This is a genomic window from Pseudoxanthobacter soli DSM 19599 (genome assembly GCF_900148505.1).
Classification (GTDB): Bacteria; Pseudomonadota; Alphaproteobacteria; order Rhizobiales; family Segnochrobactraceae; genus Pseudoxanthobacter; species Pseudoxanthobacter soli.
In genome coordinates this window covers 226415-283659 of the sequence record NZ_FRXO01000002.1, presented here as the reverse complement: position 1 = coordinate 283659, position 57245 = coordinate 226415, and the positions used below count along the sequence as shown (strand labels likewise).

The window sequence follows — 57245 nt, the reverse complement described above, 5'->3', positions numbered from 1 at the left end:
CCCGCGAATCTCGTGCCCCGCGAATCTCGTGCCCTGCGAATCTCCTGCCCTGTCGAATCGTCCGTCCCTCTCCGAGGCGCCTATGAGTTCTCCCGCCCATCTTCCGCCACTGTCTTCCGGCGAGCGGGCCGGGCGCCTGCGCGATCTCTGGCCCCTCAGCATCGAGACCGACCGCGAGGTCTGGACGGTGCTCCTGCTCGCCTCGGTGGGCGGCCTCGCCATCGCCTTCATGGTCGATTGGGTCCACGCCCTCGTCGCGCTGCTGCAGACCGTCCTGTTCGGTGCGTCCATCGACAGCGACGGCGGCGACGGCATCGCGCGGTGGCGGCTCCTGGTGGTGCCGATCCTCGGCTCTCTGGTGCTCGGCAGCGTCCTGGTGTTTCTCGAGAGGCGCAAGCTGCTGGCGATCACCGACCCGGTCGAGGCGAACGCGCTGGAAGGGGGGCGGATGTCGGCGTCCCAGACGCTGATCTTCGTGGGCCTTTCCACCATCTCCATCAGCATCGGCGGCTCGGTCGGCTTCGAGGCGGCGATGAGCCAGCTCGGTGCCGGGCTCCTCAGCGTCATCGGCCAGAGGCTCGGGCTGCCGCGCCGGGCGCTGCGCTGCCTCGTTGCCTGCGGAACGGCGGCGGGCATCGCCGCCATCTTCGACGCTCCGCTCACCGGCACCATCTACGCCCTCGAACTGGTGATCGGCGGCTACGGCGTCCGCGCCCTGCTGCCGACGCTGCTCGCCGGGGCGACCTCCGGCCTCGTCACCCACTTCCTGGTCGGGCCGCAGCCGATCTTCCAGATGCCGCCGATGAGCCAGCCGGAACTCTGGCATTATGTCACCGCCATCGGGCTCGCCGTCGCCGGCAGCGTCGTCGGCATCGCGGTGATGCGCGGCGCGACCGGATTCGAGGCGCTGCTGGCCCGGCGCAAGGTGCCGAAGCTGCTGCGGCCCTTGGCCGGCGGCATTTGCCTCGGCGTGCTCGCATTCGTCGCCTGGCAGGTCATCGGCCCCGGCCATCTCGTGCTGCAGGGCATCATCCGCGATCTGCCGGCGCCGGGCTGGCTCGCGGTGCTGCTCGTCGCCAAGATCGCGGCGTCGGTGGTGTGCGTCGGGTCCGGATTCCGCGGCGGCCTGTTTTCCGCGTCGCTGCTGATCGGCGGCATCCTCGGCGCGCTGGCGCATGTGCTGGTGATCGCGCCGATCGTCGGGCCGTCGGCAAGCCCGGAACTCTCCATCGCCGTCGGCATGACGGCGGTGTGCGCCTCGGTGATCGGCACGCCCGTCGCGATCCTCATCCTGGCGATCGAGACCACCGGGCTTCACGTCGGCATCGTCGCGGTGGCGCTCGGCGTCGTCATCGCCAGCCACCTGACGCGCCGCTGGTTCGGCTATTCGTTCTCCACCTGGAAATTCCACCTGCGCGGCCAGGATCTGTCCGGCCCGCGCGATATCGGGCGGCTGAAGGAACTCACCTTCGCCGATGCCCCTCTGATCGATCCGCCGCGGTTGCTCGGCGAGGAGCGCATCCGCGACGTCGCGCAGAAACGCGCTGACTGGATCGCCGCCGACGGCGCCATGCCGGAGATGATGGCGGTCGTCACCGAGCAGGGCGTGTTCGTCGGCTTCCTGCGCCACGACCGTCTGATCGAGGCGGCGGCGGAGACGCCGGACCTGCCGGTGGCGATGATCGCGGATCATCCCAAGGCGTGCGCCCGGGTCGACGATCCCCTGTCGAGCCAGGTCGAGATCGCGGAGGCGGCGTTCGGCGGCTGGTTCGCCGTGGTGGACCGCGACGACCGCCTCGTCGGGTTCGCGCCCGAGGCGGCGGTGCTGCGGCGCTATCTCAGCGAACTCAAGGCCGCCGACCAGGACGACACGGCGCCGTTCCCGCCTCCGCCCCGGTGAGGAGCCCCGCTCCGGCGAGGCCATCCCCTCCGGCGAGCCCCCGCGCCTTCACGAACGCCAGAACGCGCCGGTGAACAGCACCAGCACGGTCATGATCTCCAGGCGGCCGAGCAGCATCGCGACGGTCAGCACGACCGTGGCGAAATCGTCGAGCGGCGCGAACGTCCCCGCCGGGCCGATCAGTGGACCGATGCCCGGGCCGACATTGCAGAACGCCGTCGCGACACCGGAAAGGCTCGTCATCAGGTCGAGCCCCGAGACGGTGCACAACAGCAGCGACATCACCACGATCAGCCCGACGAAGGCGATCAGGAACACCACGACGGATTCGAACACCTCTGGTTCCACCACCCGGTCGCCATAGCGCATCGGCACCACGCTGTTGGGGTAGAGCAGGCGCTGCACCGAGCGGCTGAGCGCCTGCCAGAGGATCACGAGCCGGTAGATCTTGATGCCGCCCGCCGTCGAGCCCGAGCAGCCGCCGACGAAGGTCAGGAAGAAGAAGATGCCGACCGAGAGCGGCCCCCACACGGTGTAGTCCTGCGAGACGAAGCCCGTGGTCGTCACGACCGAGACCACGTTGAAGGTCGCGTGGGTCAGCGCGTCGAAGAAGCCGTGCTGGTCGCCCCACCAGCGCCACAGCGCCAGTGCAAGCGACGAGAACACGATGATGCCGAAGAACGTCCTCACCTGAACGTCGCGGAACAGCGCCGTGCGGCGGTGGAAGGCGAGCCCGATCAGAAGGATCAGCGGCACGCCGCCCGTCATCATGAAGAACGAGGCGACCCACAGGATCGCCGGGCTGTCGAAGGCACCGAACGAGGCATCGTGGGTGGAGACGCCGCCGGTCGACACGGTCGCGAGCGCATGGGTGATGGCGTCGAACGGCGTCATGCCGAGCACGGCGTAGGCGAACGCGCACAGGAAGATCAGGCCGAGATAGATGCCGCACAGCGCGGCGGTGATCTGGATCATGCGCGGCATGATCTTGTCGGAGCGGTCGGACGATTCGGTGCGGAACAGCTGCATGCCGCCGATGCGCAGGAACGGGAACAGGAACAGGCCGATGGCGATGATGCCGATGCCGCCGATGCCCTGCAGCATCGCCCGCCACAGCAGGATGCCGCGCGGCAGCCTGTCGAGGCCCACGAGGATGGTGGAGCCGGTCGTCGTCAGCCCCGACATCGATTCGAACACGGCCTCGGCGAAGGTGATCCTCACCTCGGAGAAATAGAACGGCAGCGCGCAGACGATGGCCGTCACCACCCACAGCACCGTCGTCATCAGGAAGCCGAACCGCACGGTGAAACGGGGCATCGGGTGGCGGGTGGCGACGATGCCGAGGATCGAAAGGCCTGCGACCACGGCCGCCGAGGCCACGAACACCTGCCAGTCCAAATGCCGGTCATAGAGATCGACGGCCGCCGGGATCAGCATCGCCGCCGCCATCACCAGGGTGAAGAAGCACGTGATGTAGAGCGTCGGGCGGAGATATTGGACGGCCTGCATGGGGATCCGTTCGGCGGCGGTACGCTCGGGCGGGCGGCGGCGCGCCGGGCCGCCGCTTCCTGCCTCTTTCTTCGGGGATCGCACGGCGCTTCGCAAGAGAGCCGGCGGTGCGCCGGGTGGTCCGGGCGGGCTTCCGCGGCCGCCGTTCCCATGAAAACCGCGGCGGACCGCCTTCAACCGCGTCCGCACGGTTGACGAGGCCACGCATTTCGGTCAGAGAACCTGCGTCGCCCGCAGGATGCGCATGGTCATGGTCCGTCAGGACAGCTTCGACATCGCCCGCCTTTTCGCCCGTGCCCCCCGGCACGGCCGCGACATGGCGCGTGCGCGCATCTCCGTGGTTCGCCCGATCGCCGCGACGCGCGGCGCCGCTCTCAAAACGTCCGGCACCAAAACGCTCAAGACGACGACGGCTTGATGCCTCCCCGCGCTCCGACCGGCTCTCCCCCGGGGCACGAGGGGGGAGGATGGTCGCTCGCGGCGTCTGGACGACGCGGGATGCGGCCGGCGGGAGAGGGATTTCAAGGAGACTGATCCAATGGGCTATTCGGTTGCAGTCGTCGGCGCCACCGGCAATGTGGGCCGCGAGATGCTGGACATCCTGGAAGAGCGCGGCTTCCCGGCCGACGAGGTGATCGCGGTCGCCTCGCGCCGCAGCCAGGGCACCGAGGTTTCGTTCGGCGACCGCACGCTCAAGGTGAAGGCGATCGAGAACGTCGACTTCTCCAAGGTCGACATCTGCCTGATGTCGGCAGGCGGCGCGGTGTCCAAGGAATGGTCGCCGAAGATCGCCGCGGCCGGCGCCGTCGTGATCGATAATTCCTCGACCTGGCGCATGGACCCCGACGTCCCGCTGATCGTGCCGGAGGTCAACGCGGACGCCATCGTCGGCTTCCGCAAGAAGGGCATCATCGCCAACCCGAACTGCTCGACCGCCCAGCTCGTGGTCGCGCTGAAGCCGATCCACGACCGGGCGCGCATCCGCCGCGTGGTGGTGTCGACCTACCAGTCGGTCTCCGGCGCCGGCAAGGAGGCGATGGACGAGCTGTTCGAGCAGACCCGGGCGGTGTTCGTCTCCGACCCGGTGGAGACCAAGAAGTTCCCGAAGCGGATCGCCTTCAACGTGATCCCGCACATCGATGTCTTCATGGACGACGGCTTCACCAAGGAAGAGTGGAAGATGACCGTCGAGACCAAGAAGATCCTCGATCCGAAGATCAAGCTCACGGCCACCTGCGTCCGCGTGCCGGTGTTCGTGTCGCATTCCGAGGCGGTGTCGCTCGAGCTCGAAAGCCCGCTTTCGGCCGACGAGGCCCGCGAGATCCTGCGCGAGGCGCCGGGCTGCCTCGTCGTCGACAAGCGCGAGCCGGGCGGCTACGTCACGCCCTACGAGGCGACCGGCGAGGACGCGACCTATATCAGCCGCATCCGCGAGGACCCGACCGTCGACAACGGCCTCGCGATGTGGATCGTCTCCGACAATCTGCGCAAGGGCGCTGCGCTCAACGCCGTGCAGATCGCCGAAGTGCTGATCAACCGCAAGCTGATCGAGGCCAAGCAGCAGGCGGCGTGACAGACGCGGGCGGGCATCGCTCCGCCGCACGGGGCACGCCCCAGACGGAATGAACGGCCCGGCGCACCCACGCGCCGGGCCGTTTTTCGTTGCGGATGACCCCGCCGCTAGAGCGCTTTCCGATCTGATGGACTCATCAGATCGACAAGAAATCGCTCCAGCTTCAAAAGCTTGAGCATATCCTTTTCGTTCAGATCCTTCGATCTGAACGGGATATGCTCTAAGCGCTTTCCGATCTGATGGACTCATCAGATCGACAAGAAATCGCTCCAGCTTCAAAAGCTTGAGCATATCAGGGGATCAGCCGGTCCGCCCGCAGCCGCTCGAACAGCGCGAAGAAGGCGTCGTCCGTCGGCTGGTAATGGCTGAAGCCAAGCCGCCGGCTCTTCGACATGTCGGTGACGACCTCGATCGGCCGGCCGAGGTCGGCATCGGTGTGCCAGGGCGAGGCGAGGCGGCCAAGGTCCGGCTCGGCGAGGCCGTGGCGGGCGGCGAGGTCGCGCCAGATCGCGGCGTCGTCCTTCATCTGCTCGTCGAGCGGCCGCACGATGCCGTCGAACGGCTCGGCCTCGATGCCGAACCACTCCGCGATCCGGCCCCACATCCAGCTCCAGCGGAAGATGTCGCCGTTGACGACGTTGAACGCCTCGTTGGCGGCGGCGGGCGTCGTGGCCGCCCACAGCATGTGGCGGCCGAGCTGGCGCGCGTCCGTCATGTCGGTGAGGCCGTTCCACTGCGCCTCCACGCCGGGAAACCGGAACGGCCGGCCGGTGGCCTTGCAGATCGAGGCGTGGACCGCGAGCGTCGTGCCCATGTTCATGGCGTTGCCGACCGCCTTGCCGATCACGGTATGCGGCCGGTGGATGCTCCAGGTGAAGCCGTCGCTCGCGGCGGCCCGGAACACCTCGTCCTCCTGGGCATAATAGAAATTGTCGATGTCGAGCCGGCCCTGGTCCTCGCGGAACGGGGTCTGCGGCAGCCTGCCCTTGCCGTAGGCCTCGAACGGTCCGAGATAGTGCTTGAGGCCGGTGACGAGCGCGACGTGGCGCACCGTTCCGGCGGGCCGCAGCGCGTCGAGCAGGTTGCGCACCATCGCGGCGTTGACGCGGATGTTCTCCGCCTCCGTCGCCTGCCGCAGCCACGTCGCGATGAAGACGTGGGTCGGCGCGATGCCGGAAAGCGCGTCGCCGAGCGTCGCCGGGTCGAGCAGGTTGCCGGCGATCGCGGTCACGCCCGCCTGCGCGGCCGGCCGGCGCGCCAGGCCGTAGACCGGCCAGCCGGCTTCGGTCAGGATTTCCGCCGTGGCGCCGCCGATGATCCCGCTGGCGCCCACGACCAGGGCCTTGTTCGACATGTCGTCCTCCCTTGATGTGTTTCATCAGGGTGTAGCCATGTCGCCGGTTCGGTTCTAGAAGGCACCCGTTGGGGACATAGACACCCTCAGGTAACCACCCCCCGGAGCGCTTTCCGATCTGAACGGGATAGGCTCCAGAGCGCTTTCCGGTCTGGTGGACTCATCAGATCGACCAGAAATCGCTCGGGACATGCTCAAGGGTGTCAGAGATGGAGCCGCCGATGGAGCCCGGATCGCCCGATCACGAATGGCGCGAGGATTGCGCGCCGCGGCGCGTGCTGGAGATCTTCTCCAGCAAGTGGACCAGCATGATCCTTCATGTGCTGCAAAGCCGCCTCGGCGGCACCGCGCGCACCGGGGTTCTGCTGCGCAGCCTTCCCGGCATCTCGAAGAAGATGCTGACCCAGACCCTGCGCGACATGGAGGCGTCCGGTCTCGTCAGCCGGCATGTCCACGGCACGGTGCCGCCGGCGGTGGACTACAGCCTGACGCCGCTCGGCCGCCGCTTCGTCGAGCCGATCGAGCTGCTCTATGGCTGGGCGCGCGACAATGCCGACGCGCTCGATGCACTGGCCGTCCGGCCGAAAGGCTGAGCTTCCTTAAATCGCTCCAGATTCAAAGCTTGAGCATATCCTTGCCGTTCAGATCGGTTCGATCTGAACGGGATATGCTCTAGCGCGCGAGGCGGATATAGCGGTTGTAGCGCCGCTCCAGCAGCTTGAAGACGTTGGTGATCACCAGCGTCAGTAGATAGTAGATCACGCCGGCTGCCGCGAACATCTGGATCGGCATGTAGGTCTGCGAGGCCGCATATTGGGCGGCGCCCATCAGGTCCATCAGTGTGATGGTCGAGGCGAGCGAGGTGCCCTTCAGGAGGATGATCACCTCGTTCGAATAGGCCGGCAGGATGATGCTCCACGCCCGCGGCAGGATCACCTTGCGGTAGGTGGTGAACAGCGACATGCCGCAGGCACGCGCCGCCTCCACCTCGCCGCGCGGCACGGCCAGAATGCCGCCGCGCACGATCTCGCCGGAATAGGCCGCCGTGTTCAGCACGAAGGTCAGAAGCGCGCAGACATAGGCCTCGCGCAGGAACGGCCACAGGAACGAGTGGCGGATGAACGGGAACTGCCCGAGGCCGAAATAGATCAGGAAGATCTGCACCAGCAGCGGCGTGCCGCGGAAGAACAGCGAATAGGCGGTCGCCGGCCCCTTGATGAACGGATTGTCCGAAATCCGGCAGAGCGCGACCGGAATGGCCAGCACGAGGCCGAGCAGCGCGGAGATGGTGACGAGCTGGATCGTCAGCCAGGTGCCGTAGAGATAGCGCGGTCCGTAGAGCCCGATGAGCGGAAGATAGGTGTCCATCGTCAGGTCCTCCGCACGCCGCGGTTCGCGCGCTTCTCGAGGGCGCCGATGGCGGCCATCGACACCAGCGTGATGATGAGGAACATCACCGAGGCCGCGAAATAGAAGGTGAAGGCCTGACCAGTGGTCTGCGTCGCCTGGTTCGCCTTGCGCATCAGATCGTCGAGGCCGACGATCGAAACGAGCGAGGTGTCCTTGACCGAGCCCTGCCAGAGATTGCCGAGGCTGGGGATGGCGATGCGCCAGATCTGCGGCATCTGAATGTAGCGGAAGGTCTGCCAGCCGGTGAAGCCGTAGGCCCGCGCCGCCTCGATCTGGCCCTTCTGCACCGCCTGGAAGGCGCCGCGGAACGTCTCCGACGCATAGGCCCCGAAGATGATCGACAGCGCCGTCAGGCCGGCGCCGAACGGGCTCACCTGCAGGCTGGCATCGGGAAACAGGTCGTTCAGGAACTGGGTGCCGCCGAAATAGATCACCAGCAGCACCAGGAATTCCGGGATGCCGCGCAGGAAGTTGGTGACGGCATAGGTCGGCTTCGACAGCCACGCGTGATGCGAGAGCTTGGCGAGCGCCAGCAGGATGCCGAGGACCAGCCCGATCGCGACCGTGCTCACGGCCAGGAGGATGGTCATTTGCAGGCCCTGCAGCAGCAGGGGGAGATACGCGATCAGATTGTCCATCTCGCCATCCGTTTCGCCAGAATCCTCGCTGTTCCCGCGGGGGAGGCGGCGTCGGCCGGGGCCGACGGTCGCACCGGCGCGCCCAGTGCCGCAGACGCGGCGCCGGGCGCGTCGGCGAACGCGGTCAGGACCGCGGCAGAATGCTGAACGGGATGTACTTCTTGTTGATCTGCTCGTACTCGCCGGAGGCGATGATCTCCTTCAGCGCGGTGTTGAACTGGTCCTTGAGGGCGGTGTCGCCCTTGCGGATTCCGATACCGGCGCCGACGCCGAGGGTGGCGTTGTCGTAAATCGGGTCGCCTTCAACCTGGAAGTTCGCGCCCTGGGGGGTCTTCAGCCACTCGTCGATCACCACGGAATCGGCGAACACGAGGTCGATGCGGCCGCTGACGAGGTCAAGCGTGGCGTTGTCGAGGGTGTCGTAGAACTGCACGTTCACGCTCGGCAGCTTCGCGGCCATGTAGTCGGCCATGGTGGTGCCGCGCTGCACGCCGACCGTCTTGCCCGACAGCCCCTCGGCGGAGATGGTCATGGCGTCGCCCTTCGCGCCGACGAACAGCGCGGGGGTGTTGTAGTAGGGACCGGCGAAGTCGATCGACTTCTCGCGGTCCGGCGTGATCGACATCGAGGCGATGATCGCATCGATCTTCTTCACGAGGAGCGCCGGGATCAGTCCGTCATAGGACTGGTTGATGATCTTGCACTCCACCTTCATCTGCTTGCAGAGCGCATTGGTGATGTCGATGTCGAAGCCGGTCAGCTCGCCCGAGGGCAGCACGTAGGCGAACGGCTTGTAGGCGGCTTCGGTGCCGATGCGCAGCACCTGCTGTGCGGAGGCGGGCGCCACGGCGACGGCCTGGGCCGCGACGACCGCGCCGAGACCGAGAAGGGCGGCCAGGGAGAATTTCTTCATGGCTCAGATCCTTTGAACGAAACGAGAAAACGAACTCAAGCGCCCGCCCGGCGGCGGGCTATTTCAGGCTGCCGGAGAGGAACTGGCGGAACCGCTCGGAATTGGGGTTCGCCATCACGTCCTTGGGCACGCCCTCATCTTCGACGCGCCCCTGATGCAGGAACATGACCTTGTTCGCCGCTTCCTTGGCGAAGCCCATCTCGTGGGTGACGACGAGCATGGTCCGGCCCTCGGCGGCGAGGTCCCGCATCACCTTCAGCACTTCGTTGACGAGTTCCGGGTCGAGCGCGGAGGTCGGCTCGTCGAACAGCATGACCTCGGGGTCCATCGCCAGCGCGCGGGCGATGGCGACGCGCTGCTGCTGTCCGCCGGAAAGCTGGCTCGGGTAGAAGTGGCGCTTGTCGGCGACGCCGACCTTGGCGAGCATCGCCTCCGCCTTGTCGGTCGCCGATTTCCGGTCCTTGCCGAGCACGTGGATCGGCGCCGCCGTCACGTTCTCCAGGATCGTCATGTGCTGCCAGAGATTGAACTGCTGGAACACCATCGACAGCTTGGCGCGAATGCGGTCGACCTGCTTCATGTCGATGGGGGCGGCGGCGCCGCGGCGCTGGCCCATCTTGATGAGCTCGCCCTTGACCCGCACCTCGCCGGAATCCGGCGTCTCGAGCAGGTTGATGCACCTGAGGAAGGTGGATTTGCCCGAGCCCGAGGAACCGAGGATCGCGACCACGTCGTGGTCGCGGGCCGTGAGCGAGATGCCCTTGAGGACTTCGTGCTGGCCGAATTTCTTGTGGAGTTCCTTCACGTCGAGCGCGATGGGCTTCATCGCGGCATCCTGCGTCTGTCCGGCCTCGCTCACGGAGCCTCCCTTCCCACCATGCCTGCGCGCAGCGAACGCGCGGCTGCCTTTCGGCGCCCGCCGGCATGGTCGCCCAGTCCCGTCGGCACGCATGCGCGCCGCTCACCCCTCGTCCCGCCGCCTCTTTGAGAGGCGTGTCCGGATTTTCAGCACTCTATGCGTATTCGGTTGAACTCGTCTACGTGCAGATGTAGCCCGCGGCTGGTGTCGGGTGGCCTGCCGGCTCCGCTTGCCGCCGCATCTTGTCGGGGCGATCATGGCGGGCGCCGGCGCCCGATCACCCGGGATCCGGGGCGGATCCGTGGCGCGCGGCCGGCCGCAACATATTGGATTGCCAATGAACTCTGCCGAACCGGGCGCCGGGAATGCCGCCGCACCCGCCCCTTGGGGCGCGGAACGGAGGGTTGCGCCGTGACCGCGCTTGAGGTCGGCGGCGCGCGCTATCTGCCGGGCCTGCTCGACGCGTCTGCCCAGGCCGCGCTCGTTGCCGAACTGCAGGCGGCGATTGCCGAAGCGCCATTCTTCCGGCCGCGGATGCCGCGAACCGGTAAGCCTTTCTCCGTGGAAATGACGAATTGCGGCCCGCTCGGCTGGGTTTCCGACGAGACGGGCTATCGCTACCAGCCGTGCCACCCCGTGACCGGCCGGCCGTGGCCCGCCATTCCCGCGCCGCTGATGGACCTGTGGAAAAATGTCGCCGGCTGGCCCGCGCCACCGCAGGCCTGCCTCGTCAATCTCTACCGCGCGGGCGCCCGCATGGGGCTGCACCAGGACCGCGACGAGGCCGATCTCGGCGCGCCGGTGCTGTCGCTCTCGCTCGGTGATTCGGCGGTGTTCCGCATCGGCGGCACCACGCGCGGCGGGCCGACGCGCTCGGTCACGCTCGCGTCCGGCGACGCGGTCGTGCTCGAAGGCGCCTCCCGCCTCGCGTTCCACGGCATCGACCGCGTGCTCGCCGGTTCCTCGCGGCTGATCCCCGGCGGCGGGCGCATCAACCTCACGCTCCGCCGCGTCACCCCGTCGGCGGGCTAGAGCCTATCCCGTTCAGATCGAACCGATCTGAACGGCAAGGATATGCTCAAGCTTTTGAATCTGGAGCGATTTCTTGTCGACCTGATGTTGCCATCAGATGGACAGGCGCTCTCAGGGCGACGGCCGTCAGCCGCGCCAGCGCCCCGAGGTCCAGAGATCGTCGAGCGCGGGGCGATAGGTCGGGTAGCGGAACGAGAAGCCGAGCCTTTCCTTCACCGCCCGGTTCGAGACGCGCTTGTTGTCCGAATAGAACGAGCGGGCCATCGGCGTCATCTCCGCCTCGTCGAACGGCACCTCCGGGGGCGGGGCGATCCCCATCAGCCCGGCGGCATAGGACACCACGTCCTGGGGCGGCGCCGGTTCGTCGTCGCAGAGATTGAACACGCCGCCCGCCCGCTTCGCCGCCGCAAGCTGCGTCGCCGCGGCGATGTCGTCGACATGGATGCGGTTGAACACCTGCCCCGGCTTGATCACGCGCTTGGCGGTGCCCTCGGCGAGGTTCTTCAGTCCGTTGCGGCCGGCACCGTAGATGCCGGCGAGGCGCAGCACCGTGACCGGCACGCCGATGCGCTCGCCGAGGCCGAGCCAGTCGGCTTCCGTCTCGATGCGGCGCTCGCCGCGCTCCGACGTCGCCGCGAGCGGGGCGCTCTCGTCGATCCAGCCGCCGTCATGGTCGCCATAGACGCCGATGGTGGAATAGTAGCCGATCCAGGCGAGGTTACCCGCCGCCGCGATGTCGTCGGCGTGCCGGCGCAGCAGCGGATCTCCCTCCGCGTCCGGCGGGGCGGAGACGACGAGGTGGGTCGCGTTCCGGATGGCATCCGCGAGCGCCGGCACCGGTGCGGTTCCGTCGAAGGCGATCGGCTCCGCGCCGAGCGCGCGGATCGCGGCGAAGCGGCCGGCGTGTCGGGTCGTGGCCACCGCGCTGCCGAGGCCGGCGGCGACGGAGAGGGCGAGGAACGCGCCCGCGCTGTAGCCGCAGCCGACCACCACCAGCCGGGCATCCGGACCCAGTGCGGGCGTGGCGGCGGTCTTCCCGGCCGTCGTGTCAGCAGGGTTGGCAGCGGGATTGGCAGCGGTCATCGCGGGGGTGTCAGCCATTCGGTCCTCGTCTCTGGGTCGGCTTCGCCGGCAAGGCGGCGGTCGCGTTCGGCGGCGAAGGTCTCGGGCGCGAGGCGGCCGAGCGCCCAGGCGGCCGCGCCGCGCACCACCGGGGCGCCATCGTCGAGCCGCGCCGTCACGGCGGGCAGCAGGGCCTCGTCGCCGCTGTTGCCGATGGCGACGAGCACGTTGCGCACGAACCGGTCGCGGCCGATGCGCTTGATCGGCGAGCCGGAGAACAGCGCCCGGAAGCCGGCATCGTCGAGGGCGGCGAGATCGGCAAGGCGCGGCGCGGCGAGATCGTCGCGCGCGGCGAGTTTCGTCTCGCGCCCGGCCTCGGCGAACTTGTTCCACGGGCAGGCGGCCAGGCAGTCGTCGCAGCCGTAGATGCGGTTGCCGATGCCGGGCCGCAGATCCACGGGGATCGGCCCCTTGTGCTCGATGGTCAGATAGGAGACGCAGCGCCGGGCGTCGATCTGGTAGGGCGCGGGAAAGGCCGCCGTCGGGCAGGCATCGAGGCAGGCCCGGCACGAGCCGCAATGGTCGCGCTCCGGCGCGTCGGGGGCGATGTCCAGCGTGGTGAACACGGCGCCGAGGAACAGCCACGAGCCGAACCGCCGCGAGACGAGGTTGGTGTGCTTGCCCTGCCAGCCGAGCCCGGCTTCGGCGGCGAGCGGCTTCTCCATCACCGGGGCGGTGTCGACGAACACCTTGATCTCGCCGCCGGCCCTGGCGACGAGGCTCTGGCCCAGCATCTTCAGCCGGCCCTTGATGACGTCGTGATAGTCGCGGTTGCGGGCATAGACGGAGATCAGGCCGGCACCGGCATCGTCGCGGGCCGCCCAGGCGTCGGGGGCCGGGCCGTAATTGAGGCCGAGCATGATGACGGATGCGACATCCGGCCACAGCCGCCGGGGGTCCGCGCGGCGCTCCGGCGCCTCGGCGAGCCAGTCCATGGTGCCGTGGCGGCCCGCATCGAGGAAGGCTTCCAGGCGGGTCGCGCGCAGGGCGGCGTCGCCGGGCCGGGCGATGCGGCAGTCGTCGAAACCGAGTTCGGCGGCACGCGCCAGCACAAGCCTGCGCGCGGCCTCGGGCGTCAGAAGTCGAGGTCGTCGTAGCTCGGCGACGGCGGCAGGCCGCGGATCGTCTCGGCAAGCAGCGACCGGAACGCCGGCCGGGACTTGATCCGGGCGTACCACGTCTTGACGTGCTCGCTGTCGCTCCACGGCACCTCGCCCAGATAGTCGGTACAGCTCAGTTCGGCCGCGGCGGCGAGGTCGGCGAAGGTCAGGCGGTCGCCGGCCAGCCAGTTCCGCGTCGCGGTCAGATATTCCATATAGCGCATATGGTGGCGCAAATTGGCGCGCGCGGCCCTCAGGATGGTCGATTCCGGCGCGCCGCCGCCCATCGCGGTCGGCATTTCCAGCTTGTAGATGCGCTCGTGGACGAAGTGGCCGACCGCTTCCTCGTCGAATTTCCACAGAAACCACTCGACCAGCCGGCGGGTTTCCGCGCGCCGGTCGGGATGGTCCGGCATCAGCCGCTTCTCGCCCTGGGCATAGCCGCGGGTTTCGTCGAGATATTCCATGATCGGCCCGGCGCCGACCACGGGCGGGCCATCGTTCTCCACCGCCACCGGCAGGGTGGCCGCCGGGTTCATCGCCAGGAAGCCCTTGCGCCGTTCCCAGTGCTTTTCCAGCACCAGTTCATGACGCACGCCGTACTCGGCGAGGACGAGGCGGATGAAGCGGCAGGCGGGAGAGAAGGGTTGATGATAAAGGATCAGCATCAGGATCGCATCGGGCTTGCGCGAAGGCGGAACTGGGCGCGTCGGCTGCGGGCTTGGGAACGGACCGGGGCCGCGCGCTTCAGGACGTCAGCATGAACGGGTCGGCATGATCATGGTGGCAAGAGCATGTCGGCAAGAGCATGTCGGCATGATCATTTTGGCACGGGCATGGCGGCTCGACCGGGTCATGTCACCCGACTTCTTCCGTCGCGTCGCCGGTCGGGTATAGTGCGCCCGCCCGCCGGGAACAACAGTCTCGCGTCAGGCGGCGGCCGATTTGTCGAATCGGCCCCGAGCGCCGGGTTTTGAGGAATTTTGCCGATGGACGTGAAGACGCTGTTCGACGCGGTGGTGCTCGGTGTGGTCGAGGGGCTGACCGAGTTCATCCCGGTCTCGTCGACGGGCCACCTCTTGCTGCTCGGTCATTTCCTCGGCTTCAAGAGCACGGGCCGCGCCTTCGAGGTGCTGATCCAGTTCGGCTCGATCCTGGCGATCGTCGGCGTCTATGCCACGCGGCTGTGGTCGGTGGCGCTCGCGCTGCCGACGAGCGCGCGGGCACGCCGCTTCGTGGCGAGCGTCGCCATCGCCTTCCTGCCGGCGGCGATCGTCGGGGTGCTCGCCCACGACTTCATCAAGCGGGTGCTGTTCGAAACGCCGCTGGTGGTGTGCGTCACGCTCCTGCTCGGCGGCATCGTGCTGCTGGTGGTGGACCGCCTGCCGCTCAAGCCGCGCTATGGCAGCGCCTACGATTATCCGCTCTGGCTCGCGCTCGTCGTCGGCTGCTTCCAGACACTGGCGCTGATCCCCGGCATGTCGCGCTCCGGTTCCACCATCGTGGGCGCGCTCCTGTTCCGGGCCGACAAGCGCTCGGCGGCGGAGTTCTCGTTCTTCCTGGCGATGCCGACGATGGCCGGCGCCTTCGCCTACGATCTCTACAAGAACCGCGATGCGCTCTCGTCGAGCGATATCCTCATCGTCGCCATCGGCTTCGTCGCGGCGTTCGTCTCGGCACTCCTCGTCGTGCGCCGGCTGCTCGATTTCGTCTCCCATCACGGCTATTCCGTCTTCGCCTGGTGGCGGATCGCGGTCGGAATCGTCGGCATCGCGGCGCTGTGGTTCACCGGCGGCCTCGGCTTCGGCGGCGGCTCGCCGGTGGCGACGCCGGCGGTGGAACAGCAGCCGGCCGGCGATTCCGATGCGCCCCGCGTCGTCACCACCACCACGATCCGGGTGACACCGCCGCCGTCGGACTTCCCGATCCGCGACACCGGCAGCGCGCCGCTGCCGCCGGTGACCCCGGTCCAGACCCGGCCGGTCGAAAGCGCGCCGAAACCGGCTCCGGCAGCCCAAGCCGGTGCCGCGCCGGCGCAGACGCCCCCGGCCTCCGGTCAGTTGGGCAGCGGTTCGTCCGTTTTCGACCAGACATTCTCGATCTTCGACAACAAGCAGCAGCAGCCGCAGGGCGCGCAGTAACGCGCGTCCGGTCCGAACCGAGCGGACGGGACGTCCGGCTCGCAGGACGGGAACCGGGCATCCCCGCGTCCGGCCCGTCGCGCGTTCGCGCGGCGGTCGATAAGCCCGACGCGGAGCAGGCGCCGCCGCGATGCGACGGCCGCCATGGAGGACCGGCGCATTCCGGTTGCCACGACGGCTGCCGCGTCGCGCGCAAACGCCGGGCAGAAAACAAAAAGGAAAAGGGGTTCCGAACCAGACCGGCGGTCGTTCCGGCCGGCTGATCCCTCGCGCCGCTGTTGCGCCCTCGAAGGCATCACGCCGGAGAACGACCGGGGAGGATTTCGGGATCGGAGTACATCCGTCCGTCTCCCGACCCGCCCGAGGGGCAATCCGCGGCTGCCACGCGCCGGGCGGTTCTCCACACTGTCTGGTTCGGCTGGACTACAGATGGGGTGCCCGATCCCGCTTTCAAGGGGCGGGGGTGTTTCGGCCGGCCCTGTCCGTCCGTCGTTTGCGGACCCGGCCTGTCGTTCCATGCACCTCGCGGGCGGCTCCGTTGCGGGATGCGGCATTGCAATGTCGTTTTTGCATCGCAACATTGCGCATGGGTTGCCGCCGGGTGTCCGGCGGACGGGGCGATGGAATGAGGATGTTCGGCAATGGCCGGCTTGTCCAAAACGTTGCTCGACCTTTCCGAGGGCCGCCGCCAGTGGGAACGCCTGTTCGCCGCTGGCGCCGCCGCGTCGGGGGCGGAGACTCGGCCCGGCCTTCTGGAGCGCGTGACCGACTTCGGCGCCAATCCCGGCCACTTGCGCATGTGGAGGTTCTTGCCGGTAGGCCTGTCCGCCAACGCGCCGCTCGTCGTCGTGCTGCACGGCTGCGGCCAGAGCGCCGAAGGCTATGCGGTGGGCGCGGGCTGGGTGTCGCTCGCGCAGCGCCACGGCTTCGCCCTCGTGGTGCCCGAACAGCGCCGTCTCAACAATCCCAAGGGCTGTTTCGGCTGGTTCGATCCACAGGATGTCGCCGGGCCGCGCGGCGAGGCCGCCTCGATCCGCAAGATGGTCGCCCACGCGCTCGATGAGTACGGGCTCGACCGCCGCCGCGTGTTCGTCACCGGGCTTTCGGCGGGCGGCGCCATGGCGGCGGCGCTGCTGGCCGGCTTTCCGGATGTGTTCGCCGGTGGCGCCCTGGTCGCCGGCGTGCCGGTCGGGGCGGCCAGCACCGTCCGCGGCGCCTTCAAGGCCATGTTCGAGGGCGTTGCCCGTTCGCCCACGGAATGGGCGGCGCTCGCCCGAGAGGTGGCGCAGCGCAACGATGTCGTCCACGACGGTCCCTGGCCGCGGGTTTCGATCTGGCAGGGCGACAGCGACGAGACCGTGGTGCCGCTCAATGCCGACGAAAACGCCAAGCAGTGGACCGCGCTGCACGGCCTCGACGGCGCCGTGCCGGCGGTGGAGCGCATCGGTGCCGATACCCGCCGCTTCTGGCGCGACGACCGTGGCCGCATCGTCGTCGAGCAACACCTGATCGCCGGCCTCGGCCATGGAACCCCGGTCGATGGCCGGGAAGGGCAGGGCGACGATCCGTTCCTGCTCGATGTCGGCCTGCCGTCGAGCGCCCGCATCGCCGCGTTCTGGGGCCTTGTCGGAGAGGCCCCCGAGGCCGCCGGCAAGGCGACCGCCGAACCTGCCGGCGCGGCGCAGTCCGGCAAGGCGGCGGCCGGCCGTGAACCGCCGGCGGTCACCCCGTCGCGGTCCGGCGCCAATTCTTCTGGGACCAAGTCTTCCGATGCCGGGTCTTCCGAAGTGGCGTCTTCCCAGGCCGTGGCGCCACCCGTGGCCGAAGCCGTCCCCATCGCGGCCGACGCGGCCGAAGCTGCGCCCAGCGCGCCACCTTCGGAGCCGGGCGTCGACCGCTCCGTGCCGGAAGCCTCGGCCGACCGCAGGCCGGCTGGTGCGCGCTCGCGCGCCGAGACCGCGCCGGATGAGATGCCGTTCGCCGCGAGCACGGCCTCCGCCGGACCGGACGCCTCCGTTCAAGGGCCTCGCCGCCATGGCTGGCCGGCGCCGGACGATGACGCCGCCATCGGCGATGCGCCTTCGCCCCGGGCGGAGGGGCCGCCTGCCCCGGCCGGGGTAGGGGAGACGCCTCTGCCGGCCGTCACCGGCGACGAACGCATCGGAAGTACGGCTGCTTCGGCGCCCCCTCGCGGCCGGCTGCGCGCGGCGGCCGCATGGGTCCAGCGCTCTGCGCGGGCGCTCCTGAAGCGGCTGCGGTAGAGTTCCCGACCCGCCGCGGTGCACCTGATCGAGAGCAACCGCTTCGGCACCGCCCGGGGCCTGTTCCGGCGCGCTCGCGCGGCCGCTACGCCCGGTGCGAGAGGATATTGATCACGTTGCCGAGGGGATCCCGGACGAAGAACCGGCGCACGCCCCATGGCTCGTCGGTGAGTGGATAGACGATCGCGAAGTCCGCGAGCCGCGCACGGTCGTGGACCGCCTCCACATCGTCGACTTCGATCGACAGGCACGGGACCGGCGTTCCCGAGCCTCCCGTGCTGGCGACACTCACCTGCACCTGCTGGTGTTCATGACCCGCGAAGGTCAGGATCCAGTCGTGATCCATCGCGACATCGAGACCGAGCAGGTCCTGATAGAACGCGCGCGCTTGTTGGGGATCGGGTGCCGCCAGATTGGCGACGATCCGGAGAACGGTCATGGCCTCTGCCTTTCAGCGCGGCGGCCTTCCGGGCGCGGACGGGCGGTCCACCGGTCCGCGATCAGGCCGGAACCGTCCGGGCGAGGAACGCCGCCAGCGCCTCGGTCTGCTCGGGCGTCGTGACGAGGCCGAGCTTGGTGCGCCGCCACAGGATATCGTCGGTCTTCCGCGCCCATTCGCGGGCGATGAGGTAGCGCACCTCGCGCTCGGTCAGGTCGGAACCGAAGCTCTCGCCCATGTCGTCCGGCTGGCCGACATTTTCCAGGATCGACAGCGTGTCGGCGCCGTAGGTGCGCACCAGCCGCTCCACGTGGGCGGGCGCCAGATAGGGGTGCTGCGCCTTCAGTTCGGTGATCAGCGCCGCCGGGCTGCCGCCCGGCAGGTCGCCGCCCGGCAGGATCGCCCGTCCGGTCCACGACGGCGTCAGCGTGAAGCGGCCGGCGAGCTTCTCCATCACGGATTCGGCCAGCCGCCGGTAGGTGGTGATCTTGCCGCCGAACACCGACACCAGCGGCGCCGCGCCCTCCGGGGCGTCGAGCTCCACCACGTAGTCGCGCGTCGCCTCCTGCGCCTTGGTTGCGCCGTCGTCGTAAAGCGGGCGGACGCCGGAATAGGTCCACACAACGTCGTCCGGCGAGACAGGGGTGGCGAAATAGTCGTTCACCGCCTGGCAGAGATAGGCGATCTCGCCCTCCGAGATCCGCACCGCGGCCGGGTCGCCGTGATAGTCCTCGTCGGTGGTGCCGATCAGGGTGAAATCGCGCTCGTAGGGGATCGCGAACACGATGCGGCCGTCGCCGTTCTGGAAGATGTAGGCCCGGTCGTGGTCGTAGAGCCGGCGCACGACGATGTGGCTGCCCTTGACGAGGCGCACATGGGGCGGCGTGTTGGCGCGCACCGCGCCGGACAGCACCTCGCCGACCCACGGGCCGGCGGCATTGACGAGCGCCCGGGCGGAGAGCACGCGCGGCTCGCCGTCTTCCGGCTTGACCGTGACGCGCCAGAGGTCGCCGTCCCGCTCGGCGCGGATGCAGGCTGTGCGCGGCGCGATCACGGCGCCACGGGCCTCTGCATCGCGGGCGTTCAGCACCACGAGGCGCGAATCCTGCACCCAGCAGTCGGAATATTCGAACGCGCGACGATAGGCGGGTTTCAGCGGCGCGCCGGCCGCGTCCCGCGACAGGTCGAGGCTGCGCGTCGGCGGCAGCACCTTGCGGCCGCCGAGATGGTCGTAGAGGAACAGGCCGAGCCGCAGCAGCCAGCGCGGGCGCAGGCCCTTGTGGTGCGGCAGCACGAAGCGCAGCGGCCAGATGATATGCGGCGCCAGCGCCAGCAGCACCTCGCGCTCCTCCAGCGCCTCGCGCACCAGACGGAACTCGTAGTGCTCGAGATAGCGCAGGCCGCCGTGGATCAGCTTGGTCGAGGCCGACGAGGTGCCGCCGGCGAGGTCGCCCTTGTCGCACAGGAACACGGAAAGCCCGCGCCCCACGGCATCGCGTGCGATGCCGCAGCCGTTGATGCCGCCGCCGATCACGACGAGATCGTAAACCGGATCCGTCACCGCCCGCACCCCTGTTCGCCTGATCTTCGAATAGACCGCTTTCGTGTCACCCGAAAGAGAAAATCATGTGACGGGAAACGAAGATAAAGCGAAAGAGATGGGCGCGGGAAGGCGGCGGCTCGGGATGGTCCGTCAGCCGTGGTCGCCCTCTGCGGCCGCAGGCTCCATGAAGAAGACCTCCCAGTTGTGCCCGTCCGGATCCTGGAAGGCCCGCTGGTACATGAAGCCGTAGTCCTTGGGCGCGTCCTCGACCTTGCCGCCGGCTTCAAGGGCCAATGCCGCCATTTCGTCCACCCGCGCGCGGCTTTCCATCGAAAGCGCGATCAGCACCTCCGTGCTCGTCGCGCTGTCGCAGATCGCCTTCGCGGTGAAGCCCTGGAAGAACGGCTCCGTCAGCAGCATGGCGTAGTTCCATTCGGAAATCACCATGCAGGCCGCCTTGTCGTTCGTGAAGCGCGGCTCGAACCTGAAACCCAGATGGCTGAAGAACGCCATGGTGGCCGGCAGGTCCTTCACCGGCAGGTTGACGAACATGCGGGGCGAATGGGGTTCGGTCATCGGGCATCTCCTCGGTTGCGTGGCTGTTTCGCCGGGCCTCTGCGGGTCCGGTCGGTCTGTCGTGCGGCCGTTCAGGACAGGGCGCGCAGGTCCTGCCGCAGCCTCTCCGGGTCGCTGCCTTCGAGCCGCGCTTCGATGGCGCGGTGCGTGCGGGTCCAGATCGGAACCGCCGCGGCCAGCGTCGCCGAGCCCGTCTCGGTCAGGGCCAGCCGCCGGCTGCGGCGGTCGTTCGGATCGGGCGTGATCGTGACGAGCCCCCGCCGTTCGAGCGGCTTCAGCGCGGCGGTCAGCGTGGTGCGGTCCATGGCGAGCAATGCGGCCACCGAGCCCATGGTCGGCGGCTCCGGCCGGTTGAGCGACATCATCAGCGAGAATTGTCCGCTGGTGAGGCCCGCCGGCCGCAGGGCCTCGTCGAACCGCCGCGCCAGTGCCCGCGCCGCCCGCTGGGCGTGCAGGCAGAGGCATTCGTCGCGCACCAGAAGCGTGGTGGCGAAGGGGACCGTCGCTGGGGCAGTCTCGGGAGGCTCTGACATGGATGAGTGTGTTGATATCAACGTAGCATTGTCAAGCTTGCCGTGACGGACGCCGGAGGCCCGTCATCCGGGCGCGATGGCGCGGATGACGGCGTCGAGGAAGCGGGCGATGTCGTCGGTCACATGGTCGACGTGCGGGGCGTCGCGGCCCTCGTCCTCCCACTCCTCCCGCAGTGCCGCGGCGGCGGCCCGCGGCACCACGAGCACGGTGCGCATGCCGTGCTCGTGGGGCACCAGCAGGTTGCGCGGCAGGTCCTCGAACATCGCCGCCCGCTTCGGCTCGATGCCGTGGCGGCGCCAGAAGCGGTCGTAGGCCGGCGCCTGGGGCTTCGGCAGGTGCTCGGCATCGGCGATGTCGAAGATGTCGTCGAACAGCCCGGTGATGCCGAGCCGCGCCGAGACCGCCTCCGCGTGCCGCCGCGAGCCGTTGGTCATGATGTAGCGCCGCCCCGGCAGCGCCGTCAGCGCGGCGGCGAGCTCCGGGTGCGGCAGCACCGGCGTGTGGTCGATGTCGTGGACATAGTCCAGGAACGCCTCGGGCGCCACGCCGTGCTCGATCATCAGCCCGCGCAGCGTGGTGCCGTAGCGCCGGTAATAATCCTTCTGCACCACCCGTGCCGCCACGGCGTCGAGGTTCAGCGCCCTCTGCAGGAAGGCGCCGATCTTGACGTCGATCTGGCTGAACAGGTCGGTCTCGGGCGGATAGAGCGTGTTGTCGAGATCGAAGATCCACGCCTCGACATCCCGGAACGAGGTGGCGAGGCGCGGGGTGTCGGGCATGCTCACGGCGTGATCAGGGTGCCGGCGCCGCGCTCGGTGAACAGTTCGAGCAGCACGACGTGGGGCACCTTGCCGTCGAGGATGACGACGCCTTCGACGCCGCGTTCCAGCGCCTCGATGCAGGTCTCGACCTTCGGGATCATGCCGCCGGAAATGGTGCCGTCGGCGATCAGGCGGCGGGCGTCGGCGACCGAGAGCTCCTTGATCAGGTTCTTGTCGCGGTCGAGCACGCCCGGCACGTCGGTGAGGAACAGCAGGCGGCGGGCGTTCAGCGCCCCGGCCACGGCCCCGGCGAAGGTGTCGGCGTTGATGTTGTAGGTGTCGCCCTTCTCGTCGGGCGCCACGGGGGCGAGCACGGGGATGATCTCGCTGCGCGCCATGATGTCGAGCACCTCGCGGCGCACCGTCGTCGGCTCGCCGACGAAGCCGAGATCGACCACCGCCTCGATGTTGGAGTTCGGGTCGATGGTGGTGCGCGTCACCTTGGTCGCGGTCACCATGCGGCCGTCCTTGCCGGAAAGGCCCACCGCGCGCCCGCCGGCCGCGTTGATGGCGGAGACGATTTCCTTGTTGATGGAACCGGCCAGCACCATCTCGACGATCTCGACGGTGGCACGGTCCGTCACGCGCAGCCCGTCGCGGAACTCGCTCTTGATGCCGAGCCGGTCGAGCATGGCGCCGATCTGCGGCCCACCGCCGTGCACCACCACCGGATTGAGGCCGGAAAGCTTCAGGAGCGTGATGTCCTCGGCGAACGCCTTCGACAGCGCGTGCGAGCCCATGGCGTGGCCGCCATATTTCACCACGACCGTCTGGTCGTCGTAGCGCAGCATGTAGGGCAGCGCCTCGGCGATGATGCGGGCGCGGGAGTGGAAGTCCGCGTCGGTCTCGGGGGTGTTCGGCTCGGTCGTCATGGCTCAATCCGCAGCAGGGCTGCCGGCGATGTGCCGGCGCGGGCGCCTGTCTGGCGCCGCCGTTGGAGGGGCTTACAGCATCGCGGATCGAATCGGAATCGGCGCGATGCTGTCGATCTCAATTCAGGCGTCGGATCCGGGCCGAAAAGGCGGCCTTGCGCCTCCGGTCCGTCTTCCGCTGTCCCGCCCGGACGCTCAGTTGCCCGCGACGAGGCGGACGATCTCCGCCCGCAGGATGTCGATACCCTCGTTTTTCTCGCTCGATGTGACGACGATGCGGGGATAGGCGGCCGCGCGGCGGGCAATCGCCTCGTGGGTCGCCGAAATCGCCGCCTCCAGCCCCTTCGGACCCACCTTGTCGGCCTTGGTCATCACCACCTGATAGGACACGGCGGCCTTGTCGAGCAGCCCCATCACCTCGAGGTCGTTGTCTTTCGGGCCGTGGCGCGAATCGATCAGAAGGTAGACCCGCTTCAGGTTCTGCCGGCCGCGCAGGTAGCCGAACACCAGTTCGGTCCAGGCATCCACCTTGTCCTTCGGCGCGGCGGCGTAGCCGTAGCCGGGCATGTCGACGAGCGCGATGTCGGTGCCCTCGCCCTCGGGGCGGAAATAGTTGAGCTCCTGGGTGCGGCCGGGCGTGTTGGAGGTGCGCGCCAGCGCCTTCTGGCCGACGAGGGCGTTGATCAGGCTCGACTTGCCGACATTCGAGCGGCCGGCCATGGCGATCTCGATGCCCTGCATCGGCGGCACCAGAGTGAGCGACGGCACGCCGATGCGGAACGTCCACGGCCGCGCGAACAGAAGCCGGCCGGTCTCGATCTCGCCGCCGGAGAAGTCCTCGGGCTTGGCCGTCACCGGGGGCAGGGTGGGCTTCTTCCTGGCCTTCGCCTCGCCGGCGCCCGGCGCCGCGCCGGCACCGGCCTTCGCGGGTGCCTTGGCTGCTGCCTTGCCCGCCGCCTTGGCCGGTCCCGGCTTCGCGAACCTCGGCTTTGCAGACATCGGCTTGGCAAATTTCGGTTTGGCCGATTTCGGCCCGGCCGGCTTCGCCTTGCCGCTCGCGCCTGTCTTCGTTCCGGGTTTGCCGTTGTTTCTGGCGTCGCGGTCCGCCTCGCTCATGGAAATCTCCCGGCGCAGGCCGGCCTGGCGCCGGCATCGTGCCCGGCGGATGGTCCGGCGGGCGCCTTCAAAAGGAAGGGGCGGCGCATGTCGCCGCCCCCGGATCGTCGTGTCCCGGCCGAAACGAGGCCTATTTCTTCGGCTTCGCCTCGACGGGCGGCGGGGCCTTCTTGCGGAACATGCCCTTGATGTTGTCCCACAGCTCCACCTTCACGCCCTGGCGGTGCATGATGAAGGACTGCTGCAGCACCGAGAGCGTGTTGTTCCAGGCCCAGTAGATCACGAGGCCGGCCGGGAAGCTCGCCAGCATGAAGGTGAACACCACCGGCATCCAGTTGAACACCATCGCCTGCGCCGGATCCGGCGGCGTCGGGTTCAGCTTCATCTGCAGGAACATGGTGATGCCCATGATGATCGGCCACACGCCGAGCATCAGGAAGTGCGGCGGCGTCCAGGGAATCAGCCCGAACAGGTTGAAGATCGTGGTCGGATCCGGCGCGGCGAGATCGTGGATCCAGCCGAAAAACGGCGCGTGGCGCATCTCGATGGTGATGAACAGCACCTTGTAGAGCGAGAAGAACACCGGGATCTGGATCACGATCGGCAGGCAGCCGGCCAGCGGGTTGATCTTCTCCCGCTTGTAGAGCTCCATCATCGCCTGCTGCTGCTTGACGCGATCGTCCTTGTAGCGCTCGCGCATCGCGGTCAGCTCGGGCTGGATCTTCTTCATCCGGCTCATCGACACGTAGGACTTGTTCGCGAGCGGGAAGAAGATCGCCTTCACGCTCACGGTGACGAGCAGGATGGCGACGCCGAAATTGCCGACGAGGTGATAGAAGAAGTCGATGACGAAGAACATCGGCTTCGTCAGGAAGTAGAACCAGCCCCAGTCGATCAGCAGGTCGAACCGGTTCAGCTTCAGCGTATCTTCGTAGTTGTTGATCAGCGACACCACCTTGGCGCCGGCGAACAGGCGGGTTTCGGCCGTCGCCGTGGCGCCGGGGGCGAGGTTGATCGCCTCGCTCAGCGTGTCCGCCTGATAGCTCTGGTGGCCGTCGGTGTTGAAATAGTTGAAGGTCGGCGTGAACGGCTTGCCGCCCGCCGGGATCAGGGTCGCGGCCCAGTATTTGTCGGTGATGCCGAGCCAGCCGCTTTCGACGGGCGGCGACTTGATCGCGCCGTCTTCCTGCAGGGTCTTGTACTTGATTTCCTTCAGACCGGCGTCGCCGAGCACGCCGATCAGGCCTTCGTGCAGGATGTAATAGCCGCTGGTGGGCGGCGTGCCATGGCGCGAGATCAGGCCGTAATTGTACAGCACCACCGGCGTCGTGCCGGTGTTCTCCACCGACTGGTCGACCTTGAACATGTAGTGATCGTCGACCGAGTAGGTGCGGCGGAACTTCAGGCCCTGGCCGTTGTCCCAGGTCAGCACCAGCGGCGTCGCCGGCGTCAGCTTGGCGTCGGGGCCGCCTTCCGGCGTCCACACGGTGTCGGCGCCGGGCAGGGCGATGTTCGCACCGGAATCCCCGACGAAGCCGAATTCGGCATAATAGGCGTCAGGCGTGCCGGAGGGCGAGAACAGCGTGATCAGCGGGCTCGTCGGGCTGATGGTCTCGCGGTAGTCCTTCAGGCGCACGTCGTCGATGCGACCGCCCTTCAGGTTGACCGAGCCGATGATCGCCGGGCTCTCGATGATGGCGCGCGGGCTCGCGGCGATGGCGGTCGCGCGGTCGCGCGCGATCGCCGCCGCGTCGGCGGGCACGCCGGCGGGCGTCGCGGCCGTTCCGCCGCCGGGCGTCGGCGCGGTCGAGGGGGCGTCGGCCGGCTTGGTCGCGGCCTGCTGCGCGGCGTGCTGCTCGGCCGCCTTGCGCTCAGCTTCGGTCCGGGGGCCGATATAGAAGAATTGCCACCCCACGATCACGATGAGCGACAGGGCGATGGCAATGAAGACATTCTTGTTTTCGGTCATCGGCTGGTCCCGGACGGGGGCTTGTCGTCTTTCGCCGCCACAGGCGGCTTCAAGGCGCGGTCGAGGCGGGCGAGCCCGCCGGCGAGTTCGGACACGAGGTCGGCGAAAGGCAGCGATATCGCCGCCCTGCGCGCCACGAGCACATAGTCGCACCCCGGCCGGGCATCGGCCGCGCACGCGGACGCCGCCGCCCGCAGCCGCCGCTTGATGCGGCTGCGCTCGACGGAATTTCCGGTCTTCTTCGTCACCGTGAAGCCGAACCGGGCGTCCGGCTCGCGCCGGCCGCCTTCGCTCTCGTCACGGCGAAGACCTTGAATCACGAAGGCGCGCCGTTCGGTGCGCGCGCCCTTGGCGGCGGCAACGAACTCGGCGCGCTTCTTCAGGCGCTTCACGGGCGCTCCCGGCGACCGGCCGTCGGACGGCTGCGCGTCGACGGGCGGTCGGCTGTGCGGCGACAGGCCAGGCTCCGCTCGGTGCGGGCCATGCCCCATCGCGCGGCCGGCCTCAGGCCGAAAGCCGCTTGCGGCCGCGCGCCCGGCGGCGGGCGATCACGTCGCGGCCGTTCTTGGTGGCCATGCGCGCACGGAAGCCGTGGCGGCGCTTACGCACGAGCTTGCTCGGCTGATAGGTACGTTTGGTCATCGAACTCATCCGCTCCCGCGGTCTCGCCGATCGCGCCCCGGACGCTGCGGAGGGATCGTCTGTCGAATGTCACTGCCCTGCCGGCGCCGTCCTTGCGGCAACGCCTGGCCGAACGTTAAGTGTCACGGGGCCGTCCGGCCATCGCCGGCTGCGTCCGCGGGGGCACGAATCCGCCGGGCGTTCCCGTGGGAACGCCAACCCGCCAGACATCGCCGGGCGCGGCGGAACCGTGACCGGTCGAGCGGGCTTATAAGGGTGAGCGAAGGCCCGAGTCAACGCGCGCCCGTGCCCTGCGGGGTCAAAATCGGGTGGCAGGTGTGGCTTCCACGCCAAATTGGCATCGCCTTCGCCCGCTTAGGCCCGTCCGGGCGGTAATCTCCTTTGACGAACGCGGTGGGGCGCCGCATCATTTGATATATCGTGACCGGATGGTGCGGATCGAGTGCCCCGGCGGAAGCGAGAGACGCAGGATCGAGAGATACACGCCGGGCGATCCGGGGCCGGCCGGGATGGTGCGAGATGCCGCCCGGGTGCCAGGATCCCGAAGATGGATCCCGAAGATGGATCCCGAACGGCGATCGGCACTGATCCCGAAGGGCGATCGGCATGGCAGGGGACGGCAACGGCGATCGGATCGGAGAATCCGGTCCCGCCATCGGGGTTCTGGAGACCTCCGGGCGGGCGGAGGGATCCGTGCGCGCCGGTGCCGGGCCGCGAAACGAGGCGCCGAAGGGCGGGCATCCGGACGAGGCGGGCGATTCCGGTGCCGGCGCGTCCGCCGCTGGCGGGTCCGGTGCAGGTATGGGGATCCCGGCGGCGGTCGCCGGCCTCGGCCGGCGGGCGCGGCGCTTCGGCGTCTCTCTCTCCGCCAAGCTGCTCGGCCTCACCATCATCTTCGTCATGCTCTGCGAACTCGCGGTCTACATCCCCTCGATCGCCGGTTTCCGCATGCGCTGGCTCGACGATGCCCTCGGCAAGGCGGCGGTGGCGGCGCTGATCCTCAGCGACGACAAGGAACTTTCCCCCGCGATGCGCCAGCGCCTCGTCGGCGTGACCGACGCGCAGGCGCTGGCCGTGATCGAGGGCGACCGGCGCCGGCTGCTGGCGCTCTCCGACGAGCCGATCAAGGTCGACCTCCACGTCGACGTCGATACCACCGACCGTATCGGGCCGATCCTCGACGCGCTGGAGACGCTGACCTCCGGCGGCAACCGCACCCTCAGGGTGAGCGGGCCGCTGCCGGGTTCGGCCGACCGGGTCGAGATCGTCATCCCGGAGCGTCCGCTGTTCGAGGCGATGATCGCCTATTCCCAGCGCATCTTCACGGTGTCGCTCATCATCTCCTTCATCACCGCCGCGCTGGTCTACTGGAGTCTCAGGCGGCTGATGGTGCGCCCGCTGCAGCGCATGAGCCGGGCGATGGAGGCGTTCGCCGCCGCGCCCGAGGACGCCGACCACATTCTGGAGCCGACCGACCGGCGCGACGAGATCGGCGATGCGTGGCGTCGCCTCAGGGCGATGCAGAAGGAACTGGCGCGCACCCTGCACCAGCGCCGCCGGCTCGCCGAACTCGGCCTCGCGGTGTCGAAGATCAACCACGACCTGCGCAACCTGCTCGCTTCGGCGCAGCTTCTCTCCGACCGTCTCGCCACCGTCGCCGATCCGATGGTGCAGCGGCTCGCGCCGAAGATCACCCACACCCTCGACCGCGCGGTCTCCTATACCCGCTCGGTGATGGCCTACGGCGCCGCGCGCGAAGCGCCGCCCGAGCGCCGCGTCGTCCGGGTGTCCCAGATCGTGGCGGAGGCGGCCGAGGCCATCGGCCTCGTCCCGGGCGGCGCCGTCACGTTCGTCAACGACGTGCCCGGCGACCTCGAAGCCGATGCCGATCCCGAGCAACTCTTCCGGGTGCTGGTCAATCTCGGCCGCAACGCCGTCCAGGCGCTGCAGAGCGCGCGCGAGCATCCCGGCATCGTCCGCCGCCTGACGATTTCCGGGCGGCGCACCGGCGCCGTGGTGCACATCACCGTCGCCGATACCGGCCCCGGCGTGTCGCCCCGGGCGCGGGAACACCTGTTCCAGGCGTTCCAGGGCGGCGTCAGGCCCGGCGGCGTCGGGCTCGGGCTCGCCATCGCCGCCGAACTGGTGCGCGCCCACGGCGGCTCCATCGCCCTCGTCGGCGGCCCGCCCGGCGCGACGTTCGAGATCGTGCTGCCGGACCGGCCGGTCGATCTCGATGCCGTCCGCCGCGCCGTGCGGCGCTGATCCTTCTTTCTCCATCCCCGATGGCAGGGTTTCCGCGCCGTTTCGGCGGCTGACGGTAAAACCATGTGTTGTCGGCGCGGGTCCATTCGCTGTAAGCGGTGGGTGGCCGCGCGCCCGACGAGCGGGCGCCGGCCGCGAGGATGAGAGAGCGACAGAAAATGACCGACCGATCCGTTCCCCTGACCTTCGACCCCGCCGAGGCCGAAGCCGCGCTCAACGGGCGCGCCTGGCCGTTCGAGGAGGCTCGCAAGCTCAAGGAGCGGGTGGAGAAACGCGGCGGCGGGCCGGTGCTGTTCGAGACCGGCTACGGCCCCTCGGGCCTGCCCCACATCGGCACCTTCGGCGAGGTGGCGCGCACGACCATGGTGCGCCACGCCTTCCGCATCATGACCGAAGACCGCTACGAGACCCGGCTCTTGTGCTTCTCCGACGACATGGACGGCATGCGCAAGGTGCCGGAGAACGTGCCGAACCGCGAGATGCTGATGCAGCATCTCGGCAAGCCGCTGACGCGCGTGCCCGATCCGTTCGGCACCGAGGCGAGCTTCGGCGCCCACAACAACGCGATGCTGCGCCGGTTCCTCGACGATTTCGGCTTCGAATACGAGTTCGCGAGCGCCACGGACTATTATGCGGAAGGCCGCTTCGACGACATCCTCCTGAAGATGCTGTCGGTCTACGACGAGGTGATGGCGATCATGCTGCCGACGCTCCGCGAGGAGCGCCGCAAGACCTATTCGCCGTTCCTGCCGGTGTGCCAGCGCACCGGCGTCGTGCTGCAGGTACCGATCCTCGAGACCCACCCCAAGGCCGGCACCATCGTCTATGCCGACCCTGAGACCGGCGACCTCGTCGAGACGCCGGTGACCGGCGGCCGCGTCAAGGCGCAGTGGAAGCCCGACTGGGCGATGCGCTGGGCCGCGCTCGGCGTCGACTACGAGATGTCCGGCAAGGACCACATCGACAACGTCAAGACGTCGAGCAAAATCTGCCGGGCGCTCGGCGGCACCCCGCCGGACGGGTTCAACTACGAGTTGTTCCTGGACGAGAACGGCGAGAAGATCTCGAAGTCGAAGGGCAATGGGCTCACCATCGAGCAGTGGCTGACCTACGCCTCTCCGGAGAGCCTCTCGCTGTTCATGTACCAGAAGCCCAAGGCGGCGAAGAAGATGCACTTCGACGTTATCCCCCGGGCGGTCGACGACTATTACACGTTCCTCGGCAAGTATCCGGCGGAGGCGCTCGCGGCCAGGATCGAGAACCCGGTCTGGCACATCCATTCCGGCCATCCGCCGGCGGTGGGGCTGCCGGTGTCGTTCACGATGCTGCTCAACCTGGTCTCGGCCTCGAACGCCGAGGAGCCGGCGGTGCTGTGGGGCTTCATCAGCCGCTACGCTGCCGGCGCGACCCCGGAAAGCGAGCCGGAGCTCGACCGTCTGGTCGGTTACGCCATCCGCTACTTCGCGGACTTCGTGAAGCCGACGAAGGTGTTCCGTGCACCGTCCGAAGGCGAGCGCGAAGCGCTCATTCTGCTCGATGAAGCGCTCAAGACTCTGCCTGAAAGCGCGCATGCGGAGACCATTCAGAACGCGGTCTACGAGGTCGGCCGCATCGCCTACCCCGACACCGCCAAGCCCGGCCCGGACGGCCGTCCCGGCGTGTCGCTGACGTGGTTCGCGGTGCTCTACCAGCTTCTGCTCGGCCAGGAGCGGGGTCCGCGGTTCGGCTCGTTCGTCGAGCTCTACGGCATCCCCGAGACCCGCGCCCTGATCGCGGCTGCGCTAAAGCGCTGATTCAAAACACCATTCCGGCGTTTCCCGAAACGCCGGAATGGTCCGGGCGCTACTGGCTCGCCCAGAGAATCCGCGCCATCCAGTCGATGTCGACGGTCGCGAGCAGGCGCGGCGGATGGTCCGGATTCAGCGAATGCAGCTCGATGCTGCGCGCCGTTTCGCGGTGGAGCACCTTGGCCATCACCTCGCCGTCCCGGGTGCGCACCACCACGCGGTCGTTGCGCCGGACCGAAGCCCCGCGCGAGACGATCAGCACGTCGCCGTCGCGATAGGCCGGCAGCATCGAATCGCCGGAGACTTCCAGCGCGAACACGGTCTCGTCGCGGGAGGTGGGAAAAGGAATTTCGTCCCATCCCGTGCCGGCCGGATATCCCCCCCCGTCGAAGAAGCCGCCCATGCCGGCCTGGGCCATGCCGAGCAGCGGCACCGCGTTCTGGGTCGGCAGGCGATCGCCCGCGAGCCCGGAGAAGAACGTCACCGGGTCGGTGCCGGTAACCTCTAGCACCTTGGCGATGGATTCGGTCGAGGGCCAACGTGGCCGTTCACCCGCGTGGCGCTTGGATTTGTTGAAGGTTGTCGGGTCGAGGCCCGCGCGCCGGGCGAGCGCCGAAGGGGTCAGGCCGTGGCGATCCGCCAGGGCGTCGAGCGCGCTCCAGATCCGGTCGTGGCTGAGCATCGGCCTCTCCTGGAAAACCCGGCCGCCAGCCTCGCCGTCAGGGCGGAGGATGGGATCGGCCGGCCGGCGGACAGGAATTTATCCCTCTCCGATCCTTCTGATTATCCCCGGGCCGGAGCGCTGTCCAGCCGTCCATGGCGATCCGGACGCGATCCGTGGCCATCCGCCATGATCGGAGGCGATTTCCGTCCACCATAAGGTTGCTCCGATCCCGGGCAGAGCGATCCAAAAAGAGAGCCGATCCCGGATCTTGTGCATGTCCTCGGCGTCAGATCGCTTCGATCCGGGCGGGATATGCTCTAGGGTCCGCCGCGCGAGGGGCTGGAAGGGCTGAAAGGGAAGACCGGATGGCGGATGCAGTGATCTACAAGATCGCGGGGCGGCAGGAGTGGGCGGCGGCGGAAGCGGCCGGCCGGTTCGACGGCGCGGCGATCGACCTCGCCGACGGCTACATCCACTTCTCCACCGCCGGGCAGGTCGCGGAAACGGCGGCCCGCCATTTCGCCGGCCGCGACGATCTGGTGCTGGTTGCGGTCGATACCGCGGCAATCGCGGCGGCGCTGAAATACGAGCCGTCCCGCGGCGGCGCGCTGTTCCCCCACCTCTATGGGCCGCTGCCGCTGTCGGCGGTGATAGTCGTGAACGCGCTTCCGCTCGGCGCGGACGGCCGCCACGACTTCTCCGGCCTGCTGCCCTGAGGACGCCGCGATGATCGATCTCTATCGCGGCTTCGCCCGGTCGCTCCTGTTTCGCATGGACCCGGAACAGGCCCATCGCCTGACCGTGTCGGCGCTCTCCTCCGGCCTCCTGCGTGCGCCCACGGCCCGCCGCGACCCGGCCTTGCGGGTGTCGCTGTTCGGGCTCGATTTCCCGAACCCGCTCGGCATGGCGGCCGGGTTCGACAAGGATGCCGAAGTGCCCGACGCGCTGCTCGCCCTCGGCTTCGGTTTCACCGAGATCGGCACGATCACGCCGAAGCCGCAGCCCGGCAATCCCCGTCCGCGCATGTTCCGCCTGCCCGCGGACCACGGCGTCATCAACCGGCTCGGCTTCAACAGCGGCGGCCACGAGGGCGCGCGCCGGCGGCTTGCGGCCCGCGCCGGCCGACCCGGAATCGTCGGCATCAATGTCGGCGCCAACAAGGATTCGGAGGACCGCATCGGCGACTACGTGCTCGGCATCGAGCGCTTCGCCGACGTCGCCTCCTATTTCACCGTGAACGTCTCCTCGCCCAACACGCCGGGCCTGCGCGACCTTCAGGCGAAGGACGCGCTCGGCGCTTTACTGGTGCGGGTGCTCGCGGCACGCGACGCGGCGGCGGAGCGCCACGGCCGGCGGGTGCCGGTCCTTCTCAAGGTCGCGCCGGATCTGACCGACGAGGGTATCGACGACGTGGTCGAGACGGTCTCTGCGACCGCGCTCGACGGGCTCATCGTGTCGAACACTACCATCACCCGGCCCGGGCTGCGCGAGCCGGCGGCGCGCGAGACTGGCGGGCTTTCCGGCCGGCCGCTGTTCCCGCTCTCGACGCAGGTGCTGGCGAAGTTCCGCCTCAGGCTCGGCACGCGGCTGCCGCTCGTCGGCGTCGGCGGCATCGATTCGCCCGAAACCGCCTTCGCCAAGATCGCCGCGGGCGCGAGCCTGCTGCAGCTCTATACCGGGCTCGTCTACGAGGGGCCGGAGCTCGTGGGCGCGATCCTCAACGGGCTTTCCGCCGAACTGCGCCGCCGCGGCCTCGCCTCGCTCGATCAGGCGGTCGGGTGCGAGGCGGCGGAGTGGGCGGCAAGGGGGGCGTAGGGGGCAGCGGCGAAGGCCCGCTTCAGCCGGCGCGGCAGGCAGGCGGCCAGCGTCAGACCGCGCAGGCCGAAGAAGCCGATCAGCGCCGCCCACAGTCCGTGGTTGCCGAACAGCGGCGCCAGCACGGCCCAGAGCGCGAAATAGCCGGCGAGCGAGACCAGCATCATGTCGCGCATGGTGCTCGACCACGTCGCGCCGATGAAGACCCCGTCGAGCTCGAAGGCGAGCACGCCGAAAGCCGGCGCCAGCAGCACCCAGAACAGATAGTGCCGGGCCATCTCGCGCACCTCCGGCGAGGCGGTCATCAGGTCGATGAGCGTCGGGCCGCCGAGGGCGAAGATCGCCGTGAGAATGCCCGCCATGAAGAAGCCCCAGCCGACCGAAAGCGTCACCGCGCGGCGGAAATCATCCGGCCGGCGGGCGCCGATCGCGCGTCCCGCGAGCTGTTCGGCGGCGGTGGCGAGGCCGTCGAGGAAATAGGATCCGGCAAGCACCAGATTGAACAGGACCGCGTTGGCCGCCAGCACCACGTCGCCATGCCGGGCGCCCTGGGCGGTGAAGAAGCCGAGGGCGGCGGTAAGCGCGACCGAGCGGATCATGATGTCGCGGTTGACGGCGAAGGTCGCGACGACCGCGCGCCGCTCGGCGAGCCGCGCCCACGCCGGCCAGGCGCCGCCGCGGGTGAGCACGATCACCACCACGATCCCCGCTATGGCGGCGACGGCCTCCGCCGCGACGGCCGCGCCGCCGGCGCCGGCAGTACCGAGGCCGAGCCCCCACACCAACGCCACCCCGGCGGCCATGTTGACGCCGTTGAGCAGCAGTTGCAGTGCGAGGCCGATGCCGGCGCGGCCGATGCCGACCACCCAGCCGAGCACGGAATAATTGAGCAGGGTGAGCGGGGCGGCGAGGATGCGCACCATGAAATAGCCGGCGAAGGCGGTGTTCACCGCCGGGCTTGCCCCGATCGCGGTGACGAACGCCCAGCACAGCGGCACCGCGCACACGACAAGCCCGGCGCCAAGCACGACCGCGGCCATCAGCGCGCGGGCCAGCACAGCCCGCTGCTCGGTTTTGTCGCCGGCCCCGAAGGCCTGCGCGGCAAGGCCTGTCGTGCCCATACGGAGGAACGAGAAGAACGAGAACAGGATGTCGAACGCCAGCGCACCGACGGCGATGCCGCCCATCATCGCCGCGTCGCCTGTCCAGCCGATCAGGGCGCCGTCGACGATGCCGACGAGGGGCGTCGACAGGTGCGCGAGCGTCATCGGCACTGCGATCGCGAGCACCGTGCGATGGCCGACGGAGGAGGGGCGCGTCGCGCCGGCCGGTTGGGTCGCTTCGTGAGGTGTCATAAAGGCCGGCATGGTCGGGAGTGCGGACGCGTGGGGGGAGGGGCGGACACGGTCGGGAGCCCGCCGCAAAGCCCGCCGGGCCAATCAGGCGCTTCCGTCTGGAAGAATTCAAGCCTGTTGTCGTGCCATCGGGGCGTGCCTGAAGGGCGATGAAAGCCGGTTTCGCCCGATGCCCGTCCCCTCTATCCTGCACACGCTTCCTCACATCCGGTTCGTGCTCAGCCCGGGATGGCCCCGATGCCCCTGCCGATCGTCCATCATTCCGACTATCACGCCGAGATCGGCGCCGATCATCGTTTTCCCATGGGCAAGTTCCGCCGACTCGCGGAAGTGCTGGTGGAGGAGGGGCTTGTGACGGGGGCGGACGGATTCCACGTTCCCGAGCCGGCCCCGTTCGAGTGGTTCGCCCGCGTCCACGACGAGACTTATGTCGAGCAGGTGTTCGCGTCCGACGTGCCCCGCGACGTGGCGCGGCGGATCGGCTTCCCGATGACGGAGACGGTGACCCGCCGCGGCCGGATGGCGACGTCCGGCACGGTGCTCGCCGCCCGCCTCGCGCTCGCCCACGGCATCGCCGCCAACACCGCGGGCGGCAGCCACCACGCGCGCCGCTCCGGCGGTGCGGGGTTCTGCGTGTTCAACGACGTGGCGGTGGCGATCCGAGCCCTTCTTGCCGAGGGGCGGATCGAGCGCGCGCTGGTGGTGGATTGCGATGTGCATCAGGGCGACGGAACCGCCGAGATCTTCTCGCAGGTGCCGGAGGTGTTCACGCTCTCGATCCATGCGGAGAAGAACTATCCGGCGGAGAAGGAGCGCTCGGACCTCGACGCCCCGCTGCCGGACGACACCGGCGACCGGGATTATGTCGCGCTGGTGCGCGAGATCGTGCCGAAAGCGGTCGTCAACCACCGGCCGGATATCGTGTTCTATCTCGCCGGGGTCGATCCTCATCGCGACGACAAGCTCGGCCGTCTCGCGCTGACGGACGCCGGCCTCGTCGAGCGCGACCGGTTCGTGATCGACGCGGTGCGCGAGGCCGGCGTGCCGCTCGCCGCCGTGATCGCCGGCGGCTACATGGACGACATCGACCTGCTCGCCCGCCGCCACGCCCTCATCCACCGCACGGCGGCGGAGTTCGTCTGATCCCCCAAAAGGTCACGTCGGCTTCTATCGTCCGGCTTCCGGAAAGGCCCGAAATGCGCTTCGACCGCCTGCCGTCGTCGTTCTTTTCCATCGTGCTCGGGCTCGTCGGCCTCGGCGGCGTGTGGCGGCTCGCCACGCGGCTGTGGGGGGTGCCGGCGCCGGTCGGCGAGGCGATCATCGCGCTTTCCTGCGTGATCTGGGTGGTGCTCGCCGTCGCGTTCGTGCTGCGCCACCTGCGCCACCCCGACGACCTCGCCGCGGAGCTGGCTCACCCGATCCAGTGCTGCTTCTGGGGCCTCGCCTTCGTCGCCACGCTGCTGCTGGTGCCGGGCGTGCGGCCCTATTCGATGGCGGCCGCGTGGGCGTTCTTCGCCGTCGGCATCGTCGGCCATGTCGGGTTCGTGATCTGGCGGGTCGGCAGCCTGTGGCAGGGCGGCCGCCCGGCGGAGGCGATGACGCCGGTGCTCTATCTGCCGCTCGTCGCCGGCAATTTCGCCTCGGCCATCGCCTGCGCATCGCTCGGCCTGCACGATCTCGGCCTGCTGTTCCTCGGGGCGGGGCTGTTCTCGTGGCTCGCGATCGAATCGACCGTTTGGATGCGGCTGTTCGCCCACGAATCGATGGCGCCGGCGGTGCGGCCGCTGCTCGGCATCCAGCTTGCGCCCTCGGTGGTCGGGCTCGTCGCCTATCTCAGCCTTCAGCCCGGGCCGCTGCCGGTGTTCGCCTATGCGCTGATGGGCTACGGCCTGCTGCAATATCTCGTGCTGCTGCGGCTCATGCCGTGGTTCGCGGTGTCGTGGTTCTCGCCGGCCTGGTGGGCGTTCTCGTTCGGCGTGACGGCTGCCGCCGGCGCGGCGATGCTGATGGTCATCAACGGCGCCGGCGGGGTGATGATCCCGATCTCTGTCGTGCTGTTCGGGCTCGCCAACGTCGCGATCCTGATCCTGGCCGTTGCGACGGTGCGCTTCGTGGCACGCGAAGCGCGGCCGCAATAGCCGCGCGCCCCTTCGATTTCGGCGTGGCTTTCCTATATCGTTCGAGATCCGTTCCACAGATTCGTTCAAGGTCGATCTCTTTCCGATGGTGCTTCCCGCCGGGCCGAACGCCCGCCCCTTCGACGACGATCCGCTGTTCGGCGATGCCGCGCCGCCGCCCGCGCCCCGGCCGGGCGGAATAGCCGCGCGTGCCCTCGGTGGCGGCGGGCGCGATCCCGCCTATCTCGAGGGGCTCAATCCCGAGCAGCGCCGCGCGGTCGAGACCGTCGATGGTCCGGTGCTGGTGCTCGCCGGTGCCGGCACCGGCAAGACGCGGGTGCTGACCACCCGCATCGCCCACATCATCGCCACCGGCCGCGCCGCACCGCACCAGATCCTCGCCGTCACCTTCACCAACAAGGCGGCCCGCGAGATGCGCCATCGCATCTCCGCCCTCGTCGGCGGCACGGTCGAAGGGATGGGCTGGCTCGGCACGTTTCATTCCATCGGCACCAAGATCCTGCGCCGCAACGCCGAGCTGGTGGGGCTGAAGTCCGATTTCACCATTCTCGACACCGACGATCAGCTTCGCCTGATGAAGCAGATCATCCAGGCGGAGAATCTCGACGAGAAGCGCTGGCCGGCCCGCCAGCTCGCCGCCCTGATCGACACCTGGAAGAACCGCGGCCTGACGCCGGACAAGGTGCCAGCCTCTGAGGGCAGGGGCTTCGCCAACGGCCGTGGGCAGGAGCTCTACGCCGCCTACCAGGACAGGCTGAAGGTGCTGAATGCGGTCGATTTCGGCGACCTCCTGGTCGAGCCGATTCGGCTGTTCCGCACCCACCCGGACGTGCTCGCCGACTACCAGCGCCGCTTCCGCTACATGCTGGTCGACGAGTATCAGGACACCAACGTCGCGCAATATCTGTGGCTGCGCCTTCTCGCGCAGAGCAATCCCAACATCTGCTGCGTCGGCGACGACGACCAGTCGATCTATGGCTGGCGCGGCGCCGAGGTCGACAACATCCTGCGCTTCGAGCACGATTTCCCGGGTGCCGCCGTCATCCGCCTCGAACGGAACTACCGGTCCACGGCGCCGATCCTGGCCGCGGCCTCGCACCTCATCGCCCACAACGAGGGCCGGCTCGGCAAGACGCTGTTCACCGACCGGCGCGATCCCGAGGCGGCGCTCGTCACGGTCGCCTCGTCGTGGGATTCCAACGAGGAAGCCCGCGCCATCGGCGACGAGATCGAGAGCCTGCAGCGCAAGGGCCACAAGCTCGACGAGATCGCCATCCTGATGCGCGCCTCGTTCCAGATGCGGGAGTTCGAAGACCGCTTCGTCACCCTCGGCCTGCCTTACCGGGTGGTCGGCGGCCCGCGTTTCTACGAGCGCATGGAGATCCGCGACGCGCTCGCCTATTTCCGGGCGACCGTGCAGCCGGCCGACGACCTCGCCTTCGAGCGCATCGTCAACACCCCCAAGCGCGGCCTCGGCGAAGCGACCATCAAGCTCTGCCACGACACCGCGCGCGCCCGGCGGATTCCGCTGATGGCGGCGGCGGCCGACCTGATCGACACCGAGGAAATCAAGCCCAAGGCCCGCGCCACCCTGCGTGATCTGCTCGGCGCCTTCGCCCACTGGCGCGCCGATCTCGACACCCGCCCGCACCACGAACTGGCCGAGACCATTCTCGACGAATCCGGCTACACCGAGATGTGGCGCCAGGACCGCTCCGCCGACGCGCCGGGCCGGCTGGAGAACCTGAAGGAACTGATCCGTTCCATGCAGGATTTCGAATCGATGACGAGCTTCCTTGAGCACGTCTCGCTGGTGATGGATGCCGAAAGCGACGCCAACCAGGATGCCGTCACGCTGATGACGCTGCACGGCGCCAAGGGGCTCGAGTTCGACACCGTGTTCCTGCCGGGCTGGGAGGAGGGGCTGTTCCCCCACCAGCGTTCGCTCGACGAGGGCGGCCGCGCGGGCCTGGAGGAAGAGCGCCGGCTCGCCTATGTCGGCCTCACCCGGGCGCGCAAGCGCGCCTATGTCTGGTTCGCGTCCAACCGCCGCGTCCACGGGATGTGGCAGACCTCGGTGCCGTCGCGCTTTCTCGACGAACTGCCGGAGGACCACGTCAACGTTCGCGAATCCGGTGGCGCCGGAGGGTATGGCGGCTACGGCGCGAGCCGATTCGACCGCTCCGACAGCTTCGGCTCGCGCTACACGACCCCGGGCTGGGAACGCGCTCGCGAGCGCACCCGCGACGCCTCCGGTGGCCCGCGCCCGATGTCGGCACCGGCGGCACGGCTGAGGTCCGGCGGCGCGACCATCGAGGGCGAGCTGGTCGCCAAGAGCGTGGTCGACGGCGGCTCGGACTTCACGGTGGGCGCGCGGGTTTTCCACCAGAAATTTGGAAACGGATCCGTTGCGGTTGTCGATGGAAACAAGCTGACGGTCGATTTCGACAAGGCCGGCCGGAAGAAGGTGCTGGATTCGTTCGTGGAACGGCTTTGAGCCGGGACCGCCGTCTGCGTCCGACGGACGGGCATCCGTTCCGGCCGCCGCTCTGGACACGGGAAATCCCCGGGCGCATACAATAATATTAGCTTACGAAATCGTTCGTGCCGCGCGGTGCTCCCTGCGGCGGGCAATGGCCCTCGGAATCGATCTCGGAGCGTCGGCCGCGGATCGGCCGGAACGTGCATTGCGTACAAAGCGGTGCGTCCGGATGGGCGGCCAGCCTCGCTCGGAAGGGACACGGTATGGGTTGTTTGCGCGCGGCGTCGGCGGATCGTCCGGTTTCGGCGACATCCGTCGGTCTCTGGTTGGTGCTGTTCGTGTCCAGCGTGCTCGCGGTCATGGTGGTGGCCGGCTTGCTGACGATGATCCCCGATGCCTGGTTCGTCGAGAACGGACCGATCGAGGACGCGCAGGTCGTGCTGCTCGTCGCGGCCGCTGCGATCTTCGTGGTCGGTGCGGTCGTCTCCCAAAGGCCCGAGATCCGGCTTGTCGCGTTCGGCTTCGCATTGCTGAGCCTCGCGATGGCCGACCGCGAACTCGATCTCGGCCTGACCAAGGCCCCGGCGTGGCTGACCTTCGCGATCAACGGATGGGCGCCGCACCTGCTGCTCGGCCTCGCGATGCTGATCGTGCTCGCGATCTATCGCCATGCGTTCTTCGACGCCGTGATCGCGGGGCTGCGCATGATCGCAAGCCCCGTCGGCATATGCCTGATCATCGCCTTCGTGTTCGCGCTCGCCGGCTGGCCGTTCGACAAGGGCTACTTCCGGATCACCCACGCCGCCGCCGACCGGTGGGAGGAGAGCACAGAGTTCGTCTCCTACGCCTGGATGGTCGCGGCCGCGATCGCGTTCCGGCCACGCTGACGGTGCTTGCGTCCCGGCCCGGGCTGGAGTACGCGGATCCATTCGGGAAAGCAGGCCGGCCCGGCGGCTTCGGGAACACGGAATTTCATGGACAAGATCAGGATCGTCGGCGGCGCGCCCCTTAACGGCACCATTCCGATCTCGGGCGCGAAGAATGCGGCCCTGCCGCTGATGATCGCGGGTCTCCTGACGGACGAGACGCTGACGCTGGAAAATCTGCCGCGCCTGCGCGACGTGCAGCTTCTGTTCCAGATCCTCTCCAATCACGGCGTCGATCACGCCATCCAGGGCAAGCGCAACGGCCAGGACGACATGACCGGCCAGACGGTCGACCTGTCCGCCCGCGCCATCGTCGACACCACCGCTCCCTATGAACTCGTCTCGAAGATGCGGGCGAGCTTCTGGGTGATCGGCCCGCTGCTCGCGCGCATGGGCGAGGCGCGGGTGTCGCTGCCCGGCGGCTGCGCCATCGGCACCCGGCCGGTCGATTTCTTCATCTCCGGCCTGAAGCAGCTCGGCGCCGAGATCGACATCGAGGGCGGCTACGCAGTCGCCCGTGCGCCGAAGGGGCTGGCCGGCGGGCGGGTGACGTTCCCGAAGGTCTCCGTCGGTGCCACCCACACGGTGATGATGGCCGCCACGCTCGCCAAGGGCGACACCGTGATCGAGAACGCCGCCCGCGAGCCGGAGATCGCCGACCTCGCCCGCTGCCTCACCGCCATGGGCGCGCGCATCGAGGGCGCGGGAACCAGCGAGATCCACATTTCCGGCGTGCCGCGCCTGTCCGGCGCCCGCCACCGCGTGCTGCCCGACCGCATCGAGACCGGCACCTATGCCATGGCTGTGGCCATGGCCGGTGGCGATGTGACCCTCGACGGGGCGAGCGCCGACCTGCTCGATGCCGTGCTGGACGTGCTGCGCGGGGCCGGCGCCGAGATCGACGTTCTCAACCACGGCATCCGCGTTCGCCGCAACGGACACGGCATCGACCCGGTCGAGGTCACGACCGCGCCTTTCCCGGGCTTTCCGACCGACCTTCAGGCCCAGCTCATGGCGCTGATGACGAAGGCCAAGGGCGTGTCGCACATCACCGAGACCATCTTCGAGAACCGCTTCATGCACGTGCAGGAGCTGGCCCGCTTCGGCGCCGACATCCGCCTCGACGGCGAGACGGCGACGATCACCGGCGTGGAGCGCCTGAAGGGCGCGCCGGTGATGGCGACGGACCTGCGCGCCTCGGTGTCGCTGGTGATCGCCGGCCTTGCGGCCGAGGGCGAGACGACGGTCAATCGCGTCTACCATCTCGACCGCGGCTTCGAGCGGCTGGAAGACAAGCTCTCGCGCTGCGGCGCCGAGATCGAGCGCCTGTCGGCCTGATGCGGGGCGGCACGCGCCGCCGCCTTCGCCGTTGCCCGTTATCCGTTCGTCTGTCCTGCGGCCGAGCGCCTTGCACGCGCACGGCGAACGGACTAACTACCGCCGGAAGGGATTATCCGGTGCCAGCCTCATGGATGTGATCAAGCTCATCGCGCTCGATGCGGAAGATCTCGCGATCGTTTCCGCCCATGTGCAGGATGCCGTGACCCGGCCGGGTCTTGCCCGCTGGCTCGCCGGCGAGCGCCGTTTCGTGCTGCCGCTCAACCGTTTCGCCTGGGAGAAGGCGCTCCGCGTCGGCGACAGGGCCGACGAGCGGCGCGCCGCCGTCCTTCATTTCGACCGCGTTTCCAGGGTGGTGTCGACAGGCATCCGGCCGGAGGACGACAAGACGGTGGCCGTGCTGCTGGCGGTCACCTTCGCCGCCAGCGACGAACCGGCCGGCGTCGTCACCCTTCATTTTGCCGGTGGCGGACGCATCCGTCTCGAGGTCGAGTGCATCGAGGCCCGGCTCGCCGATCTCGGCGGAGCCTGGGCGGCGCGTGCGCGGCCCGAGCACGAAGCGAGCGACTAAGCCGCCATACGCCGCGGTCGGCCGCACGGCCGGCGCACGGCGTTCCGCCCCGCATTCTCCGATCTGTTCTTCCCGTTCTTCTCGGCCTTCTTGGCCTGAAACTTTCGGCAGGTTGACTTGGCGATCCGCATTTCCACCCGACAGCCAGACTTCGAGGCCCGCTTCGCAGCCCTGCTCGCCACCAAGCGGGAGGTGTCCGAAGAGGTGGACGCCGCCGTGGCCGAGATCATCGCCGACGTGCGTGCCCGCGGTGATGCCGCGCTGATCGACCTCTCCGCCCGCTTCGATCGCGTCGACCTCGCGCATCTCGGCATCGCCGTCACACAGGCGGAGATCGATGCCGCCGAGGCGGCGGTGGACGGCCCGACCCGCGCTGCGCTGGAATTCGCCCGAGACCGCATCGAGGCCTATCACCGCCGCCAGAAGCCGGCCGACGAGCGCTATGTGGACAGCCTCGGCGTCGAGCTCGGTCATCGCTGGACCGCCATCGAGGCGGTCGGCCTCTACGTGCCCGGCGGCACGGCGAGCTATCCGAGTTCGGTGCTGATGAACGCGGTGCCGGCGAAGGTCGCGGGCGTGCCGCGCGTCGTCATGGTGGTGCCGGCACCCAACGGTGAGATCAATCCGCTCGTGCTGGTCGCCGCGCGGCTCGCCGGCGTCGACGAGATCTATCGCGTCGGCGGTGCCCAGGCGATCGCCGCTCTCGCCTATGGCACCGAGACCATCCGTCCGGTCGCCAAGATCGTCGGCCCCGGCAACGCCTATGTCGCGTGCGCGAAGCGCCGCGTGTTCGGAACCGTCGGCATCGACATGGTGGCCGGTCCCTCCGAAGTGCTGGTGGTTGCGGACGGCGACAACGATCCGGCCTGGGTCGCGGCCGACCTGCTCGCCCAGGCGGAGCACGACGCGGCCGCCCAGTCGATCCTGATCACCGACGACGTGGTGTTCGCCACTTCCGTCGAGCGCGAGGTCGCCCGCCAGCTCGAGACGCTGCCGCGCGCCGACGTCGCCGGCGCGAGCTGGCGCGACTATGGCGCGACCATCGTGGTGCGTAATCTCGGCGAGGCGCCGGCGCTGATCAACCGCATCGCCCCGGAGCATCTGGAACTGGCGGTCGACCAGCCGGACGAGCTTCTGGTGCTGGTGCGCAATGCCGGCGCGGTGTTCCTCGGCCGTTACACGCCGGAGGCCATCGGCGACTATGTCGGCGGCTCCAACCACGTGCTGCCCACCGCGCGCTCCGCACGATTCTCGTCGGGGCTGACCGTGCTCGAATTCGTCAAGCGCACCTCGATCCTGCGGTGCGATGTGGATAGTCTGAGGGCGCTCGGCGGCGCGGCCATGGCGCTGGCGCGGGCCGAAGGGCTCGAAGCGCACGGCCGTTCGGTCGGGATACGACTCAATCTGTGAGCGGGAGGCGTCGCGATGGCGACGGACGGCACCGGCGGGGACGACCCCCGATCCTCCGCATCCCCCGCGGAGCCTGCGGGCGGCACGGGGCGGGGGCGCGAGCGGGCTTTCGCCCAGCCCGGGCGGGAGCCGGTGCCGCGCCTGATCGGCGTCGAACTCGACGAAGCCTCCATCGCGCGCACCTCGGCCGATATCGACCATGAGCGGGCGGTCGCGATCTACGACCTCATCGAGGAGAACGTGTTCGCGCCGGCCGGCCACGACGGCGGCCCATACCGGCTGATGCTGGCGATCCGCGAGCGGCGGCTGATCCTCGAGATCCGCGACGACGCCGGCCTGGTCGTCGTCACGCACCTGCTGTCGCTCAACCCGTTCCGGGGCATCCTGCGCGATTATTTCCTGATCTGCGACAGCTACTATCAGGCGATCCGCACGGCCTCGCCGAGCCAGATCGAGGCCATCGACATGGGGCGGCGCGGCATCCACAACGAGGGCTCCCGCCTTCTGATGGAGCGGCTCGAGGGCAAGGTCGTGCTCGATTTCGATACCGCCCGCCGGCTGTTCACCCTGATCTGCGCCCTGCACTGGAAGGGATGAGCATGGCGGACGATGCGGCAGGCGAGGCCGGGCAGCCGGGACGCTCCCGCCCCGGCGCCGTCCTGTTCGTCTGCCGGCAGAACGCGGTGCGCTCGCCCATGGCGGCTGCCATCGCCCGCCACCTGTTCGGCAATGCCGTCTATGTGCGCTCAGCCGGGGTCAGGCCCGACGAGAAGGATCCCTTCGCCGCCGCGGTGATGGAGGAGGTCGGGCTCGACATCAGCCAGCACCGGCCGATCGCGCTCGACGAACTGGAAGACACCAATTTCGATCTGGTGGTGACGCTGGCGCCGGAGGCCCATCACCAGGTGCTCGACATGGCCCGCACGGAGGCGCTGGAGGTCGAGTACTGGCCGATCATCGACCCGACGGCCACGATGGGCTCGCGCAGCCAGATCATGGACGCCTATCGGGGCGTTCGACGTGAACTCGAAACCCGCATCCGCCGCCGCTTCGAACTGCCTGCGGCGCCGCTGCTCGGCGCGTGACCGGCCGGGACGAGCCGCAGGAGACACCCCCCGCGATCGGATGAACCCATCCGCCCGCAAAGGCGCGTCATGATTTCCGGAACTGGAGATCGCGTCGTTCAGGCTGCGTCGCGCTTAACGTGCCGGGCTGCGCCGAAATCGGCTGCATCAGCGAGACGTCAACCGCGCGCCAACTGCAGGCGCTGCGGCACGGTCGTCTCGCGGGCTGCCTTGGGGGAGGGGCTTCGTGGAGGCCACCTCGCAGACGCAACAGAGCGGCCTCATCAGACGTGCCGCCGGATCGGACGTGCGCAAGGCGTTTCGGCGGGGTGGGGGCCCCGCCGGCCGGATATCGGCAACCGCTCCGGGCGGTCGCCGACTCCTCATTCGCTCAGATCGTCTCGATGTGAGCGGGATAGTCGCGGGGAGGCCTCAGGCCGCCTTCAGTTCCTTCACGGCCTTCGAGAAGGCGTCCTTCAGGGGCGAGCCGCTCTCGGAAGCGATCTTGGTGGCGAGCTCCTGGAACTCCTTGGCCTGGCCCGAAAGAGCCTCGAACTGCTTGCGCGCGAAGGAGGTCTGCAGCTCGATGGCTTCGGCGACCGACTTGGCCGAGATGATTTCCTTGATGAAATCGAAGGTGGCGTCGGTGTTGGTCTTCGCCGCGTCGAGCGCCTTGAAGTTGAACTCGATCACGCCCTTTCGGGTGCTCTCGTAGGTGTCTTCCAGGGCGTCGGTGGCTTCTTCGGCCGCAGTCTTGAACTTCGCATAGGCTTCCTTGGCCTGGGCGACGCTCTTCTCCGCCATCTCGCGGACGGCCGGGGGAAATTCCACGGACGGCATGGTGAACGGATCGGCGGGCAGCGCGGCGGAAATGGTCTTCTTCACGGTCCGCGTCGTAGCAGGCTTCTCGGTCATGATCGGGCTCCTTCCTTGGGCGGCAGTCGACAACGCGGAATGCGGCTTGGGAAAGGGCAGCCGGATCGGGTGCCCGCGCATTCCGGCGACGCGACATGGCCCGGCCGGCCGTTGTGACCTTTGCCCGGCGCCCGTCGCGTGCTGAGACAAAGATAGGCGCGCTTATTTTGCATTGCAACATTATTTTGCATTGCACAAAGCGAGCCAAAGCGTGCATCCGGACCGCAGGCCGGCGTCGCCCGCCGGCCTGCGGTCTTTCGAACATTAGAACCTTGGACGACTCCGCGTCTTCGCCGCTCAATCCCCGGAGGTGGCGTCGCCGGGGGCGGTGCCTTTCGGGGCCGCCGCTTTCGGCACGGCGTCGTGAACCGCCTGCTGCGCGGCTTCGGCGGTCTTGCGGGCATTTTCCATGGCACTGGCGGTCCGCGCCGTGATCTCGGTCTGCGCGGCCTCGCCTATCGCCTTCGCCTGCGTGCCGAGCGCCTGCATGCGGTCGGTCAGGAACGCCGATTGCAGCTTCACCACTTCCTCGACCGTCGCCGCCTTGACGAGATTGAGCGCCAGCGAGAACGCCGCGGCGACGTTCTCGTCGGTGAAGGTGAGGACCTGCCGGCTCACATCCTGCCCGCTGCGCTTCTCGGGTGCCGAGCGCTCGTCGAGCGTGGTGACGGTATGCCGCGCGGCAGTCATGAACTGGTCGAACGCCTTGCGGGCCTGGTCGACGCTGGCCTCGGCATAGGAGCGCACCTCGGACGGAATTTCGAACTTGCCGATCTCCGGGGGAGCCTTGGGGGATGTCATGGGCGAAACCTCCTGTCGGTGTTTGAACCGGCGGTCCCGTTGCGGGACGCCGGTCGTTCGGGACGGAACGAGGTCCCGCGCGGTCGGACAGCATGGCGTCGGACAGCGTGGGGGTCGGAGCAAGACGGCTTCCAGGCCGTCCTGAAGGGGCCTCACGGCCCGCGCCACGGCGCTGCGCGGCCATCACGGCCGGCGGATCCAACCCAGCGTAGCGGCGGCAGACGACACACGCATGTCGTCGTGCCCGAAGGCCTTGCGCGGCGAGGCGGGCGGGGCGGCTCGCGCCATTGTCGCGTTAACGACGCTGGTGATCAATGGCGCGCATCCCGCTTGCGGGTGTGGACCGGCCGGTCGCCGCCATATTAAAGTCCGGATGGTCCCGGGGCGGTGAATCGGAAGGCAGGCCTTGCGCCGTGCCGCCGTTTGTCCGGCCCGTTCCGGACCGGCATCGTCCGCCCGGAACGGCGGCAGAACCCGAGGGCGGAAAAGACCTTGGCGGCGACGATCCCCGCGGATGGAACGCGCGAAAGCCATCTGGCCCGCTTCCTGGCGCTGACCGCCCATCCGGTCGTCGGTGGGCAGGCGGCCGAGCGCCGCATGGTGTTCGTTCTCGATCAGGCCGCGACGCAGATCCTCTGGTACAACGCCGCCGCGGCGCGCTTCTGCGAGTTCACCGCCGGCCTTTCCCCGGCGCCGTCCAATCCCCGCGCGTCGGCGCTGCTTTCCGCCGTCGGGCGGCATCTCGCGGTGCGCTTCCTGATGCAGCCCGGGCTTGTGCGGCTGCGGGTCTTCGTCGATTTCAGGCCTGTCGGATTCCTGTGCCGGCTGCAGATGTTGCGCCTTCAGGGCGGCGAGCCGGCGCTCGCCGTGACCGTCATCGAGCCGGCATCCTCCGGCGGTGAAGACGAGGCAGCGAGCCTCGCGGCGTTCTGTCCGCTCGTCGCCGGTGACGGCTTCGCCCTCGTGGTCGATGCTGCAGGTGCCATCGTCGCGGAAGCGGGTGCCGTGGAGATCGCCGAGGTGTTTGGCGGCCGGTCCGCCATCGCAGGTCTCGCGGCATCCGGCGGCAGCCCGTCCGGGGCGGCGCTGCGGCGCATGCTGCTCGGCGACACCGGGCTGCGGCTTGTGATCGCCGCCCCCGCGGAACGGCCGCCGGCTGCATCCGCACAGGCGAAGGGGGACGCCACGGCGCAACGACCGCCCGCGGCGGCGACTGCCCGTCCGTCGGCGGCGGCAGACGCAAGCACGGGCGCCGGCGACAGCGGCACGTCGCTTTCGGCGGTGCGCACGGCGCTGTCGGCCGGGACCCCGGCGTCCATCGCACAGGCGGCGCCGGCCTTGCCGCGTCCCCGGCGATTCTCGTGGCAGACCGATTCCCGGGGGCGGTTCACGTTCGTTTCCACCGAGTTGGCGGAGGTGGTCGGCCAAGCGCAGTCTGCCATCGTCGGTCATCGCTGGGACGAGGTCGCAGCCGCATTCGGGCTCGATCCGGATGGGCGGATCGCGAGCGCGTTCGATCTCGGCCAGACCTGGAGCGGCGTCCGCGTGCTGTGGCCGCGGGCAGACGGCTGGCGCGTGCCGGTCAACCTGTCCGCGCTTTCGGTGCGGGACGCCGGCGGCGCATTCCGCGGATTTCGCGGCTCCGGTCTGGCGCTCGTCGCGCTGGCGGAACCTTCGGACGTGCCCTTCGGGTCGCTCGCGCCCGAGACCGATGACGACGCGCCAACCCGACCGGTGGCAGACGGAACCGAGGCACCGGCAGCCGCGGCAGAAGCGTCCGGCGTCCCCTTCGCCGCGGAACCCGAAGCCACGGAACGTCGGGCGGCCGAAACGGCGGACGAGATCGTGCCGGGGATGGCCGTCGAGGTGCCGTCCGAACCGGCGGCCGCGTCGCCGAACCCTGTTGGCGACGACGGTTCCTCGGCCGCGCGCGACGACGACACTGCGCAAGACGATGATGGCCGAGACGATGATGGCTTTGCCCGGGACGCGATAGCCGGTGCGGTGCCGTCGCCGATCACGGGAACGGACGCCGCTGAGGCCGACGACGTGGAGCCGGACGATCGGGAGCCGGACCAGGTCGAGTTGGACCATGTAGAGTTGGACCGTGCCGAGGCGGATAACGGGGCGTCCGACCATGTGGCGCAGGACGTTTCCGTGGCGGACGAGGCTTGCGCGGGAGGGCCGGAGGCCCGTCCGGACGACCTGCCGACTGCCGGCGGATCCGATCAGCCGGATTTCGACGAGGAACGGCCGCCCTGGGGCGACGGCGGCGAACCGCCCTCGTCCTTGGAGTCTGCCGACCTGTTCGCGGACGAACGTCCCGGCATGGACGCGGTCGCGGGCGAAGGAGACGGTCACGCGGCGGGCCGGCTTTCGAGGCCGGAATGGGAGGCGTTCCGGCAGGTCGCCGCCGCACTCGGCGCGCGGTTCGCAGGCGACGAGGACGAGAGCGCAAAGCCGGACGCCGGGCCCGGAGCGCCGACCCCCGCCGACACGCCTGTCGCCATGCCAAAGCCGCCCGAGGAGCCGGCCGCGGCGCTCGAAATGTCGATCCTCGACCGGTTGCCGGTCGGCCTCGCCATCTGCCGCGACAGCGATGTGCCCTACGCCAACGCGGCGATCCTCAACCTGCTCGGCTACGCCGACCGCGAGGCCTTCGTGGCCGCCGGTGGGTTCGACACGCTGTTCGTCGAGCCTTCGGAAGCGGATGCCGACAGCCGCCTGCTGCGCGCGCGTCGTGCCGACGGCAGCGACGTGCCGGTCGACGCGCGGATGCTCGCCGTACCCTGGGGCGGTGCCCGTGCGCTGCTGGTTGTGCTGCAGCCGGCGAGGCCGGCGCGGGCGGTGATCGCCGTGCGCGCGCCGGGAGCGACCGGGGAGGGCGAGGCGACCGCAGTCGCCGGGGTGCTGCCACCGGTCGATGCGCCCGACACAGAACCGCCTTTGGCCGAGGCCGCAGCGACGGCGGCTTCCTCGACGGCCACGTCTTCGGGAGCACCCGCAGAAGCCGAATCGCCCGCTGCTGAAGCACCGCCCGCCGCGTCGCTCCCGGTAGACCGTCCCGAAGCCGCGGTCGCCGCCTCCGACCGGTCGCCGCCGGATGTGGCGCCCGCCGCGCCGGTTCCGGTGGTGACGGGGTCGATGTTCGAGGCGGCAAAGCCGGCGACACGCACCGCTGGCGCCGTTGCGCAGCAGCCCGCGCCGGAGCCCGCTGGCGAGGCCGATGCCGTGCTTGATGCGCTGCCGGATGCCGTCGTCGTGGTCGACCGGCGCTGCGCCGTCGTCACCGTCAACCGCGCCGCCGAGCGTCTGTTCGGCCGCACCCGCGCGGCGCTGCGCGGCGAGGCGGTCGGCCGCCTCGTCTCGGCCCTCGGTCGCGGCACGCTCGAAGCCGCCATCGCCACCATGATCGACGCCGTGGTGCCGTCGAACGCCATCCACGATCTCGAAGCGGTCGGCCGTTCGGGCGACGGCGAGGACGTGCCCCTGATGATCGGCTTCGGCCGCTTCGGCGAGGGGCTCGGCGCCCGCGTCTGCCTCACCTTGCGCGATGTCGGCGTCTGGAAACGCACGGAAGCGGCGCTTGCCGCTGCCACCCGCGTGGCGGAGCAGGCGAGCGCGCAGAAATCCGATTTCCTCGCCCGTATCACCCACGAGATCCGCACCCCCCTCAACGCCATCATCGGTTTCGCCGAGGTGATGCTGGAGGAACGGCTCGGTCCGATCGGAACACCGCGCTATCGCGACTATCTGCGCGACATCCGCTCGTCCGGCGGCCATATCCTGAGCCTCGTCAACGACCTCCTGGACCTCGCCAAGATCGAGGCCGGCCGCGCCGAACTCGATCTGGAGCCGGTGGCGCTGAACGCCGTGGTGCGCGAATGCGTGGGGCTGATGCAGCCGGAGGCCGGCAGCGAGCGCGTCATCATCCGCACCAGCCTCGCCGGAACGCTGCCGACGATCCTCGCCGACCGCCGTTCCATCAAGCAGATCGTGCTCAACATCCTGTCCAACGCGGTGAAGTTCAATGTCGAGGGCGGGCAGGTGATCCTGTCGACGAGCTGCGACGAAACCGGCGCGGTGGTGTTCCGCTGCCGCGACACCGGTATCGGCATGTCGCCGGAAGAGGTGGTGGTGGCGATGGAGCCGTTCCGGCGCCTCGGCGGTGCCCGCCGCGGCGGCACCGGCCTCGGCCTGCCGCTGACGAAGGCCCTGGCGGAGGCGAACGGCGCCGGCTTCGCCCTCCAGTCCGAACCCCGGCGCGGCACGCTGGTCGAGATCCGGTTTTCCACAGCGGACGCCGCCGCCGCCTGATGCGCCGCTTTCAAGGACGGTCGGCGTCGCGACCCGCTTGCCTTTTGAAGCGTTTGCTCCTAGGTTCCGCGCCGTCGGTCCGGCCCGGCCTCGGAACCCTGTTTCGTGGCGGCCGTGTGATGGGCAGCTGTAGCTCAGTTGGTTAGAGCGTCGGATTGTGGATCCGAAGGTCCCTGGTTCGAGACCAGGCAGCTGTACCACCTTCTCTTCAGGCCCGACATTTTCGTTCATCAAGCGCCCTGAGACCTTCGAATCCGAGCAGGCCTGCTGCCCTGCGGCCGGCGGATTGCTGCCTTGCGGCGTGCGGACCGCCTCGGGGCTTGCACCCTGGCGCCGATTGTGTTGGTTGGCGCCGATCCAAAAGGCGTCTTCGCGCCCTGCGTTCTCAAGCGGCGCGTTCGCGCCTACAGTCTCAAGAGGCGCCTCCGCGCCCTGTGTTCTCCGGATTTTTTGCACGATGGCACGTTCAGCCCTTCTCAATGTCATGGTCCAGGCCGCCACCAAGGCGGGGCGCGGGCTGGTGCGGGATTTCGGCGAGGTCGAAAACCTTCAGGTCTCCCGCAAGGGGCCGGGCGACTTCGTCTCCGCCGCCGACAAGAAGGCCGAGCAGATCATCTATCGCGAGCTCGAGAAGGCGCGGCCGGGCTGGGGCTTCCGCATGGAGGAAGCCGGCGACGTGGCCGGTGACGGCCAGCACGTCTGGCACATCGATCCGCTCGACGGCACCACCAACTTCCTGCACGGCATTCCGATGTTCGCCGTCTCCATCGCGCTGGAGCGGCAGGGCCAGATCGTCGCCGGCGTGGTCTACAATCCGGTGATGGACGAACTCTACGTCGCCGAGCGTGGCGGCGGCGCCTTCATGAACGACCGCCGCATCCGCGTGGCCCAGCGCCGCGACATGGCCGATTGCGTGGTCGGCACCGGCATTCCCCATCTCGGCCGGCCCGATCAGGGCCGTTCGCTCATCGAACTGCGCGAGATGGTCGGTCAGGTCTCCGGCATCCGCCGCTTCGGTTCCGCCGCGCTCGACCTGTGCTGGGTCGCCGCCGGCCGCATGGACGGTTTCTGGGAAGCCCACCTCAATTCATGGGACATCGCGGCCGGCGCGATCATCGTGCGCGAGGCGGGCGGCTTCGTGTCGGACTTCGCCGGCAAGGACGCCATGCTGGAAAGTGGCTCCATCGTCGCCGGCAACGAGGTGGTCCATCAGGCTCTGCTGGGGCATCTCAAGCAGGCCCACGCCCGGCTCTGAGATTGGTGCAGCGCTGCCGTCCGGGTCATTCGATCCGGAACGAGGGCGCGCCCCGGCCGGAGAGCCCTGACTGCTTTCTGTCGCCCGGATCGCCCCTCCGATCCGGGCGATATTCGTTCCGGATGGACGAGAGCGGGTCTCTACAGCCAGCGTTTCCAGCGGAAGAAGCCGTATGTGCCGACGGCCGAGACCACCATCAGGCCGATCGAGACCATGTAGCCGTAGTGCCATTCCAGTTCCGGCATGAACTGGAAGTTCATGCCGTAGATCGAGGCGATCAGCGTCGGCGGCATGAACACGACCGCGAGAACCGAGAAGATCTTGATGATCGCGCTCTGATCGAGGTTGACGAGACCGAGCACCGCGTCGAGCAGGAAGTTGATCTTGGTATCGAGCGACGCGGCGTGGTCGGAAAGCGAGCGCACGTCCCGCGTCATCGACTTGATGGTGCCGCGGTGGCCGACAAGTTGGCCGTTGCCCTGATGCAGACCGAGGAAGGCCAGCGTGCGCGACAGCGACATCAGGCTTTCCTGAGCGCGGTTGGTCAACATGCCCTGGCGGCCGATGGCGCGGATCACGTCGTGGAAGTCCGGCCCGCCGCGCCGGTCGGAGATGCCGGCCTCGAACACCGAACGCGAGATCAGATCGATCTCCGCGGCGATCGCCTCCAGGATATCGGCGGTGCGCTCGACGACGGCATCGAGCAGGTCGACGAGCGCCAGCGCGGCCGACACGGGCTCGCTTTGCGGCTTCTGCAGGCGATGGGCCGCGAGCGGGAATGCCTTCGGCTCGTCGTAGCGCACCGTCACCAGCCGGTTGCCGACCAGGATGAAGGTCACCGGCGTCGTCCCGGGGCGGCCCTCGGCGATGCCGCACAAAAGCGTCGTCGTCATGTAGATGCCGCCATCCTCGACATAGAGGCGGCTGGAGGTCTCGATCTCCTTCATCTCCTCCTGGGTGGGGACGCCGATGCCGAGGAGGCTTTCTGTCAGCTTGTCCTCCCAGTGGGTGGGGGCGAACAGGTCGAGCCACACCGCGCTTTCCGGCAGCGGCTCGTTCTCTTCCCAGCGCCGCCGCTTCAGAAGACCGTCCTCTTGCAGATAGCAGGTGATCATGTCCGTTTCTCCGCAAGGGACGTGGCGCGTGAGAACGTGGCCACGCAACGACGGTTCCGCGCCGGTACGCGCGCGGAGGGTGCACTCTCAAGCCGTGGCGTCCGGCCGTTGATCCGGCGCGCGCGGCGTGTCGTCGTGGAGACTTGAGTCGCACTCTGCGTCACTCTTGTGACAGTCCGCAAGGCCGGCACGGCGCGGCGATTTCGTTTGGTCGCAGGCCGCTGTCGGGCTATTCAAAACGAGCCTCCAACGGATTTCGGACCGCCCATGGCCCGCGACATCGATCCCTACCGGCTTTCCAGCCCGCAGATCTTTCTGTGGCGCATGGTGATCTTCCTGGTGCTTGCCGCCTGTATCGGCGTGGTGCTCTACCGTTCGATCGCCACGGCGTTCATGGCCAATCCGGGCCTGAACGGGCTGATCTTCGGCGTTCTCGCCATCGGCATCGTGCTGGCGTTCCGCCAGGTGATCCGGCTGTTTCCGGAGGTCACCTGGGTCAACGGCTTCCGCGCCGGCTATGCCGGGCTGGAGGTTCGCCGCCCGCCGGTGCTGCTCGCGCCGATGGCCTCGCTGATCGGCGACAAGCTCGGCGACAAGCCGCTCTCCACCCCGGCGCTGCGCACGATTCTCGATTCGATCGGCACCCGTCTCGACGAGGCGCGCGACATCTCGCGCTACCTTACGGGCCTGCTGGTGTTCCTCGGCCTGCTCGGCACCTTCTGGGGTCTGTTGCAGACCGTGAGCTCCGTCGGGGCCACCATCGGCTCGCTCAACGTCTCGTCGGGCGATTCCACGGTGATCTTCGAGGACCTGAAGGCCGGCCTCGCCGCGCCGCTCTCCGGCATGGGCATCGCGTTCTCGTCCTCGCTGTTCGGTCTGACCGGCTCGCTGATCCTCGGCTTCCTCGATCTGCAGGCGGGCCAGGCGCAGAACCGCTTCTACACCGACCTCGAGGACTGGCTGTCGAGCGTGACCGACATCCTGCCCGCCGGCGGGCAGGCGTTGCCGCCCTCCGATGTCAGCGAGGCGCTGGACCGGCTCGCGGCCGCCGTCCAGGACCAGGGTTCGGGCCGGGGCGCCACCGCGGCGATGGCGAACCTCGCCGAGGGCATCCAGGGGCTGGTTCAGCACCTGCGGGCCGAGCGGCAGATGCAGCGCGAATGGACCGAGGCCCAAGCCCGGCAGCAGGCGCGCATCGAGCGCTTCCTGGAGACGCTGGCCGGCGCGGTCGAACAGGACCGGCGCTGATCCACCCAACCGGCACGCCATAGAGCGATTTCTTGTCGTTCGGATCGGTGTGATCTGAACGGGATATACGCCAGGACACAACGGAGACCGCCATGCCGAGGGGACGCCGCCGCGCAGCGCAGCTCGACCAGTGGCCGGGCTACGTCGACGCGCTGTCGACGCTGCTGATGGTCTTCGTGTTCCTGCTCTCGGTGTTCATGCTGGCGCAGTTTCTGCTGAGCCGCGAGGTGTCGTCAAAGGACACCGCGCTGTCGCGCCTCAACGCCCAGATCGCCGAGCTGACCCAGCTTCTGTCGATGGAGCGGGCCGCCAAGGGCGACGCGCAGGATGCGCTCGCGCAGCTGCAGTCGAGCCTCGATGCCGCCCTTGCCGACCGCGACCGCCTGCAGGGCCTGCTCAACTCGGCGCAGGGCTCGTCCGTCGGTGCTGGCGGCCAGATCACGGAGTTGCAGGGCCAGCTCGCCAAGGAGCAGCAGGTCAGCCGTGACGCGCTGGCCCAGGTCGAACTCCTCAACCAGCAGATTTCGGCGCTGCGCCGCCAGATCGCCGCGCTGGAGACCGCGCTCGGCGCCTCCGAGCAGAAGGACAAGGAATCCCAGGCGCAGATCGCCGATCTCGGCCGCCGGCTCAACGTGGCGCTGGCCCAGAAGGTACAGGAGCTGTCGCGCTACCGCTCGGATTTCTTCGGCCGCCTGCGCGAGATCCTCGCCGACCGGCCCGATATCCGCGTGGTCGGCGACCGCTTCGTGTTCCAGTCCGAGGTGCTGTTTGCCTCCGGCTCCGACCAGATCAACGGCGAGGGCCAGGTCGATCTCGACAAGCTGGCGAGCGCCATCCTGCAGCTCGAGAAGGAGATCCCGCCGGAGATCGGCTGGGTGCTGCAGGTCAACGGCCACACCGATTCGCGGCCGCTGTCGGGATCGGGCCGGTTCCGCTCGAACTGGGAGCTTTCCTCGGCACGCGCCATCGCGGTGGTGCAGTTCCTGATCTCCAAGGGCGTCGATCCCGAGCATCTCGCAGCCGCGGCGTTCGGCGAGTTCCAGCCGCTCGACACCGCCGATACCGACGAGGCCCGGGCGCGCAACCGCCGTATCGAGCTGAAGCTGACCGAACGCTGAGGGATCGGGCGGGCGGGAGACCAAGCGCCAGCGGATGGGGGAGCCCCGACCCGCGGGGGAGCCCCGCGACCGGCCGACGCCTATTTCGCGGCGGCGCCGGCTTCCAGGGCCTCCGCGCCCGCCTGGAACTGCAGCCGGGCGAGGCGCGCATAGAGCCCGCCGCGCGCCACGAGGCTGGCGTGATCGCCTGCCTCCACGATGCGGCCGTTCTCCATCACCAGAATGCGGTCCGCTGCCAGCACGGTCGCGAGGCGATGGGCGATGACGAGTGTCGCCCGTCCGCGCCGCAGGGTTTCGAGCGCCGCCTGAACGGCCGCCTCGCTTTCGGCGTCGAGCGCCGATGTCGCCTCGTCCAGCAGCAGGATCGGCGCATCCTTCAGGATGGCGCGGGCGATGGCGATCCGCTGGCGCTGGCCGCCGGAAAGCGTCACGCCGCGCTCGCCGACTTCAGTGTCGAAACCGTTTGGAAGCTGCGCGGCGATGACGTCGACGCGGGCGGCCTTCGCCGCGGCGAGGATGTCGGTCTCGCTGGCGTCCGGCCGGCCGAAGCGGATGTTGTCGAGGATCGAGGCGGCGAAGATCGTGGTGTCCTGCGGCACGATGGCGATGCGGCGGCGGACATCGGCGAGGCGGGCATCGCGGACGTCGACGCCGTCGATCAGGATGCGGCCAGCGGTCGGGTCGTAGGCGCGCAGCGCCAGCGCGAAAAGGGTCGACTTGCCGGCGCCGGACGGGCCGACGATCGCAACCGTCTCGCCCGGCTTCACCGCGAGTTGGATGTTCTCCACCACCGGCGGATGGCCGTTGCCGCCATAGGCGAACGACACGTCGCGGAAGGCGAGCGTACCGGCCGGCGGCTCCGGCAGCGCGACCGGGTGGACCGGATCGGCGATGGCCGGCTGTTCCGCAAGGAGTTCGCCGAGCCGCTCGGCGGCGCCGGCTGCCTGCGAGACCTCGCCCCAGACCTGCGACAGCTCGCCGAGGCTGCCGGCGGCGAAGGCGGCATAGAGCACGAATTGGCCGAGCGCGCCCGGTGAAAGGTTGCCGGCGAGCACGTCCTGCGCGCCGATCCAGAGCACCACCACGATGGAGGTGAACACAAGGAAGATCGCGATGCCGGTGAGCAGCGTGCGGGCGACGATGGCGCTGCGGGCGGCGCCGAAGGCCTCGTCCACCCCGCCGCGATAGCGCCCGGCGGCCGCACCCTCGAAGGTGAAGGCCTGCAGGCTGCGCACCGCGCCGATGGCTTCCGTGGCGTAGGCGGAGGATGCGGCGAGCACGTCCTGGGCGCGGCGCGAGCGGCGGCGCACCGATCGGCCGAATCCGACCAACGGCAGCACGATCACCGGGATCGCGGCGAGCACCAGCGCCGAGAGCCCCGGGCTCGTCACCACCATCATGGTCGCCGCGCCGATGAACAGGAGCAGGTTGCGCAGGGCGACGGAGGCGGAGGAGCCGACCGCGGCCTTGACCTGCGTCGCGTCGGCAGTGAGCCGCGACACGATCTCGCCCGACAATGTGCGGTCGAAATAGCCGGCCGAGAGTCGGACGACATGGGCGAACACGGCGGAGCGGATGTCCGCCACCACCCGCTCGCCGAGCCAGGTGACGAAGTAGTAGCGGGCCGCGCTCGCAAGCGCGAGCACGCCGACGACCACGATCAGCATGACGAAATAGCGGTCGATGAAGGCTCGGTCCGCGGCGTTGAAGCCGTGGTCGATCACCCGCCGGAGCGCGATCGGCAGCGCCAGCGTGGCGCCTGCGGCCAGCACCAGCGCAGCGATCGCCCCGGCGAGATGGCCGCGATAGGCGAGCGCGAACGGCACCAGCACCCGCAACGGCTTCAATCCGGGGCGGCGCCTCGCTTCGCCCGCCGCCGTCTCCGCCGTTTCGTCCCTCGCCGTCCCGCGTGCCGCCACGTCAGGTCTCCCGCATCGTTCCGCCCTGTTGCGAACAACATGCAACGCGGGTCCGTCAGACCACGTCGCTCCCGGACGGGCAAGTGAAATGGTGGCGTGGTCTGTCCGAGAACCGGGGCGACAGCGGGGCGATGGCGCGAACCATGCGCCTCATTCGGGAGGCTGCGAAGATTCGGCGCACCGCGCCACGACGATGCCCACCGACGCTCCTATCGGGGCGCAGGCCGGTGAACGCGGGGAGAAATGCGGAAAGCCGGCGTCTTTCGGTGCGCCCCGGGCCGGCACGCTCTTGCCGCCCGCGGGTGTGTCCGCTATATCGTCGCCCTTGAACACGATCGGCCGCAGCCTTCCCGGCGTTTCCGAGACGGAAACCCGAGCGGGAGCGGTCGTGCCGTTGCCGGCGCGGCTTCTGCCCGCC

48 protein-coding genes, 1 tRNA gene and 1 pseudogene are annotated in these 57245 nt (G+C 69.1%); 25 read left to right on the top strand and 25 right to left on the bottom strand.

The window, feature by feature from the left end:
- Positions 1-82 precede the first annotated feature (82 nt).
- The gene (locus BUF17_RS05750) at positions 83-1900 is read left to right on the top strand and encodes a chloride channel protein (RefSeq protein WP_073626503.1); all 1818 of its coding nucleotides are present in this window, start codon (positions 83-85) and stop codon (positions 1898-1900) included.
- A 48-nt stretch (positions 1901-1948) separates the two neighbouring features.
- Here BUF17_RS05750 and BUF17_RS05745 read toward each other — a convergent pair whose 3' ends face one another.
- Positions 1949-3409 (bottom strand): TrkH family potassium uptake protein, encoded by a 1461-nt coding sequence (locus BUF17_RS05745; RefSeq protein WP_073626501.1) that lies wholly within the window; start codon positions 3407-3409, stop codon positions 1949-1951.
- A gap of 250 nt (positions 3410-3659) precedes the next feature.
- On the opposite strand from BUF17_RS05745, the gene BUF17_RS22850 reads away from it, so the two are divergent.
- Together BUF17_RS22850 and BUF17_RS05740 are read left to right on the top strand one after the other, a co-directional pair.
- Positions 3660-3827, top strand: a complete 168-nt coding sequence (locus BUF17_RS22850) for a hypothetical protein (protein ID WP_175563618.1) — start codon at positions 3660-3662, stop codon at positions 3825-3827.
- A 120-nt stretch (positions 3828-3947) separates the two neighbouring features.
- Positions 3948-4982 carry an aspartate-semialdehyde dehydrogenase gene (locus tag BUF17_RS05740; protein ID WP_073626499.1) on the top strand — a complete coding sequence of 345 codons (1035 nt, stop codon included), beginning with the start codon at positions 3948-3950 and terminating at the stop codon, positions 4980-4982.
- Positions 4983-5274: 292 nt separating this feature from the next.
- Here BUF17_RS05740 and BUF17_RS05735 read toward each other — a convergent pair whose 3' ends face one another.
- On the bottom strand, positions 5275-6336 hold the full coding sequence (locus BUF17_RS05735) for an SDR family oxidoreductase (RefSeq protein ID WP_073626497.1): 1062 nt from the start codon (positions 6334-6336) through the stop codon (positions 5275-5277).
- A 221-nt stretch (positions 6337-6557) separates the two neighbouring features.
- On the opposite strand from BUF17_RS05735, the gene BUF17_RS05730 reads away from it, so the two are divergent.
- Positions 6558-6929: a winged helix-turn-helix transcriptional regulator gene (locus BUF17_RS05730; protein WP_073627170.1), complete on the top strand. Its 372-nt coding sequence runs from the start codon at positions 6558-6560 to the stop codon at positions 6927-6929.
- Positions 6930-7008: 79 nt separating this feature from the next.
- Here the strand turns inward: BUF17_RS05730 and BUF17_RS05725 are convergent, their stop codons facing one another.
- The 4 genes from BUF17_RS05725 to BUF17_RS05710 form a co-directional block, all read right to left on the bottom strand.
- Positions 7009-7704 carry an ABC transporter permease gene (locus BUF17_RS05725; RefSeq protein ID WP_073626495.1) on the bottom strand — a complete coding sequence of 232 codons (696 nt, stop codon included), beginning with the start codon at positions 7702-7704 and terminating at the stop codon, positions 7009-7011.
- 2 nt (positions 7705-7706) lie between these two features.
- On the bottom strand, positions 7707-8384 hold the full coding sequence (locus tag BUF17_RS05720; protein WP_073626493.1) for an ABC transporter permease: 678 nt from the start codon (positions 8382-8384) through the stop codon (positions 7707-7709).
- 124 nt (positions 8385-8508) lie between these two features.
- Positions 8509-9297, bottom strand: a complete 789-nt coding sequence (locus BUF17_RS05715) for a lysine/arginine/ornithine ABC transporter substrate-binding protein (protein WP_073626491.1) — start codon at positions 9295-9297, stop codon at positions 8509-8511.
- A gap of 58 nt (positions 9298-9355) precedes the next feature.
- Positions 9356-10123, bottom strand: a complete 768-nt coding sequence (locus tag BUF17_RS05710; protein ID WP_073627168.1) for an ABC transporter ATP-binding protein — start codon at positions 10121-10123, stop codon at positions 9356-9358.
- A 444-nt stretch (positions 10124-10567) separates the two neighbouring features.
- On the opposite strand from BUF17_RS05710, the gene BUF17_RS05705 reads away from it, so the two are divergent.
- Positions 10568-11188: an alpha-ketoglutarate-dependent dioxygenase AlkB family protein gene (locus tag BUF17_RS05705; protein ID WP_073626489.1), complete on the top strand. Its 621-nt coding sequence runs from the start codon at positions 10568-10570 to the stop codon at positions 11186-11188.
- 126 nt (positions 11189-11314) lie between these two features.
- Here BUF17_RS05705 and BUF17_RS05700 read toward each other — a convergent pair whose 3' ends face one another.
- Genes BUF17_RS05700 through BUF17_RS05690 form a run of 3 tightly spaced genes read right to left on the bottom strand, consistent with a single transcriptional unit; the run spans position 11315 to position 14078 of the window.
- A complete protein-coding gene (locus tag BUF17_RS05700; protein WP_244530774.1) occupies positions 11315-12289 on the bottom strand; it encodes an SDR family oxidoreductase in 975 nt (324 codons plus the stop codon).
- Positions 12268-13389, bottom strand: coding sequence for a tRNA epoxyqueuosine(34) reductase QueG (gene queG, locus BUF17_RS05695; RefSeq protein ID WP_073627164.1), 1122 nt, complete (start codon positions 13387-13389; stop codon positions 12268-12270). Before queG ends, BUF17_RS05700 begins: the two co-directional genes overlap by 22 nt.
- A complete protein-coding gene (locus BUF17_RS05690; RefSeq protein ID WP_073626487.1) occupies positions 13386-14078 on the bottom strand; it encodes a glutathione S-transferase family protein in 693 nt (230 codons plus the stop codon). The genes queG and BUF17_RS05690 overlap by 4 nt, the downstream gene beginning before the upstream one ends.
- 321 nt (positions 14079-14399) lie before the next feature.
- Between BUF17_RS05690 and BUF17_RS05685 the strand changes: the two are divergent.
- Positions 14400-15203 (top strand): annotated as a pseudogene (locus BUF17_RS05685) (undecaprenyl-diphosphate phosphatase); the annotation flags it as partial.
- Positions 15204-16192: 989 nt separating this feature from the next.
- Entirely contained in the window at positions 16193-17812 is a 1620-nt protein-coding gene (locus tag BUF17_RS05680; protein WP_073626483.1) for an extracellular catalytic domain type 1 short-chain-length polyhydroxyalkanoate depolymerase, read from the top strand.
- Between the two features lie 85 nt (positions 17813-17897).
- On the opposite strand, the gene BUF17_RS05675 is transcribed toward BUF17_RS05680, so the two are convergent.
- The 10 genes from BUF17_RS05675 to rpmH form a co-directional block, all read right to left on the bottom strand.
- A complete protein-coding gene (locus BUF17_RS05675) occupies positions 17898-18251 on the bottom strand; it encodes a glyoxalase superfamily protein (RefSeq protein ID WP_073626481.1) in 354 nt (117 codons plus the stop codon).
- A gap of 61 nt (positions 18252-18312) precedes the next feature.
- A complete protein-coding gene (gene glpD / locus BUF17_RS05670) occupies positions 18313-19812 on the bottom strand; it encodes a glycerol-3-phosphate dehydrogenase (RefSeq protein WP_073627162.1) in 1500 nt (499 codons plus the stop codon).
- A 132-nt stretch (positions 19813-19944) separates the two neighbouring features.
- On the bottom strand, positions 19945-20370 hold the full coding sequence (locus BUF17_RS05665) for a VOC family protein (protein WP_073626479.1): 426 nt from the start codon (positions 20368-20370) through the stop codon (positions 19945-19947).
- A 71-nt stretch (positions 20371-20441) separates the two neighbouring features.
- Entirely contained in the window at positions 20442-20903 is a 462-nt protein-coding gene (locus BUF17_RS05660) for a MarR family winged helix-turn-helix transcriptional regulator (RefSeq protein ID WP_073626477.1), read from the bottom strand.
- A gap of 63 nt (positions 20904-20966) precedes the next feature.
- A complete protein-coding gene (locus tag BUF17_RS05655) occupies positions 20967-21683 on the bottom strand; it encodes a pyrimidine 5'-nucleotidase (RefSeq protein ID WP_073626476.1) in 717 nt (238 codons plus the stop codon).
- Between the two features lie 2 nt (positions 21684-21685).
- The gene (gene argB / locus BUF17_RS05650) at positions 21686-22597 is read right to left on the bottom strand and encodes an acetylglutamate kinase (RefSeq protein ID WP_073626474.1); all 912 of its coding nucleotides are present in this window, start codon (positions 22595-22597) and stop codon (positions 21686-21688) included.
- A gap of 195 nt (positions 22598-22792) precedes the next feature.
- Positions 22793-23452 (bottom strand): ribosome biogenesis GTP-binding protein YihA/YsxC, encoded by a 660-nt coding sequence (yihA, locus tag BUF17_RS05645; RefSeq protein WP_073627161.1) that lies wholly within the window; start codon positions 23450-23452, stop codon positions 22793-22795.
- Between the two features lie 391 nt (positions 23453-23843).
- Complete coding sequence (gene yidC / locus BUF17_RS05640; RefSeq protein WP_073626472.1) at positions 23844-25682, bottom strand: membrane protein insertase YidC; 1839 nt, start codon at positions 25680-25682, stop codon at positions 23844-23846.
- Positions 25679-26074, bottom strand: coding sequence for a ribonuclease P protein component (rnpA, locus tag BUF17_RS05635; RefSeq protein ID WP_073626470.1), 396 nt, complete (start codon positions 26072-26074; stop codon positions 25679-25681). The genes yidC and rnpA overlap by 4 nt, the downstream gene beginning before the upstream one ends.
- A 112-nt stretch (positions 26075-26186) precedes the next feature.
- On the bottom strand, positions 26187-26324 hold the full coding sequence (rpmH, locus tag BUF17_RS05630; RefSeq protein WP_073626468.1) for a 50S ribosomal protein L34: 138 nt from the start codon (positions 26322-26324) through the stop codon (positions 26187-26189).
- Between the two features lie 606 nt (positions 26325-26930).
- Between rpmH and BUF17_RS05625 the strand changes: the two genes are divergently transcribed.
- The gene (locus BUF17_RS05625) at positions 26931-28589 is read left to right on the top strand and encodes a sensor histidine kinase (protein WP_244530772.1); all 1659 of its coding nucleotides are present in this window, start codon (positions 26931-26933) and stop codon (positions 28587-28589) included.
- Between the two features lie 158 nt (positions 28590-28747).
- A complete protein-coding gene (locus BUF17_RS05620; RefSeq protein ID WP_073626466.1) occupies positions 28748-30382 on the top strand; it encodes a lysine--tRNA ligase in 1635 nt (544 codons plus the stop codon).
- A 49-nt stretch (positions 30383-30431) separates the two neighbouring features.
- On the opposite strand, the gene BUF17_RS05615 is transcribed toward BUF17_RS05620, so the two are convergent.
- Positions 30432-31058: a S24 family peptidase gene (locus BUF17_RS05615; RefSeq protein ID WP_073626463.1), complete on the bottom strand. Its 627-nt coding sequence runs from the start codon at positions 31056-31058 to the stop codon at positions 30432-30434.
- Between the two features lie 347 nt (positions 31059-31405).
- Between BUF17_RS05615 and BUF17_RS05610 the strand changes: the two genes are divergently transcribed.
- Complete coding sequence (locus tag BUF17_RS05610; protein ID WP_073626461.1) at positions 31406-31756, top strand: DUF952 domain-containing protein; 351 nt, start codon at positions 31406-31408, stop codon at positions 31754-31756.
- A gap of 10 nt (positions 31757-31766) precedes the next feature.
- Positions 31767-32855 (top strand): quinone-dependent dihydroorotate dehydrogenase, encoded by a 1089-nt coding sequence (locus BUF17_RS05605; protein WP_073626459.1) that lies wholly within the window; start codon positions 31767-31769, stop codon positions 32853-32855.
- Here the strand turns inward: BUF17_RS05605 and BUF17_RS05600 are convergent.
- Positions 32807-34210 carry an MATE family efflux transporter gene (locus tag BUF17_RS05600; RefSeq protein WP_073626458.1) on the bottom strand — a complete coding sequence of 468 codons (1404 nt, stop codon included), beginning with the start codon at positions 34208-34210 and terminating at the stop codon, positions 32807-32809. The genes BUF17_RS05605 and BUF17_RS05600 overlap by 49 nt on opposite strands.
- A gap of 237 nt (positions 34211-34447) precedes the next feature.
- On the opposite strand from BUF17_RS05600, the gene BUF17_RS05595 reads away from it, so the two are divergent.
- The 9 genes from BUF17_RS05595 to BUF17_RS05555 all read left to right on the top strand — a co-directional run bounded on the left by BUF17_RS05595 (position 34448) and on the right by BUF17_RS05555 (position 44160).
- A complete protein-coding gene (locus BUF17_RS05595) occupies positions 34448-35353 on the top strand; it encodes a histone deacetylase family protein (RefSeq protein ID WP_073626456.1) in 906 nt (301 codons plus the stop codon).
- A 53-nt stretch (positions 35354-35406) separates the two neighbouring features.
- Positions 35407-36348, top strand: a complete 942-nt coding sequence (tehA, locus tag BUF17_RS05590; protein WP_073626454.1) for a dicarboxylate transporter/tellurite-resistance protein TehA — start codon at positions 35407-35409, stop codon at positions 36346-36348.
- Positions 36349-36433: 85 nt separating this feature from the next.
- The gene (locus tag BUF17_RS05585) at positions 36434-38845 is read left to right on the top strand and encodes an ATP-dependent helicase (RefSeq protein ID WP_073626452.1); all 2412 of its coding nucleotides are present in this window, start codon (positions 36434-36436) and stop codon (positions 38843-38845) included.
- A 248-nt stretch (positions 38846-39093) separates the two neighbouring features.
- Entirely contained in the window at positions 39094-39717 is a 624-nt protein-coding gene (locus tag BUF17_RS05580; protein WP_139282431.1) for a hypothetical protein, read from the top strand.
- Positions 39718-39804: 87 nt separating this feature from the next.
- Entirely contained in the window at positions 39805-41094 is a 1290-nt protein-coding gene (murA, locus tag BUF17_RS05575) for a UDP-N-acetylglucosamine 1-carboxyvinyltransferase (protein ID WP_073626448.1), read from the top strand.
- A gap of 130 nt (positions 41095-41224) precedes the next feature.
- Entirely contained in the window at positions 41225-41665 is a 441-nt protein-coding gene (locus BUF17_RS05570; RefSeq protein ID WP_073626446.1) for a DUF2948 family protein, read from the top strand.
- 117 nt (positions 41666-41782) lie between these two features.
- On the top strand, positions 41783-43075 hold the full coding sequence (hisD, locus tag BUF17_RS05565; RefSeq protein ID WP_073626444.1) for a histidinol dehydrogenase: 1293 nt from the start codon (positions 41783-41785) through the stop codon (positions 43073-43075).
- Between the two features lie 15 nt (positions 43076-43090).
- Entirely contained in the window at positions 43091-43672 is a 582-nt protein-coding gene (locus tag BUF17_RS05560; RefSeq protein WP_084564100.1) for a UPF0262 family protein, read from the top strand.
- 2 nt (positions 43673-43674) lie between these two features.
- On the top strand, positions 43675-44160 hold the full coding sequence (locus BUF17_RS05555; RefSeq protein ID WP_073626442.1) for an arsenate-mycothiol transferase ArsC: 486 nt from the start codon (positions 43675-43677) through the stop codon (positions 44158-44160).
- 411 nt (positions 44161-44571) lie between these two features.
- On the opposite strand, the gene BUF17_RS05550 is transcribed toward BUF17_RS05555, so the two are convergent.
- Both BUF17_RS05550 and BUF17_RS05545 read right to left on the bottom strand, forming a co-directional pair.
- On the bottom strand, positions 44572-45054 hold the full coding sequence (locus BUF17_RS05550; RefSeq protein WP_073626440.1) for a phasin: 483 nt from the start codon (positions 45052-45054) through the stop codon (positions 44572-44574).
- A gap of 297 nt (positions 45055-45351) precedes the next feature.
- Positions 45352-45855: a phasin family protein gene (locus BUF17_RS05545; protein ID WP_073626436.1), complete on the bottom strand. Its 504-nt coding sequence runs from the start codon at positions 45853-45855 to the stop codon at positions 45352-45354.
- A 492-nt stretch (positions 45856-46347) separates the two neighbouring features.
- On the opposite strand from BUF17_RS05545, the gene BUF17_RS05540 reads away from it, so the two are divergent.
- The 3 genes from BUF17_RS05540 (at position 46348) to BUF17_RS05530 (ending at position 51427) form a co-directional block, all read left to right on the top strand.
- Entirely contained in the window at positions 46348-50172 is a 3825-nt protein-coding gene (locus BUF17_RS05540) for a histidine kinase dimerization/phospho-acceptor domain-containing protein (protein WP_139282430.1), read from the top strand.
- A gap of 123 nt (positions 50173-50295) precedes the next feature.
- Positions 50296-50372 (top strand) — tRNA-His (locus tag BUF17_RS05535).
- A 257-nt stretch (positions 50373-50629) separates the two neighbouring features.
- Positions 50630-51427, top strand: a complete 798-nt coding sequence (locus BUF17_RS05530) for an inositol monophosphatase family protein (RefSeq protein ID WP_073626431.1) — start codon at positions 50630-50632, stop codon at positions 51425-51427.
- A gap of 140 nt (positions 51428-51567) precedes the next feature.
- On the opposite strand, the gene BUF17_RS05525 is transcribed toward BUF17_RS05530, so the two are convergent.
- Positions 51568-52542, bottom strand: a complete 975-nt coding sequence (locus BUF17_RS05525) for a magnesium transporter CorA family protein (RefSeq protein ID WP_073626429.1) — start codon at positions 52540-52542, stop codon at positions 51568-51570.
- Between the two features lie 267 nt (positions 52543-52809).
- Here BUF17_RS05525 and BUF17_RS05520 point away from each other — a divergent pair, with 267 nt between their 5' ends.
- Both BUF17_RS05520 and BUF17_RS05515 read left to right on the top strand, forming a co-directional pair.
- Complete coding sequence (locus tag BUF17_RS05520; protein WP_073626427.1) at positions 52810-53790, top strand: flagellar motor protein MotA; 981 nt, start codon at positions 52810-52812, stop codon at positions 53788-53790.
- 92 nt (positions 53791-53882) lie between these two features.
- Complete coding sequence (locus tag BUF17_RS05515) at positions 53883-54908, top strand: peptidoglycan -binding protein (protein WP_073626425.1); 1026 nt, start codon at positions 53883-53885, stop codon at positions 54906-54908.
- A gap of 80 nt (positions 54909-54988) precedes the next feature.
- Here BUF17_RS05515 and BUF17_RS05510 read toward each other — a convergent pair whose 3' ends face one another.
- Positions 54989-56827 carry an ABC transporter transmembrane domain-containing protein gene (locus BUF17_RS05510; protein WP_073626423.1) on the bottom strand — a complete coding sequence of 613 codons (1839 nt, stop codon included), beginning with the start codon at positions 56825-56827 and terminating at the stop codon, positions 54989-54991.
- Between the last annotated feature and the right edge of the window lie 418 nt (positions 56828-57245).

Coding starts and splice junctions, on each gene's coding strand:
- BUF17_RS05720 (WP_073626493.1), bottom strand. CDS start 8,384: ATGGACAATCTGATCGCGTATCTCCCCCTGCTGCTGCAGGGCCTGCAA.
- BUF17_RS05525 (WP_073626429.1), bottom strand. CDS start 52,542: ATGATCACCTGCTATCTGCAAGAGGACGGTCTTCTGAAGCGGCGGCGC.
- murA (WP_073626448.1), top strand. CDS start 39,805: ATGGACAAGATCAGGATCGTCGGCGGCGCGCCCCTTAACGGCACCATT.
- BUF17_RS05655 (WP_073626476.1), bottom strand. CDS start 21,683: ATGCCCGACACCCCGCGCCTCGCCACCTCGTTCCGGGATGTCGAGGCG.
- BUF17_RS05710 (WP_073627168.1), bottom strand. CDS start 10,123: ATGAAGCCCATCGCGCTCGACGTGAAGGAACTCCACAAGAAATTCGGC.
- BUF17_RS05690 (WP_073626487.1), bottom strand. CDS start 14,078: ATGCTGATCCTTTATCATCAACCCTTCTCTCCCGCCTGCCGCTTCATC.
- BUF17_RS05665 (WP_073626479.1), bottom strand. CDS start 20,370: ATGACCGAACCCCATTCGCCCCGCATGTTCGTCAACCTGCCGGTGAAG.
- BUF17_RS05735 (WP_073626497.1), bottom strand. CDS start 6,336: ATGTCGAACAAGGCCCTGGTCGTGGGCGCCAGCGGGATCATCGGCGGC.
- BUF17_RS05730 (WP_073627170.1), top strand. CDS start 6,558: ATGGAGCCCGGATCGCCCGATCACGAATGGCGCGAGGATTGCGCGCCG.
- BUF17_RS05515 (WP_073626425.1), top strand. CDS start 53,883: ATGCCGAGGGGACGCCGCCGCGCAGCGCAGCTCGACCAGTGGCCGGGC.
- BUF17_RS05605 (WP_073626459.1), top strand. CDS start 31,767: ATGATCGATCTCTATCGCGGCTTCGCCCGGTCGCTCCTGTTTCGCATG.
- BUF17_RS05585 (WP_073626452.1), top strand. CDS start 36,434: ATGGTGCTTCCCGCCGGGCCGAACGCCCGCCCCTTCGACGACGATCCG.
- BUF17_RS05580 (WP_139282431.1), top strand. CDS start 39,094: ATGGGTTGTTTGCGCGCGGCGTCGGCGGATCGTCCGGTTTCGGCGACA.
- BUF17_RS05625 (WP_244530772.1), top strand. CDS start 26,931: ATGGCAGGGGACGGCAACGGCGATCGGATCGGAGAATCCGGTCCCGCC.
- yidC (WP_073626472.1), bottom strand. CDS start 25,682: ATGACCGAAAACAAGAATGTCTTCATTGCCATCGCCCTGTCGCTCATC.
- BUF17_RS05725 (WP_073626495.1), bottom strand. CDS start 7,704: ATGGACACCTATCTTCCGCTCATCGGGCTCTACGGACCGCGCTATCTC.
- BUF17_RS05675 (WP_073626481.1), bottom strand. CDS start 18,251: ATGACCGTTCTCCGGATCGTCGCCAATCTGGCGGCACCCGATCCCCAA.
- BUF17_RS05530 (WP_073626431.1), top strand. CDS start 50,630: ATGGCACGTTCAGCCCTTCTCAATGTCATGGTCCAGGCCGCCACCAAG.
- BUF17_RS05740 (WP_073626499.1), top strand. CDS start 3,948: ATGGGCTATTCGGTTGCAGTCGTCGGCGCCACCGGCAATGTGGGCCGC.
- BUF17_RS05545 (WP_073626436.1), bottom strand. CDS start 45,855: ATGACATCCCCCAAGGCTCCCCCGGAGATCGGCAAGTTCGAAATTCCG.
- BUF17_RS05745 (WP_073626501.1), bottom strand. CDS start 3,409: ATGCAGGCCGTCCAATATCTCCGCCCGACGCTCTACATCACGTGCTTC.
- BUF17_RS05550 (WP_073626440.1), bottom strand. CDS start 45,054: ATGACCGAGAAGCCTGCTACGACGCGGACCGTGAAGAAGACCATTTCC.
- BUF17_RS05555 (WP_073626442.1), top strand. CDS start 43,675: ATGGCGGACGATGCGGCAGGCGAGGCCGGGCAGCCGGGACGCTCCCGC.
- rpmH (WP_073626468.1), bottom strand. CDS start 26,324: ATGACCAAACGTACCTATCAGCCGAGCAAGCTCGTGCGTAAGCGCCGC.
- BUF17_RS05615 (WP_073626463.1), bottom strand. CDS start 31,058: ATGCTCAGCCACGACCGGATCTGGAGCGCGCTCGACGCCCTGGCGGAT.
- BUF17_RS05595 (WP_073626456.1), top strand. CDS start 34,448: ATGCCCCTGCCGATCGTCCATCATTCCGACTATCACGCCGAGATCGGC.
- BUF17_RS22850 (WP_175563618.1), top strand. CDS start 3,660: ATGGTCCGTCAGGACAGCTTCGACATCGCCCGCCTTTTCGCCCGTGCC.
- BUF17_RS05660 (WP_073626477.1), bottom strand. CDS start 20,903: ATGTCAGAGCCTCCCGAGACTGCCCCAGCGACGGTCCCCTTCGCCACC.
- BUF17_RS05600 (WP_073626458.1), bottom strand. CDS start 34,210: ATGACACCTCACGAAGCGACCCAACCGGCCGGCGCGACGCGCCCCTCC.
- BUF17_RS05680 (WP_073626483.1), top strand. CDS start 16,193: ATGGCCGGCTTGTCCAAAACGTTGCTCGACCTTTCCGAGGGCCGCCGC.
- BUF17_RS05570 (WP_073626446.1), top strand. CDS start 41,225: ATGGATGTGATCAAGCTCATCGCGCTCGATGCGGAAGATCTCGCGATC.
- BUF17_RS05700 (WP_244530774.1), bottom strand. CDS start 12,289: ATGGCTGACACCCCCGCGATGACCGCTGCCAATCCCGCTGCCAACCCT.
- BUF17_RS05620 (WP_073626466.1), top strand. CDS start 28,748: ATGACCGACCGATCCGTTCCCCTGACCTTCGACCCCGCCGAGGCCGAA.
- BUF17_RS05715 (WP_073626491.1), bottom strand. CDS start 9,297: ATGAAGAAATTCTCCCTGGCCGCCCTTCTCGGTCTCGGCGCGGTCGTC.
- BUF17_RS05750 (WP_073626503.1), top strand. CDS start 83: ATGAGTTCTCCCGCCCATCTTCCGCCACTGTCTTCCGGCGAGCGGGCC.
- BUF17_RS05560 (WP_084564100.1), top strand. CDS start 43,091: ATGGCGACGGACGGCACCGGCGGGGACGACCCCCGATCCTCCGCATCC.
- BUF17_RS05520 (WP_073626427.1), top strand. CDS start 52,810: ATGGCCCGCGACATCGATCCCTACCGGCTTTCCAGCCCGCAGATCTTT.
- tehA (WP_073626454.1), top strand. CDS start 35,407: ATGCGCTTCGACCGCCTGCCGTCGTCGTTCTTTTCCATCGTGCTCGGG.
- BUF17_RS05610 (WP_073626461.1), top strand. CDS start 31,406: ATGGCGGATGCAGTGATCTACAAGATCGCGGGGCGGCAGGAGTGGGCG.
- argB (WP_073626474.1), bottom strand. CDS start 22,597: ATGACGACCGAGCCGAACACCCCCGAGACCGACGCGGACTTCCACTCC.